This window comes from Methylocaldum sp., assembly GCF_039794385.1.
Taxonomy (GTDB): domain Bacteria; phylum Pseudomonadota; class Gammaproteobacteria; order Methylococcales; family Methylococcaceae; genus Methylocaldum.
This window is the reverse complement of record NZ_JBDIVO010000004.1, coordinates 1-46524: the sequence shown is the minus strand read 5'-3', so window position 1 is coordinate 46524 and position 46524 is coordinate 1. Positions and strand designations below refer to the sequence as shown.

Below are 46524 nucleotides of genomic sequence, written 5' to 3'. Positions count from 1 at the left end.
CTTCTTCAAGGAGAAAACAGTCATCATGAAAATTCGTCCCTTGCATGACCGTATCGTCGTAAAACGCTGGGAAGAAGAAAAAACATCCCCGGGCGGAATCGTCATTCCCGACACCGCAAAGGAAAAGCCGATCAAAGGCGAAGTGGTTGCCGTAGGAAACGGAAAAGCCCTGGATAACGGTCAAGTGCGCGCACTGGATGTAAAAGTCGGTGACAAAGTCTTGTTCGGCAAGTATGCCGGTACCGAAGTCAAAATCGACGGCACCGAATATCTGATGCTGCGCGAAGACGACATCATGGGCGTATTCGAAGCCTGATCCACGACCTAACGTTCAGACTGATTTTGGAGGAATTAACTGATGGCAGCTAAAGAAGTCCGTTTTTCCGATGACGCCCGTCAGCGCATGCTGGCCGGGGTTAACGTTCTGGCCGACGCAGTGAAGCAGACCCTGGGCCCGAAAGGCCGTAACGTCGTGCTGGAAAAGAGCTTCGGCGCACCGACCGTCACCAAAGACGGCGTTTCGGTCGCAAAAGAGATCGAACTGAAAGACAAGTTCGAGAACATGGGCGCTCAGATGGTGAAGGAAGTCGCCTCGAAGACGTCCGACGTCGCCGGCGACGGCACCACCACGGCAACCGTCCTGGCTCAGGCCATTGTCCGCGAAGGCTTGAAATCCGTAGCGGCGGGTGCAAACCCGATGGATATCAAACGCGGCATCGATCAGGCGGTCGGCGTGGTCATCGAAGAGCTGAAGAAACTCTCCAAGCCCTGCACCGACAGTAAAGCCATCGCCCAGGTCGGCACCATCTCCGCCAACTCCGACGAGAGCATCGGCAAAATCATCGCCGACGCGATGGACAAGGTGGGCAAGGAAGGCGTGATTACCGTTGAGGAAGGTTCCGGTTTGGACAACGAACTGGATGTTGTCGAGGGTATGCAGTTCGACCGCGGCTATCTCTCGCCCTATTTCATCAACAGCCAAGAAACCATGAGCGTCGAGCTCGAAAACCCGTACATCCTGCTGCACGACAAGAAGATCTCCAACATCCGCGACTTGCTGCCGCTGCTCGAAAAAGTGGCGAAATCCGGTCGTTCGCTGTTGATCGTCGCCGAGGATGTCGAAGGCGAAGCGTTGGCGACCCTGGTGGTCAACACCATGCGCGGCATCATCAAGGTTTGCGCCGTTAAGGCGCCGGGCTTCGGCGATCGCCGCAAGGCCATGCTGGAAGACATCGCCATCCTGACCGGTGGCCGCGTCATTTCCGAAGAACTGGGCCTGAGCCTCGAAAAAGTCGACCTGGGCGATCTCGGCAGTGCGAAGAAGATCCAGATCAACAAGGAAAACACCACCATCGTCGACGGCGCCGGCAAAGCGGAAGACATCAAGGCTCGCGTCGAGCAGATCCGCAAGCAGATCGAGGACACCACCTCGGACTACGATCGCGAGAAGCTGCAGGAGCGCGTGGCCAAGCTGGCCGGCGGCGTTGCCGTGATCAAAGTCGGCGCAGCCACCGAAGTCGAGATGAAAGAAAAGAAAGCCCGCGTGGAAGACGCGCTGCACGCAACCCGCGCTGCGGTTGAAGAAGGCATCGTTCCGGGCGGCGGCGTCGCTTTCATCCGTGCTCAAAACGCGCTGAAGGATCTGCAGGGCAAGAACCACGACCAGACCGTGGGTATCGCCATCCTGCGCCGTTCGATCGAGGAGCCGCTGCGTCAAATCGTGACCAACGCGGGCGAAGAAGCTTCGGTCGTCCTGAACCGGGTTCAGGGAGGCGAAGGCACCTTCGGCTACAACGCTGCGACCGGTGAATACGGCGACATGATTCAGATGGGTATCCTGGACCCGACCAAGGTCACCCGTTCCGCGCTGCAGAACGCCGCGTCCGTGGCCGGTCTGATGCTCACCACGGAAGCCATGGTGGCCGAACAGCCGAAGAAAGAAAAAGGAGCCGGCATGCCCGGTGCCGGAATGGAAGACATGATGTAATCGGTTGCTTCCACGACCGAGAACACCAAAGCCCCGCCGAAAACGGCGGGGCTTTTTCGTCTGATCTTATCCCGTTTTTCTATATCAAAAGTTGTTTTTAGAATTTTTAGGATTGAATCTCGTGTGTTACCTTATCCGTCACGGTTTCTACCCCGATACGACATGAGTACTCAATTCTTCGATCTCGATCAGCTTAAAGGCGAATTGGCCGGAAAAAATCCCCGCGCGATTCTCAAGGCGGCGCTGACATGGTTCGACAACATCGCCATTTCCTTCAGCGGCGCCGAAGACGTGGTATTGATCGACCTAGCCAGCAAGCTCAAGCCGGGCATTCAGGTCTTCACCTTGGATACCGGTCGCTTGCATCCCGAAACCTACAGATTGATCGAGACCGTTCGGGAGCGCTACCCCATTCGGCTGGACGTTCTTTCGCCGGATCGCGTGCAACTGGAAACTTTAGTCAGAGAAAAAGGCTTATTCAGCTTCTACAAAGACGGCCATCACGAATGTTGCAGCATCCGCAAGGTCGAGCCGCTTCGCCGGAAGCTTAGTCAGCTGGACGCCTGGATTACCGGTCAGCGACGCGACCAAAACCCGACTCGGGAAAATTTGGCCGAGATCGAGCTTGACGAAGCTTTTTCCACGCCCGACCATCGCCTGATCAAATTCAATCCGCTCGCGAACTGGTCGTCGGCGCAGGTGTGGGATTACATCGAAGCCTACGACGTGCCCTTCAACGAACTGCATCGTAAAGGTTTCGTCAGCATAGGCTGCGAACCTTGCACTCGGCCGATTCTGCCCAATCAGCATGAGCGCGAAGGCCGGTGGTGGTGGGAAGATGCCGGGAAGAAGGAATGCGGCCTACATGCCGGGAATCTGAAAACAGCTGAAAAAGCTTGAGGATCAACACCGGCCTTGGCGCATCACCAAGCCGGGCATGCGAAAACTAGCGCACCGGCAGCGCGATATTCTCGAACAAGGCATCGACGTCTTTTTGTTCCCGCTGGGTCATGGCTTGTTCCACCAATTCCCGCGTCAGATGCGGCGCGAATAAGCGGATGAACTCGTAAATGAATCCGCGGATGAACATATCCCGCCGCAGCCCGATCTTCGTCGTGCTCAAACCGAACATATGACTGGCATCGAGCGGAATCAGATCGGCGTCCGCGACAGGGTCGTAAGCCATCTTGGCAACGATTCCGACTCCCAAACCGAGCCTTACATAGGTCTTGATCACGTCCGCATCCACCGCAGTCAAAGCTAACTGGGGATGCAGATTTGCCTTCTCGAACGCCTGATCCAGCTGCGAACGTCCGGTAAATCCGAAGACGTAAGTCACGATGGGATACTCGGCGACATCCTGCAAAGTTAGCTCCGCCTTTTCCGTCAATGGATGCCCCTGCTGTACCAAGACACAGCGATTCCACTGGTAACACGGCAGCATGACGAGATTCTCGAAGAGCTCCATCGCTTCGGTGGCAATCGCCATATCGACAACCCCGCGCGACGCCAATTCGGAAATCTGCATCGGCGTGCCCTGGTTGATATTGAGCTTGATCCCGGGGTAACGACGCATGAACTCCTTTATGGCGGGAGGAAGCGCATAGCGCGCCTGCGTGTGCGTAGTGGCGATGGACAGCGAACCGACCTTATTGTCGCGGTGTTCCTGCGCGATATTCTTTATATCCTGGACCTTGCCCAAAATTTCTCCGGCAATCGCCACAATCTGCTTGCCGGCTGCGGTAATCTCCGTCAGGTGCTTGCCGTTCCGCGCGAAAATCGGAAGCCCCAGTTCATCCTCCAAAAGCCGGACTTGCTTGCTAATTCCGGGCTGCGACGTGTAGAGGCTGTCCGCCGTCGCAGAAACATTCAATTCGTGCTGCGCAACTTCCCAGATATAGCGTAATTGCTGCAATTTCATGGCGTCTTCGGCGTCATCCCGAGTGAACGAGGGAAACAAAAATTATACTCTTTTCAATAGCATCATTTCGCAAAGCTCAACTCTAAGGCTGAATTAATCGCGAAAAGCTACCAACCTCGAGCAGCCCCGAATTTCGGCAAATACTCTATCTCTAGGTAAGATCTGCGAGGACTGCTAAACGCCTGTCGCCGTTGCCGGTATCGTTTCCGACGAACCGGTTCCCGCTCCACCTCAAAACCGACTCGAAACTGCGGAGCGCTTGTATTTCGGGTGCCTCAGGAACAGGAATTCTTGAAAGCATGGGTCGAGTCGGACCTCCGTTGCGGTGAAGCTGGACAAGTGGGATACGATGCCGTGGCAGGCCATCGGAGCATCGAATTCCGATCGGTGACCGTAACCACCGTAAAAGGCGAAGGCAAGGAGTACATCGACCGCGGCCATGCGGTCATTTACCGCGGCACCTACGAAAAGTTTCGCGACGAGGACGGATACATCTTTCCACGCGGGGAGCGGATCGCGGCGTGCGAACGCACTTCCGCATGATTACCGAAGATCCTTATGAAGACGATTTCATCGGGATCGAGCCGTATATCTTACAAGACCCCGCAGCCTGGTGCGCACATCCCGGCACGCGCCGCCCAGTTCAGTTTTCCAAGAGCGGACGACAAATCTTGAGCGATTGTGAAAACAGCAGCGGCAGCTGCTGAAACGTGTTCGGTTCAAGACCGACTGTTCACGACAAAAAGGCGCTGCTGACTTCAACAGCGCCCTCGACAGCGGAGATTGAGACTTTTCAGTTGAGGCGACGAAAAGACGAATTATCGAACCCGATTGAACTCCCCGCCGTATAACTCATCGCTAGCCACGACCTTCCGATTATTTTTCGAGATATTGCATCTTGTCCGGTTTGCCGTTCCACTCGTCCGCATCTTCCAAAGCTGGCTTGACTTCCGTGATGCTTGGCCACACTTTCGAAAGCTCCGCGTTCAATTGGATGAATTGTTCCTGGCCCTCCGGAACTTCATCTTCGGAATAAATCGCGTTCGCGGGGCATTCGGGCTCGCATAAAGTGCAGTCGATACATTCATCAGGATCGATGACTAGAAAATTCGGCCCCTCGTGAAAGCAGTCGACCGGGCAAACATCGACGCAATCGGTAAATTTGCACTTGATGCAGTTTTCGGTTACTACGAAAGTCATTTCAAATTTTCCTGTAAGCTGTATGGGTTACCAGATAACAGCCTGTTTCGCTCGTTATTGGACTCGGCTCTATGCGTGCAGTTTCACCGCCCCGCCAAACCCGTTCCAATCTATCTTGCAAGCAGCAGTGACGGGCAGCCTCTTGAAATTAAGAGGCGCATTTTACATGCACCTGGGGCAATTCCCAAGCAACCCCCGCCGATATCGTCTTTTCCGGTTCAAGGCAAATTGATCGGTCCCGTGAATACCCAATCGTTCTGTTGAACAGTCGTGTGGCAGCCGACGCATTCCTGTGCAAAATTCGCGTCCTTGCCATAAGGTTCCTGCTTCTCTCCCAGCCAGCGGGCAAAACCCCAGCCGCCCGTTGAAGCATACTTGGCTGAATCCTTGATCATGAACTCGGCATGGACGAATTCACCCGGCACCATGGCCGTGGGATATTTGGGATGGTTTTTTTGCTTTACCACCAGCTTGGCCAGCACCGCTCCATCTGGCCAAGGATTGGTATTTCCGGCTCTCGCCGCAGCAATAGCGACATCATTACCTAAAATGGCACGGAGCGTACTGGTTTCCGGACGCTGAGAAACAGCGATTAGCCGCCAATCTTTATAATTCTGCGGGATCGTAATCCCATTCGGAGCCGGTGCTACATTGGACTGTTCCGCCCAAGCAAACGTCGCGATGACCGCGGCCCCCAAGATCATCATAATTCTTTTCACTGCAAAATCTCCTCTGAGAGTCGTAAAACTTGCCCCCTAGCGAAGACGAACACACGTTATCACCGGCACTTCACTCGAATAAGGTAAATCCAGCGCTACCGATCGTCGAACCTTGCCAAGGTGTTGCGTCTAGCGGATGCCGGGGACAAAGGCAGCCGATTTTCGGTCTTTTTGTCCAAGCCTGCAATCCGCAAACCTAGGCCGATTGACAGAGTAGCGTACCGTCTCTTAATATTCATCGAGCACGCATATTAAGTGCAATAAACGCGATTTACGCGTTTTTTTATGCGCGTAAAGATGCATTAATGCTACATGATTGACAGAAACCCATAGTTTTGGAGAACTCTAAATGAGCCAAAGTCTTTTTGAAAAGCTGGGGGGCGAAGCTGCCGTAGACGCTGCCGTCGATATTTTTTACCGCAAGGTCTTGAGCGACGACCGAATCGCCCATTTCTTCGAAAGCGTCGACATGGAGGCACAAGCGGCCAAGCAGAAAGCATTCTTGACCATGGCATTCGGGGGTCCCCATCACTACTCCGGTCTCGACATGCGGCGAGGCCACGCTCATCTTGTCAAGAACGGATTGAACGACGCTCATTTTGATGCGGTGATGGAAAACCTGGCCGCGACCATGCAGGAACTCAAAGTTCCGGAAGAACTTATTGCCGAAGCTGCGGCCATCGCCGAAAGTACTCGGAACGACGTTCTCGGTCGATAACCCGCGGTTTATTCTGGGGAAGGGTCTCGATGCCGAATATCCGCTACGATGGACAAATCTATTCGCTACGCGACGGTCAGTCCGTTCTTGAGTGTTTGACCGAGCACGGCGCATCCGTGCCGTTCGGTTGTCGCGCCGGTATTTGCCAAGCCTGTCTGATGCGGGCGGAGGTCGGGCGTCCACCGGAAGCTTCGCAAAAAGGACTGAAGCCGACGCTAAAAGCCAAGAATTACTTTCTGGCGTGTATTTGCAATCCGGAAGAAACCCTTTCAGTCTCGTTGCCTGGCAACGAGCTTTCCAGGACCCCCGCGACGATTGTGGGCATGGAGCTTCTAAACGCCGAGATCATGCAGGTCAGCCTGAAAGCCCACGAACAGATCGAGTATCGGGCCGGTCAATTCATCAACCTGTATCAGGGCGAGAATCTGGCGCGAAGCTATTCCGTCGCCAGCCTACCGACCGAAGATCCTCATATTCATATCCACGTACGGCGAGTACCACAAGGGAAAGTGAGCAATTGGGTGCACGACGCCTTGCGCCCGGGCGACACGATCGACATTCAAGGTCCAGGCGGCGATTGCTATTACCTACCCGGATCGCCCGAACAAGGCCTGCTGCTGATCGGCACGGGCAGCGGACTGGCGCCGCTGTACGGCGTCGTTCGTGACGCTCTCGCCCAGGGCCATATCGGACCGATCAGGCTCTTTCACGGCAGCCGGACTCCGAACGGTCTCTACCTAACCGATAAACTGCGAGAACTTACCAGAGCCTACTCCAATTTCGAGTACACAGCCTGTCTTTCGGGCAGCCACGTTTCGAAAGAATTCGCAAGCGGAAGGGTTCACCAGATCGCGTTGAATGAGGTGCCCAACTTGACAGGATGGCGAGTTTTTCTGTGCGGACACCCGGAAATGGTGAAAGCCGCTCAAAAGAAAGCCTTCCTGGCAGGCGCATCCATGAAAGACATCGTGTGCGACGCGTTCACGTCGGTGTGATTCCCAGCTGATCGAAAAAACTCGGAGCCTAGCGGGTCCCGGGTTTGGCGTCGGCAGGAACGTGAACCGCCGCGACCATCCCTGCCCCTGATATCGACGGAGACGTGAGATGTGGAGGCTACCTTCAGGCCGCTCCCGTCGAGTAGATGTTGCTCAGGGTGGTGCGAAACCGACCGAGCGTAAAAAATACCTTCCTCAGTCATCATCTTCCTCGATGGTCACCTGAGTGCCATCCGCCGAAACAAAAACCTCGATCTTCTTGTTCCTTTCGTCCCGTCCCTCGAACTCGTATCCGGCGGGGCCAATTCCCTTAGTGACCGATTCGACCTCGTCCGGTTTGAAATTGGGCAGCCTCGCTTTCAATGCTTCACGCGCGACGATGGGGACCTCCTCCAACGGAATCTCGGTCTCGGCCTCGACCAATGTCCCTTCGGGCGTCACCTCAACCTCTACTTTACGATTCGATGAATCGCGTCCCTTCAGTTCGTAAATGGCCTGGCCCTTTTCCGTTTCCGTCTCAGCTTTCTCCCATTGGACTCCAGGCACCGCCTTGTCTGCCGTTGCTCTTACGGCTGGCGGCACTTGATCCAAAGGAACCTTCTTCTCGCCTGAACTCCCGGAGCCGTCACAACCGGTAAGACTGACGAGACACAATAAACCGAAGGTGATAAATCTCATGATTCGAACCCTCCTTGTCCGTCCGATGAATAGAAATGCGCCGCTCATCGCCTTGGCTATTTGGGCAGTGAGCAGCCTCTCGTTCGAGTGATGTAAGCAACAAGCGCAAGTACCGTCAATTGGGACAAATCCCTAACGCAGAACGGCCGAAACCACGCCTGAAGACCGCGCCATGCCGAAATGGGCACTAGTCCCAGGCCCCCTGGACTATCGGAAATGTCGACTTAAGCTACGCCGACCGCCTTAGTCTTGAACGATGCGATAACATCCTCTCTTTCGATCAACAGAAACTGAACATGAAAGCAAAACGATGGCCCCTGTCGATACGCGTACTGATAGGCGTCGCGCTGGGGGCGTTACTCGGCGTCGTCGGTGGCGATGAAGCTTATCTTTGGGGCCTTCGAAACGACCATCTCGGGCAGCTCGGAATGCTCGTGATCCGACTCCTGAAAGCGCTTGCCGTGCCGCTCATTCTATTTGCGATTCTCGATGCATTTGCGCGAACCCATATATCCGCAAGAAGCGGAGGACGGCTGGTGACGATTTGCCTCATCAACGTTTCGGTCGCTTGCATGATCGGCTTGCTGCTGATGAATGCGATAGAACCCGGGCTGGCATGGCAGGACAGGATCGAGCAACTCACCGCCCAACTTTCCGGAAATTCCGCTCTGGCGAGCTCAAACGCGGTCCCGGCGGCAACCCTCAACCCATTGAAGAACCTCGGCGCCTATATCCCTCAAAGCCTGATCGAACCGCTTGCCGGCAATAACGTGATCTCGGTAGTTCTGCTCGCCTTGCTATTCGGCGCCGCCCTACGCTGGCTTAAAGATCGCCAAGGCGAGAGCGATATCGCAGACATTCGACCGTTGGAAGGATTTGTATCCTCGGCCTATCAGATTCTAGCCAAGGTGCTTTCTTGGGTTGTCGAAGCCGTTCCGTTCGCAGTCTTCGGCCTCGTAGCTCAAGTCGTCGGAAAAACCGGTCTGGAAATCTTCGCCGATTTAGGCGGGTTTCTCGGTGTTATAAGCCTTGGCCTGGCTTTGCACGGCCTCGTTTATTATCCCTTGGCGGCATGGCTGGCGGGTGGAAAGCCACCGCACATTTATCTGAAGCAAGGCGCGGATGCCATCATGACCGGCTTATCGGCAAACAGCAGTTTGGCGGCCATGCCCGTTACCTTGCGGTGCCTGAGGACCATCGGCGTCTCGGACTCATCTGCGCGCATCGCGGTTTGCGCCGGAACAAATCTTAATAACGACGGCATCACGCTGTACGAGGCTATGGCGGCACTGTTCCTGGCACAGGCATTGGGTTACGGGCTTGGAGCCGGACAACAAGCCATTATTGTGCTCTCGGCGCTTATGGCGGCTATCGGCGTCGCCGGAATTCCGGAAGCGGGATTGATTATCCTTCCACTGGTGCTGAGTGCGTCAGGTTTGCCGGAGACAATCGTAGCCGCAGCGATACCTCTGATCGCGCCGGTCGATTGGATCCTCGCGAGACTCCGGTCCGGGGTAAACGTGCTCGCCGATATGCTCGTGGCGATCTTGCTCGATGCTTGGGAAGGACGCGGATCAGACCGCGAAAAAAAGCGTAGCCGCGGATAACGGCTACGCCTTGTTTAAATGAGCCGAAGCGGCGTTAGCCGTTGATCCAATAGTGGGTCAAAATGCTCGCGGCATAGCCGGCGATAATGGCCGGCGTCCAGCGCAGATGGCTGAAAAAGGTATACATGCCGCGCGACGTCCCCATGAGGGCCACACCCGCCGCCGAACCGATGGACAGCATGGTTCCGCCCACGCCGGCGGTCAAGGTCACGAGCATCCACTGATAAAGGTCCATATCGGGATTCATACTCAGCACCGCGAACATGACCGGAATGTTGTCGACGATGGCCGAAAGCACGCCGATCAGAATATTTGCCGTCGTCGCCCCAAGTCCATCGTACATCGCCTCGGAAACCAGTTCCAAATAACCGATGTAGCCCAAACCGCCCACAGCGAATACCACGCCGAAGAAAAACAGCAGGGTATCCCATTCCGCATCGCGAACATTGGCGAATACATCGAACCTCCCATTCTCGGCGCTGTACAACAGCTTCAAGCGGTAACCGTAGAACATCAGAAAGGAAAGTCCCACCATCATGCCCAGGAACGGCGGAAGATGCAGAAATTGCTTGAAGCTAACGGCGGTCACGATGGTGAGAGCGAACAAGCCGCAAACGATTAGGGCGCCGTCCTTCATCTTGACCTGCTCCTCATCGGGGAAATTGGGTGCTTCGTCCGGTATGGCGAAGTGCATGAAGGCGGCGGGCACAGCGAAGTTTACCACCGACGGAATGAACAGCTCGAAGAAGTCGAAGAACTCCGCCTTGCCGGCCTGCCAGACCATTAGCGTGGTGATATCGCCGAAGGGGCTGAACGCGCCACCCGCATTAGCCGCGCTCACCAAATTGACAAAACCCAAAGCTACGAAGCGTGGGCTATTTGCACCGACAGCCATCACCACAGCACCCACCAACAGCGCGGAAGTCAGGTTGTCAGCTACCGAGGACAGGAAGAAAGTGATCACCCCGGTGATCCAGAAAAGCTTGCGATAACCGAATTTACGGCTCACCAGCCAGGAACGCAGGGCCTCGAATACATTTCGGTCGGCCATGGCATTGATGTAGGTCATAGCGACCAACAAGAACAGAAACAGCTCGGCATACTCGCGGAGATCGTGCTCGAAGGCCTTGTGCACCTTCTCCGATGGAACGCTGTTGCTGGCGGCCAGATAAGCCACATGCGCCCAAATGATGCCGGCGGCAAGAATGACCGGCTTGGATTTTCGCAAATGGGTAAACTCTTCGGTCATCACGAACCCGTACGCGATGATGAAGACCAAGACGCAATAAAGGCCCCGTTGGGTACCGGTCAGCCCCAAGACCTCCGATCCTTCGGCCGATGCCAAACCGGGCACAAGAAATAGCAGCGAAAGTAAAACGAATGCGCGTAACAAAGCTAAGCCCTCTTCGGTGTTTTTGAAAAACGTCTGTGCCACTGCCGTCAAGCAGCACGACCCCCCAGTCAAAACAGCCCTGCATTATATATATAGAAGGGCTAGCGAATGAATAACCAAGCACTTTTTCCGCACTTCGGTTCAGGTGCACTTGTGACGGAAGAACGGCGTTTACAGGCAGAGTCGATATGAAGTAAATTCATAGATATATCCAGTTTTATTATTTTTTCCTATTAACGGCTCCATGTTATAGTTTTTCCCTACTGAATTACTCAGGCTTTTCTCTCGCCTAGGCAGACGGATTTCTTCCATATATGTACCAGTACGACAATTACGACCAGACCTTAGTGAATGAGCGCGCCGCTCAATTCAGGGGTCAAACAGAGCGGTTCTTGAAGGGAGAACTCAGCGAAGATCAGTACCGGCCTCTTCGCTTGATGAATGGTTTATACATCCAAAAACACGCGCCGATGCTGCGCATTGCCATTCCTTATGGCCTGCTCTCGTCGCGCCAACTGCGGATGTTGGCTCATATCGCGCGAACCTATGACAAGGGTTACGGCCACTTCACGACGCGACAGAACATTCAGTTCAATTGGCCGAAACTCGAGGACGTGCCGGATGTTCTGAGCGAACTCGCTACGGTACAGATGCATGCGATCCAGACGAGTGGCAACTGCATCCGCAACGTCACCAGCGATCATCTTGCGGGAGTCGGCGGAGACGAACTCGAGGACCCACGCCCTTATTGCGAAATTATCCGGCAGTGGTCCACCCTCCATCCGGAATTCAGCTTTCTGCCGCGCAAGTTCAAGATTGCCGTCAATGGTGCGGCAAAGGATAGAGCCGCAACCCAGCTACACGACATCGGTTTGCAGCTCGTCAAGAACGATCGGGACGAGATAGGTTTCGAAGTTCTGGTAGGCGGCGGCCTCGGGCGCACACCGATCATCGGCGTGACAATCCGCCCGTTTCTCGAGAAAAAGCACCTGCTGTCTTATCTGGAAGCGATTCTCCGCGTTTACAACCGCTTCGGACGTCGCGACAACAAATTCAAGGCGCGAATCAAGATCCTGGTGAAAGAGCTGGGAAAGGAAAAGTTTACCGAAATGGTCGAAGCCGAGTGGGCTGCAATAAAGGACGACCTGCTCCTGGATCTCGAAGAAATCGAGCGGATCAAGACGTTCTTCCAACCCGCGCCCTACGAGACGCTAGCCGACAATCCCTTGTTAGCGGAAAAAACGGCCCACGACAGCCAGTTTGCCGCTTGGTTCCGCCATAATACCTTCCCTCATAAAATGCCGGGTTATCGGGTTGTCTTCGTGTCCCTGAAAACACCGGGAAAACCTCCAGGAGATCTCAGCGCAAGCCAAATGGATGTAATTGCCGATTTAGCCGACCATTACAGTTTTGGCGAAATTCGAGTCACCCACACCCAGAATCTCGTTCTGGCCGACGTTAAACAGGCGGATTTGCACGACTTATGGCAGCGCCTTAAATCTCTTGAACTGGCGACACCCAATATCGGCACGGCGACGGATATCATCTGCTGCCCCGGCCTCGACTTTTGCTCATTGGCAAATGCGACATCGATTCCTATCGCTAACGGCATTCAGCAGATCTTCGACAATTTGGACTATCTCTACGATCTAGGCGATATCCGGATCAATGTCTCGGGTTGCATGAACGGTTGCGGACATCATACCGTCGGTCATATCGGCATTCTGGGCGTCGATAAAAAAGGGGAAGAGTGGTACCAGATTACCCTGGGCGGCTCATCCGGAAAGGATGCTTCCCTCGGTGAACGCCTAGGTCCCTCCGTAGCCAAGGACCAGGTTTGCCATGCGATAGAAGCCATCTTCCAAACTTACCGAGAGCATCGACTGGAAGACGAGGCATTTCTTGAAACGGTTAGACGTATCGGTATGCGACCATTCCAGGGGCGAGTTTATGGAGATAATTAAAGACGGCCATATCGTCGCAAACGACTGGCGGCACTTGAGCGACGACGAAGCCTTGCCGGAACAGGCTGTAACGGTTTCGCTGCTCCGCTGGAAGAACGAAAGGGATCGCCTGCTCGCTTGCAGCGTCCCCTTGGGGCTGCGCCTAAACAGCGACGACAGTCTCGAAGAAATTGCAGATGATCTTAAGTACTTCTCGATAATCGTCTTGGAATTTCGCCAGTTCACAGACGGCCGAAGCTTTTCTCTGGCTCGGCTTTTGCGGGAACGTTACGGTTTTAACGGCGAGCTTCGCGCCCGCGGCGATTTTCTCAGGGATCAGATGTTTTTTCTGAGTCGGGTAGGCGTAAACGCCTTCGAACCGAACGGCTCCGCGAATGCGCAAGAACTGCTGCCCGCATTGCAGGAGTTCACGGTGAAATATCAAGCCGCCGTAGACGTTAAAGAACCACTTTATCGGCGGCGTAAATAGCTGGGAAGCTCGGGCAACTCAAATACGCTCGACAAACAATACCCCCGGTCAAGCCGGGGGTGTGCTTCAATTCTCCGACACGGCCTAGTTCTTTTTATGGCCGTATCTCATGATATTGATACCCTTTAGAAGATTAAGGGCTTCGTTCAGCGGATAATCCTGCAGGGCCAAGGCCTCTTCACTCTTATCCCCTGCTTTGGTTTCGTCCTTCTTGAGCGGTTTCTCGGCTCCATTCTCGAGATGGTTTACCAAATCGGCTTCCTTGATCGGAGAAAACTCCGATTGGGCGGCCATTTCCAACTTCACCTTCGAGATCGGTACGTCCGGCGCGATGCCCTCCGCTTGAATGGAGCGTCCGGAAGGCGTGTAATAGCGCGCCGTGGTCAGTTTGACCGCGCCGCCATTGCTGGTCGGTAAGATTGTCTGCACCGAACCTTTGCCGAAGGTCTTTTCGCCCATGATGATGGCGCGTCCATGATCCTGCAAAGCACCGGCCACAATCTCCGAGGCCGAAGCGGAGCCGGAGTTTATCAGCACTACGATTGGAGCACCGTTCAGAACGTCATTCGGAGTCGCACTGAACCTCATCTTGGCGTCTTCGACACGACCATCGGTATAAACGATCAGGCCACTCTCCAAGAAGGCATCGCTAACCGCCACCGCCGCATTGAGAACTCCGCCGGGGTTATTGCGAAGATCCAGCACAACGCCCTTCAAGTCGCCTTTCTTTTTGAGCTCGCTGATGGCTTCGATGACATTGTCTCCAGTCTTGGACTGAAAGCTCGTAATGCGAACATAGCCGTATCCTTCCTCAAGAAGCCGGCTCTTTACGCTTTTGACCTTGATGACGTCGCGTACGATTTTAACCTTCAGCGGCTGCTCGACACCCTCGCGAACTATGGTCAACACGATCTCGCTACCCGGCTCGCCACGCATCATTTTAACCGCGTCGTTCAGGCTCATGCCTTTTACCGGCTTGTCGTCCAACCGGATAATGAGGTCGCCGGCTTTTATGCCAGCCTTCTGCGCGGGGGTATCGTCGATAGGCGCGATGACCTTCACGAAACCGTTTTCCATTCCGACCTCGATACCCAAGCCGCCGAACTGTCCGGTAGTACCGACCTTCAGCTCGTTATACTGCTCCTGATCCAAATACGCTGAATGCGGATCGAGACCAGCGAGCATTCCGCGAATGGCGTCTTCCAACAATTTCTGGTCCGTTACCGGCTCTACGTAATCCTGGCGTATGCGTCCATAAACCTCCGAAAAGGTTTTCAATCCTTCGAAGGGGATTGCATTTGTATCGCCACTGGCCTCCCGCTCGGCGAGGACGCTACTGCCCGTACTGATCAAAATGCCGAGCAGAACGCCAAAGATAAGAACCAGAAAATTTCTTTGTCGCAACATAGATTTTCCTACAACCAAAAACGCCCTGGATAAGGCCTCATAAATCAATCCGTAAAAAGTCAGTCTTTGTGACTGCACCATAACATAGGATTCACCGGTCTTCCTTTTTCGCGAATGCCAAAATAAAGTCCGGACTCCGCACGACCGCCGCTGGCACCGACTGTAGCGATGATATCACCGCCGTTCACCGAGTCCCCGACATTCTTATACAAACTCTGATTGAAAGCGTAGAGACTCATATATCCCTCGCCGTGATCGATAATGGTCAACAAGCCATAGCCCCGCAACCAATCGGAGTATGCCACCCTCCCCGCCGCAACGGCATGCACCGGCGCGCCCTCCGGTGCTCGTATAACGACACCATCCCAACGGCCACTCGCTCGCGGACTGCCGAACGACTCAAGCAGTGAACCCTTCGTCGGATATGTTAACTGACCATAAAGGGCGGAAAAGGGTCCTTTGCTGACTGACCGATCTCGCGCCGAGTCGTCCGACAAAGGCCGAATGGCGGCAACCAGATCTTGCAGGCGCTCTTCATCCTCCTGGAGCCGCCTCAGCTGGGTGTCCTTATCCTGAAGGCTATGTTCCAAGTCGGCCAAAACCTCGCGTCGGGATTGTCGGAACTTATCCAACTCGAGGCGATCTTTTGCTACCTGCTCACGAGTGGATTGAAGCTTCGCCGCTTCGGCCGACGCTTGCTGCTGCAATTGCGAAACGGTTGTTAAATCCTTTTGCATCTCCCTCAGCAGCGAGAATCGAGCTTGACTCAGATAATTGTAATAAGCCAGCACGCGACTGAGCTGGCGTGGGTCTTCCTGATCCAACACCAGCTTCAGCCAATCTTGCCGGCCGGCGGCATAGGCCGCACGAGCTTGTCCTGTCAATGTTTTATATTGCGCTTTCACTGCCGCCCGCAACTCACTGCTTTGGCGTTCCAAATCGTTCAAATGCCGCAATTGGGCTTGCGCTTGAATCTCGAGCTCTTTAAGCCGTTTTGCCAGACGTCCGTAGTCCCGCTCGATACCGCTCAATTGCCCGATCAGAGCTCGTCTGCGCGACTCTAGAGCGTCCCTGGACTTCTGGACCGTCTTAATACGCTCCCGAACCGTAGTTAGTTCATCCAAACGATCCTTTGGTTCCGAGACCGCCGCCGCGAAAGGCATTTTGAATGCTAGAGCCAGACAGAAAACTCGCGCGACTCGGTGACAGGACAAAACGGCAAACCTCAAATCAGCAACGATCGCCCCGTCATATCCGCCGGCTTTTCAAGCCCGATAATCGCGAGCAATGTCGGCGCGACATCGGCCAGACCGCCTCCGTCGCTTAACCTACCGGCTTTGCCTTTATACACGAGCGGCACGGGATTAACCGAGTGCGCGGTCTGAACTTCGCCGGTCGAAGGATCGATCATTTGCTCGACATTGCCATGATCTGCCGTAATCAGCATTTCGCCTCCGACCTTGTCGAGAGCCTCGACGACTCGACCCAATGCCTCATCCAAAGCCTCTACCGCCCGAATCGATGCGTCCAGGTTACCAGTATGACCAACCATATCCCCATTGGCGTAGTTACAGATGATGACGTCGTACTCGCCGGACTCGATCGCCTTGACCAATTCATCCGTCACTTCAGGAGCACTCATTTCCGGCTTCTGATCGTAGGTCTTGACCTTGGGCGACGGCACCAAGATGCGCGTTTCTCCGGGAAAGGGCGTTTCTACTCCGCCGTTGAAGAAAAACGTAACGTGAGCGTACTTTTCAGTCTCGGCCAACCGCAACTGCCTTAGACCATGCTTCGACAAGACTTCGCCCAGGCTGTTGGTCACGTCTTGCGGCGGATAAGCGACGGGAAACGTAAAGTCTTGGTGATATTCCGTCAATGTAACAAACCCACCCAGCTTCGGAACGACCTCGCGTCGAAACCCCACGAAATCGGCCTCGTTGAGTGCGCGCGTCAGCTCTCGGGCGCGATCGGCCCGAAAATTCATGAATATCACGACATCGCCGTCCTTGAGAGTAATCGGCGCTTCACCGTCCGGAACGATTGAAGTCGCTTTGACGAACTCGTCGGACTCACCCCGCTCGTAAGCCAGCGTCAAGCCCTCGATCGCCGTTTCCGTGCGGTAATCGGCTTTTCCTTGCACGATAAGGTCGTATGCCTGCTGGATACGGTCCCAGCGATTATCGCGATCCATCGCGTAAAAACGGCCAATAATGGATGCAATCCGCCCTGCCCCCAGTTCTTCGAACTTCGAATCCATTCTGCGTATCGGGTCGCCTGCGCTCTTGGGTGGGGTATCTCGCCCATCCAGAAAGGCATGCACATAGACCTTTCTCAGCCCCTTCCTAACCGCGAGCTCCGCCATTGCATGAATGTGAATTTCGTGGCTGTGAACGCCGCCGGGCGACAGCAGTCCTAAAATATGGAGTGCCTTATCGTTCCGAAGGGCCTTGTCCACGGCTTCGCGCAGAACGGGATTGGTGTAAAACGAACGGTCCCTAGCCGCTTTACTGATCAACGTAAAATCCTGATTGATAAGTCGACCCGCCCCTAAATGCAAATGTCCCACCTCGGAATTGCCCATTTGATCGTCGGGCAAGCCGACGACTTCACCGGAGCAATCGAGCAACGTATGCGCGCAAGTATTCCACAGCTTCGTCCATGTCGGGGTTCTTGCAAGAGCGATAGCGTTATGGTCTTTGGTTTCGCTGTAACCAAAACCGTCCAGAATGATGAGGACAACAGGTTTAGGACGATTCAACTTCAAAGTATAATCTCCCTCTCGGTTTTTGCGCGTTTGCCTGGCAATAAAGGCTTTGTTGCTTCCCGCAGAAAAAATCAGTATGTCCCAATGGCCAAGCGGCCGCTTTCGCGGAAAGGAAAAGACCTCGAACTCAATATCGCCGGATAAATATGAATTTGAGAATGAGGCGCCATGGGCTTAGGCAAAGGGAAAAACGGAGTAGTATTTTAACTTTTTTTTGCAACCCCGTGTTGCTCGAGCAATCGCGGCTAAAGAGCGCACAAACTCTTACAATGCGAAGCCTCCGATGACCAAACCAAACGAGATACTGATTACGGAAGATGCCGATATCGCGCAGGCTGCCTATTGCCTGAAAGCCATGTCCCATCCGCTGCGACTCAAGATTTTATGCACTTTGGGGAACAATAAAGTCAGCGTTCAGGACATCGTCGAGCAGGTCGGCACGACTCAGAGCAATATCTCTCAGCATCTGGGCATTCTGCGCGATAAAGGTATTCTCGCCTGTAAGAAAGACGCTAACCGCGTGTACTATTACGTTGACGACGAGCGCACACTGCAGCTGATCAAGCTGATGAAAGAAGTATTTTGTCATCATTAGTTGGAGCCGAATTTTCTCTATGACTGTCACACCCGACCGCCTGTTGGAATTCCTGGGCAATCACTGGATCATGGCCAGCGGTTTGCTCATTGTTACGATTTTGCTGATTCAGGATTTTATCGACAGCGCCTTCCGTAAACACAAAGTAATCTCGCCGACGGAAGCCGTAAACCTGATGAATGATGAAAACACCATCATTATCGATGTCCGCGAACCGCACGAACATGCCAACGGCCATATCGAAAATGCGAAATTCATTCCCTTGGGCAAACTCGAGGAACGAGCACAGGAATTGGAGGCATACAAACAAAATCCCGTTATCGTAACCTGCCAGTCCGGCACGCGATCTCCCCAGGCCTGCAAGAAACTGACCGGTTTAGGCTTCACCCGAGTGTTTGAAATGAAAGGCGGCATGCTCGCATGGGAAGACCAAAAATACCCCGTCGTTAAGAAGCGGAATAACAAGTAATTCGCCCTCTCCCGATTTTTCCAAGCTTACGAAACAAATAAGGATTATCCATGGCCGAAGAAACCACTCAGCCAGAAAGACAGTTCGTCCTGCAAAAGATTTACGTTAAGGACGTCTCTTTCGAGACGCCGAATTCGCCGGAGGTATTCACGCTCAAATGGGAACCGAAGGTCGAATTCAACCTGTCGAGCAATGCGCAAAAGCTTCAGGAAAATCTGTACGAGGTCAGTCTCACCACGACGGTAACCGTTAAACTCGGCGAAAAAACCGCTTATTTGGTGGAAGTCTGCCAAGCGGGGATTTTCGCGATGGCGGGCTTCGACGACCAAGAACTCGGCCCTCTGATCGGTAGCTACTGTCCGAACGTTCTCTTTCCGTATGCGCGCGAGGCCGTTTCCGATCTCGTGACCAAGGGCGGTTTCCCGCCCATGCTCCTTGCCCCCATCAATTTCGACGCCTTGTACATGCAGCAGATGCAACAGCAGCAGGGCTCCGCCCCCACAAGCCATTAACGGGATAGTCCGCAATCGCCCACATGACAGCTGTATCAGTTCTCGGCGCGGGCTCATGGGGCACAGCCCTAGCCCTTTTGATAGCCCGCAACGGCCATCCCACTGTGCTTTGGGGGCATCGCCCCGAACATTTGGCCAAACTCAACGCCGCCCGGTGCAACGAGCGCTATTTACCCGGTGCGCGCTTTCCCGACAACCTCCGGGTCGTCGCGAATCTGGAAGAAGCCGTTAAGACCGCGGAAATTCTCGTAGTTGCGGTGCCCAGCCATGCATTTAGAAACCTCCTGATGGACCTGGCACCGCATCTCACCCCGGAATCCAAGATCGCATGGGCCACGAAAGGTCTGGAACTGCAAAGCGGAAAGCTTTTGCACCAAGTCACGGAGGACGTTCTGGGACCCGACATTCCCGCCGCCGTGCTGTCCGGCCCAAGCTTCGCCCGCGACTTGGCCGCCAATCTCCCGACCGCCATTACGGTAGCGTCACGGGAGATCGAATTCGCCAAAATGCTGGCGGGGCTGCTTCATAACAACCGATTCCGCGCATACACCACCGAAGACATCATCGGCGTTCAGTTGGGCGGGGCGACCAAGAACGTACTGGCTATCGCCGCCGGGGTCGCCGACGGCCTGGGCTTCGGCGCCAACTCCCGTGCGGCGCTGATAACCCGCGGACTCGCAGAGATGATGCGCTTGGGTTTGGCATTGGGTGGCAAACCGGAAACCTTCATGGGACTTGCCGGTGTCGGCGATCTCATTTTGACCTGCACCGACAATCAATCTCGAAACCGGCGCTTCGGCCTCGGGCTCGGCAAAGGGCTCCCGCGAGAGCAAGTCGCGGCCGAAATCGGCCAAGAAATCGAAGGGATTCTTACTACGAAGGTTATTTACCAGCTGGCGCAAAGTCTCGGGATCGAGATGCCGATTACCGAACAGACCTACAAAATCCTTTACGAAGGGCTCGCGCCTTTAGAGGCCGTCAACAATCTACTCCTGAGAGAACAGAAGCCGGAAGCCTTGGCCGGTTGAGCCTGCTTCGGTCAAACCCGTTCAATCGCTCCCGAAAAGCCGTTCTGCCGCCATGCTTCGTAAAGCACCAACGCTACGGTATTGGACAGATTCAGGCTGCGGCTTTCCGGTTTCATAGGCACGTAAAGAAGGCGCGGCTTCGGCAAGGAAGCCAGCAAGGTTTCCGGCAATCCCCTGGACTCCGGACCGAACAGCAAGGCGTCATTCGGGCGGAAGTCGGCATCCGCGTAGCAGCACCGCCCTTTGGTGCTGAGCGCGAACAGCCGCTCCGGCCGAACCCGTTCCAAGAATTCATCCAGTCCCCCGTATTCCCGCACATCTGCCCATTCCCGATAATCGAGGCCGGCGCGCCGCAACCTGGCGTCATCAAGCCGGAAGCCCAAGGGATGGATGAGATGCAGCCAAGCGCCCGTGTTGGCGCAGAGACGGATGATATTCCCTGTGTTCGGCGGTATTTCCGGCTCGTAAAGGACGATGTGGAACACGTTAGGACTTATTCACACCGAGGGCGGATCGGCTCCAGTTTCCAAATGTCGCGGTTGTACTCCGAAATCGTGCGGTCGGTGGAAAACTTGCCGCCAGCAGCGCAGTTTAGGATGCTCATTCTTGCCCACTGCTCTTGATCGAGGTAAGCAGCGGCCGCGCGCCTCTGGGCTTCTACGTAACTTTGAAAGTCGGCAGCCGTCATCCAAGGATCGTGCGGGCTTTTTATGGCATGGATGATGGGATCGAAAATTCCCGGTTCGAATTGGTTGAAGTGCCCGCTTTCCAAGAGATGCATCACCCGGCGCAGGTCGTCATTGCCGTTTATGACGGACTCGGGATCGTATTGGCCTCGCTTCGCCTCCACCTCCTCGGCGGTGAGGCCGAACAGGAAGAAATTCTCGGCCCCCACTTCCTGACGAATCTCGATATTGGCGCCATCGAGAGTACCGATAGTCAGCGCCCCATTCAGCATGAACTTCATGTTGCCGGTACCGGACGCTTCCTTACCCGCGGTCGAAATCTGTTCGGAAAGATCGGTGCCGGGACAAATGTATTCCATCGCAGTCACCCGGTAATTGGGCAGGAAGGCCACCTTGAGCAGCTCGCCGGCCGCAGCATCGCGATCGATCACGTTGGACACATTACTGATCAATTTGATGATTCGCTTCGCCATGGCATAGCCCGGTGCCGCCTTGCCGCCGAATAGGACGCACCTCGGCGTCCAATTGGCCGTATCGCCGCGCTTAATGCGGTCATAGAGGTGAATGACATGAAGTACGTTGAGCAACTGGCGCTTGTATTCGTGTATCCGTTTAACCTGAACGTCGAACAGCGCATCCAGTTCGATATCCACGCCCAGCTCCGCTTTCTTATAGCGTAAGAGACGCTCCTTGTTATGGCGCTTGATTTCCCTCCAGCGTTGGCGAAACGCAGAATCATCGGCATATGCGGCCAGCTTGCCGAGTTGGGACAGATCGGTCAACCAACCCTCGCCTATCGTTTCCGTGATCAACGAGGCAAGCTTGGGATTACACCCGGCCAGCCAGCGGCGAGGCGTAATACCGTTGGTCTTGTTGTTGAACTTATTCGGCCACAGTTCGTAAAAATCGCGAAACAGCCCTTGCATGAGCAGATTGGAGTGAAGCTCCGCCACCCCGTTGACCGAAAAGCTCCCGACGATGGCCAGGTAAGCCATGCGAACCTGTTGCTCCCAGCCTTCCTCGATCAGGGACATCCGCGCCAATCGGTCCAGATCGCCCGGCCAGCGGTTGGCGACCTCACCCAAGAATCGCGCGTTGATGTCGAAAATGATTTCCAGCAACCGCGGCAACAATTGCCGGAACAGGCGCACCGGCCATTTCTCCAAGGCTTCCGGAAGCAGTGTGTGATTGGTATAAGCCATGGTACGCGAGGTGATGGCCCAAGCCTCATCCCAATGCAACCCATGCTCGTCCATCAAAAGGCGCATCAGCTCGGCTACGGCAATACTCGGATGGGTGTCGTTGAGCTGAAAACAATTCTTTTCCGCAAACCGACTGAAGTCCTCGCCATGCACCAGCACCCATTTGCGGATGACGTCCTGAAGACTGGCCGAAGCCAAAAAGTATTGCTGGCGTAGCCTCAACTCCTTTCCGTTCTCGCTTGCATCATTGGGATACAACACCATGGTGATGTTTTCCGCCATGTTCTTGGAACGGACCGCTTCGGTGTAATCTCCGGCATTGAAGTCTTGTAGATCGAATTCATCCGTGGCAGCCGCTTTCCACAGGCGCAGCGTGTTAACCGTACCGTTCTTGTAACCGGGAATCGGGATGTCGTACGGGACTGCGAGCACATCGTGGGTATCCACCCAGCGCCTCCTCGGGTGGGATTCGTCGCCGCCATAAGTATCCGTCCGCCCGCCGAAACGTATCCGCACCGTCAGTTCCGGACGCTCCAGCTCCCAGACGTGGCCGTTCCGCAGCCAATGATCGGGCTCCTCGACCTGATGGCCATCCTCGATGTTTTGCCGAAACATGCCATATTCGTAACGGATGCCGTAGCCCATCACCGGCAACTGCAGCGTCGCACAGCTATCTACGAAACAAGCAGCCAGCCGACCCAGCCCGCCGTTACCCAATCCGGCATCTTGTTCGCTCTCGACGATCTCCTCTAGATCCAGCCCCAGGTCGTGTAAAGTTTCGTGCAGAGGATCGTCGATCCCGAGATTGAGCGTGGCGTTACTCAAGGTCCGCCCCATCAAGAATTCCATGGATAAATAGTAAGCACGCTTGCAGTCCGCTTCCTCATAGGCGTAATGCGTATTCTTCCACCGCTCCATCAAGCGGTCGCGGACCGTCAAAGCGACCGCCGTGTAGGCATAGTGCGCGGATGCGCAGTACTTGTCGCGGCCGAGCGTGTAGCTGAAATGACGGCGGATGTCCACGGCCAAATCCTTGGCCTTCAACCCCAAGGCAGGCAGCTCGGTCAACCACGGTTTTCGCTTACTATTCACAAGACTTCGGTTTGGCATAGTCGGTCCGCTTATTTGGCAATTTCAGATTGGGCACGAAAAGCTCGTCGTTCCTCTGCGGCTGTCCGCAGACGACAAAGCCGGAAAGGGGCGATTATCGCATCAAAGCCGGAGCTGTTGACGATAAGCTTGCCGGTACTCGATTTCTTACACGTCCAGACTCAGCTCGCTGATCTTTCGTGTCAATGTATTGCGGCCGTAACCTAATAACTTTGCTGCTTCCTGGCGACGCCCGCGGGTGAATTGTAACGCCGTGGCGATCAAAATCCCTTCGGCTGAATCTATAGCTTCCTTTGCGACATTTCTATCCCCACGCCTCAAGCGCTTATCGACCCATTGCCGGAAACAATCTTCCCAACTGTCGACGACAGTAGAGGTACTCGCCTTAACACTCAGTAATTCCGGCGGCAGATCGTCCAGATGAACCTCCTTGCCCGCCGCCATAACCGTGATCCAGCGACAGGTATTCTCCAACTGACGCACGTTGCCCGGCCAATCGAGCCGACAAAGATAGTCCTCCACATCCGGCAACAAGACTTTTGTTTCCACCTTCAGCTCTTGACTGGCCTCCTTGAGGAAATGGTTCAGCAATAAAGGAATATCCTGGCGACGCTCCCGCAAGGGCGGGAGGTGAATGCGGATGACGTTCAATCTGTGGAACAAGTCCTCCCGGAAACGGCCTTCGGCGACAAGCGTATCCAGATTTTGATGAGTGGCGGCAATAATGCGGACGTCCACCTTGACCGGTGCGTGCGCACCAACGGGAAAAAACTCGCCGTCGGCCAACACGCGCAACAAACGGGTCTGCAAATCCGCAGGCATATCGCCGATCTCGTCCAAGAACAACGTGCCTCCGTCGGCTTGTTCGAAACGCCCGGCGCGGCGAGCCTGCGCGCCGGTAAACGCACCGCGTTCGTGGCCGAACAATTCGGATTCCAGCAGATCGCGGGGGATCGCCGCCATATTGAGGGCGATAAAAGGCTTGTCGGCCCGTGGACTATGGCGGTGCAGCGCCCGCGCAACCAACTCTTTCCCGGTCCCCGATTCGCCGTTGATCAGAACGGTGATGTGGGAGCGGGCGAGTCGCGCGATGGCGCGAAAAACCTCTTGCATGGCCGGCGCCTCCCCGATGATTTCGGGCGTTTCCTCGGCCACCTCGGGCGGACCTTGCTCTTGCCGCGCGCGCTGACTTTGTGCGCATGCACGCTGCACCAGATCAACGGCATCGTCCACATCGAACGGCTTCGGCAGATATTCGAACGCGCCGCCGTGGAATGCCGAGACCGCGCTCTCCAGATCCGAGTGCGCCGTCATGATGATGATGGGAAGTTGCGGATGCTTGATCTGCAGCTGCCGCAAAAGCTCCAGCCCGTCCATGCCCGGCATCCGAATATCGGTCAATATGGCATCGGGCTTGCCCTGATCGAGAGCATCGAGCAATCCGCCGGCGTTCGAAAAACAGCGCGCGTGTATCGATGCCTTTTGCAAGGCCTTTTCCAAGACCCAGCGGATCGAGCGATCATCATCAACCACCCATACTTGGGCTGAACTACTCATGGTCCTTCTCCAAAGGCAGGAAAATAGAAAAAACCGTGTTGCCCGGGGAACTCGAGCACTCGACCAATCCACCATGCTGATTGATCAAGGACTGTGCGATCGACAGGCCTAAACCGGTACCGTCAGCGCGCCCGGTTACCATCGGGTAAAAAATCTGACCGAGCAACTCCGGCTTGATACCCGGACCATCGTCGATGATGTCGATCTTGACGGCCATCGGGTTGCGCCTATGACCAATGGTCACCTGGCGATGGATGCGCGTGCGAATCAGGATGTGCCCTTTCTTCCCTACCGCCTGCGCCGCGTTGCGCACGATGTTCAAGATCGCTTGAATCAGCTGATCGCTATCGCCATTCACCAACGGCAAACTCGGGTCGTAGTCTCTTTCGATGACGACGCTTGGAGGAGCCTCCACCTGCACCAACTGACGCACTCTCTCCAGTACCCGGTGGATATTGAGCCGGCTTTTCCGCGGCGGTTTGTTGGGCTCAAGCATCCGGTCGACCAGCGATTGCAGGCGGTCGGATTCCTCCATGATGATTTTCGTATACTCCCGCATCTCTTCTTCGACCAACTCCCTGTCGAGCAACTGCGCCGCACCGCGCAGACCGCCCAAAGGGTTCTTTATTTCGTGGGCCAATCCCCGCAAAAGCATGCGAGCGGCGTTCTGCTGCGCCAGAAGCTGCTCTTCCATGGAGATGCGCAAATGCCGATCCACCTGTTCAATCTGCACCAATGCGGCGACCGGTTTATCCTGCTCCAGCATCGGCGTGATCGTGAAATTGACCGTAATAGCTTGAGACGGAAGACCCAACGACAAATTTCGCTTGGTCAACGATTCACCCTGTTGCAAGGTTCGTTTCAAATCTTTCTCGATGTTCTGATCGTATAGAAAGAAAAGCTCTTTGGCCCCCGAACCCAGAACCTGTCGTGCACTCACTGCGAACAACATTTCCCCGGCCACATTGATATAAATCAGGCGGTACGCGGGATCGAAAACCAACACGGCGTCCGTTAAATGATCGAGGATGCGTTGATATAGTGGAATGGGATCTGGGTTATTCATTACGATTTGAAAAGCAAGATGGAGGCCAATTACCCATGCAAGCTGCGCTTGGTTGTAGGTGCCTCAAGACCTATAGAACTCAGCAGCGGACACTCGCCGCCACAGAACCTCAGGCAATGCGCACCATATTGGTGCATATTAGACCGATTTGCTGAAACATCTGTTCCATTTGAAGTTATTTCGGAATTTACCAATATAGATAATCCAACACTCGACAAAGGCGCTACTGCCCGAGCCAGTCACTTTTGAGCTTCACATTCGCCCTTTCGGACTTGTCACTGGGATAGACAGCCTTGTTCAGCCGAATGAATCGCCAGACTACTCTTTACGCGAGCTCTCTATAGCGTCTCGGATTCGGAAAATACCCGAACAAAAAAAACGCCCCATAAAGGGGCGTTTTCAGATTCGGGCCGAATAGCCGTTTAGAGGCTGTAATACATATCGTATTCAACCGGATGCGTGCTCATGCGCAGACGGGTGACTTCCTGCATCTTGAGGTCGATGTACGCATCGATCGCATCATTGGTGAAGACGCCGCCGCGAGTCAGGAATTCGCGATCCGCACTCAATGCATCCAGCGCCATATCAAACGCATGACAAACCTGCGGAATGCTCTTCTCCTCTTCCGGCGGCAAATCGTAAAGATCCTTGTCCATGGCGTCGCCCGGGTGAATCTTGTTTTGGATACCGTCGAGACCGGCCATCAGCATGGCTGCGAAAGCAAAATATGGATTGGCGGTGGAATCAGGGAAACGAACCTCAATGCGGCGCGCTTTCGGATTAGTGACATACGGAACGCGGATCGATGCCGATCGGTTGCGGGCGGAATAAGCCAACATGACCGGCGCCTCGAACCCCGGCACCAAGCGTTTGTAGCTGTTGGTGGACGGGTTGCAGAAGGCATTCAAAGCTCTCGCATGCTTGATAATGCCGCCGATGTAAAACAGCGCCAACTCAGAAAGGCCGCCATACAAATCACCGGTAAACAAGTTCACGCCACCCTTGGACAGTGATTGATGAACATGCATGCCGTTGCCGTTGTCGCCGACCAGCGGCTTCGGCATGAAGGTCGCGGTCTTGCCGTAAGCGTGAGCGACATTGTGTACCACGTATTTGAGGGTAAGCACCTCATCCGCCTTCCGGACCAACGTACCGAACTTGACGCCGATTTCGCACTGTCCGGCGGTCGCCACCTCGTGGTGATGAACCTCGACGATCAGCCCCATTTCTTCCAGCGTATTGCACATGGCCGCGCGCAAGTCCTGCATGGAGTCAACGGGCGGCACCGGAAAATAGCCGCCTTTGATGCCGGGACGATGGCCGATGTTGCCGTCTTCGTAAACTTTTTCGGTGTTCCAACTGGCTTCTTCGGAATCGACTTTATAGAACGAACCCTGCATGGAAACGCCCCAGCGCACATCGTCGAATACGAAGAATTCGTTTTCTGGCCCGAACAGCGCGGTATCCGCGATGCCCGTGGATCTCATGTAAGCTTCAGCACGTTTGGCGATGGAGCGAGGATCGCGCTCATAACCCTGCATGGTAGAGGGCTCGACGATATCGCAGCGCAAAATCAGGGTTGGATCGTCGAAAAACGGATCGATAACCGCCGTCGTCGGATCAGGCATCAGGATCATGTCCGACTCGTTGATGCTCTTCCAGCCCGCAATAGACGAACCGTCGAACATCTTGCCGTCTTCGAACATGTCCTCGTCCACACTGTGCGCCGGAATGGAAACATGCTGTTCCTTGCCCCGAGTGTCGGCAAACCGCAAATCAACGTATTTGACCTCCTTTTCCTTCATCAGCTGAAGTACATCTTGTGGCGTCATTCTTTATCTCCCGAATATTAGGGTTGTAAAAATCTCAAGCGGGTAATTAAACAAAAATTGTACCAATAGAAAAACGCTGTTATCTCCCGGAATTACAATAGTGCAACAACTTGTTCGCAAAACAAAAACGCACCATTAATGTGCATACGACCCATTTCAGTGCCGTTTACGGAAGAAATCCGCGAATTCCCGCCACGCCCTGAGCCCCATGGGACTTTGCAACGTCCACATCCGCTGGAGACACCCCCCCCAAAGCGAAGACCGGAATATTTACCTGATCCACCAACTCGGCAAAAGTTATCCATCCTAGCGGCACGGCATGGGGGTGGGTGGGCGTGGACAGCACAGGGGCAAGAACGGCCAGATCGACGCCGATTCGCTCCGCGTGCTTCAGTTCACCGAGATTGTGACAAGATGCGGCAACCCACCGGGCTTTCTCCAATGGCCGTTCACTCAAGCTCATCAGTCTTTGTGCCGTAAGATGAAGCCCCGCGGCGGACGTCCCGACCACCCAGCACGGATCCGCATTCAGAAGTAGGATCGCGCCCCGTTCCCGGCAGTACTCCACAGCATAATGCGCCAACGCCTCGTATTGGTGCACACCCAATCGGCGCGCCCGTAATTGGATCAAACCGGCTCTGCGCGACACCAGATGGTGCAAACGCTCGCGCAAAAGCGCCTCATCGCCCGATTCATCGTCCAGAATCGCATACTGATCGGGAAGTCTGGCAGCCGTTACGATGGGGCGATTCGCGGCCGGAAATGCGAAGCCGGGCAATTCGTCTGGCGAAACCCAACGAATCGGCTGTCCCTGCATGCCGATTGGCGTCCCCTCGAACCGGTCCACCCGCCACACATCCAGCAGTACGCAACGCTCCGGATAAGCGTGACGAATCCGAATCAAGGGCGATGCCTCTATCACTTCGAGGTTAAGCTCCTCGCGGATTTCTCTGGATAAAGCTTCCTTTGCGGTTTCGCCGGCTTCCAGCTTGCCTCCCGGAAACTCCCAAAGATCCCCTTGATGGACGTGGGCGAGGCGCCGCGCAATGAGAATTTGGCCGAGTCCGTTCCGGATGACACCGGCGGCTACATGCAACTCGGAGCAACCGCTCACCGGGATACGTTCAGCCTCGACTAGGTTCGATATTCCGCGTTGATGCGGACGTAATCGTAAGAGAGATCACACGTCAGGACACGCTGATGCGCGCTCCCCCTCCCCAGCACAACGCGAATCAGGATGTCATTCTCAGACATCACGGCTCTCCCGGCCTCCTCGGTGTAACTCATGGCGCGTCCTCCATTTTCCACGATCAGCACGTTCCCCAACCATATAGAAACGCCCGATATATCGAGATCGGCGCAGCCTGAACGACCGATCGCAGCCAAAATCCGGCCCCAGTTCGGATCGCTGGCGAAAAAAGCGGTTTTGACCAGAGGCGAATGGGCGATAGACTTGGCCACATTCCGCGCTTCGGTTTCATCCCTGGCCTCTTGGACCTCTATCCGCATCACCTTGGTGGCGCCTTCGCCGTCCCGCACGATGGCTTCAGCCAAGTCTTCACAAACCTCCCGAACCGCTCGGGCCAGGAGAGGGAAATCCACGCTTTGCCGGCTAAGTTCGGGATTACCGGCTCCGCCCGTTGCGAACAGAACGCAGGCGTCGTTAGTCGAGGTATCGCCGTCCACCGTGATCAAATTAAAAGAACCGTCGGCGGCGTCGCTCAAGCAAGCCTGCAAACTAGCCGGTTCAACCTTCGCGTCGGTGGCAATGAAGGCCAGCATGGTGGCCATATCGGGGTGAATCATGCCGGCGCCTTTGGCGATGCCAGTGACGGTCACCGATACTCCAGCCAGATTGACAGTCCGGCTTGCACCTTTAGGCCGCGTATCGGTCGTCATGATGGCCCTTGCCGCGCGCGTCCATCCCGCCTCGTCCAAGGCGCTCAGGGCTTTGGGCAAAGCCGATTCGATCTTTTCCACCGGAAGATATTCGCCGATTACACCGGTCGAGAAAGGAAGCACCTGCTCGGCCGCCGCGCCGGTCAGCCGGCCGAGCGTCCGGCAGGTCCGACGAGCATCGTCCAGCCCTCGCTGGCCGGTTCCGGCATTGGCATTCCCGGAATTGACCAAGAGCCAGCGTGGATGGTGTCCGAGATGATCTCTCGCCACGATCACCGGCGCGGCGCAAAAGGCATTTCGGGTAAAAACGGCCGCACAGGTAGACCCTTTGGCTGCTTCGATCACCACGATATCGTCACGATCGTTCCGCTTGATGCCGGCACAGGCCGCACCGAGCCGGACGCCTTTTACGGTTGCCAGGGTCAACTCTTCGCTCAAGACGCTCATACGCGGCGATTTCAATCCAATTTGCCGTGGCAGTGCTTAAATTTCTTCCCGGAACCGCAAGGGCAAGGCTCGTTACGGCCCACTTTGGCGACGTCCCGGATATAAGGCTGTGCGGGCCGTGGTTTAACCGGCTTTTCCTCGACCTCCGCCTCTTCAGGTTCCGCAGTCAGTGCGTGTGCCTCGGCATGTTCGAAATGCATTTCTTGAGGTACGGCGCGGCGCTGTTCCTCCATGACATTGACTTCTTCTTCGCTGTGCACCTGAACCTTGGATACGATGCCGATCACCTCGTGTTTAATCCCGTCCAGCATGGAGGTGAACATCTCGAACGCTTCGCGCTTGTATTCCTGCTTCGGATCCTTCTGCGCATAACCGCGTAGATGGATGCCCTGGCGCAGATGGTCCATGGCCGCCAAATGCTCTTTCCAGGCGTTATCGAGAACTTGCAGCATCACCGTTTTCTCGAAATGACGCATGACCGATTCGCCTATAACGGCACTCTTTGCCTGATAAACCGCATCCAGCTGATCGATGATTTTCTGGAGCAGGCGGTCCTCATCCAGCCGCGAATCTTCATCCAGCCATTGTTGCGCCGGCAGCTTCGATCCGAGTTCCCGCAATAGCGTGTCTTCCAGACCCTTGACGTCCCACTGCTCTTCCAGGGTGTGCGGCGGAATGAACTGGGTGAATATCTGGCCGACAACGTCCCGACGCATGTTCGTGATCGCCTCGGAAATATCGTCCGCCTCCATCAGTTCGTCACGCATGTGATAAACCACCTTGCGCTGATCGTTGGCGACGTTGTCGTAATCCAGCAACTGCTTGCGGATGTCGAAGTTGCGCGCTTCAACCTTGCGTTGAGCGCTCTCGATCGCCCGTGTCACCCATGGGTGTTCGATCGCCTCGCCTTCCTTCATTCCCAGCTTTTGCATGAGCACGGCCACCCGATCGGAAGCGAAAATCCGCATCAAGGGATCTTCCAAGGACAAATAAAACCGTGATGAGCCGGGGTCACCCTGCCGTCCGGACCGTCCCCGCAACTGGTTATCAATGCGCCGAGATTCATGCCGCTCCGATCCGATGACGTGCAAGCCGCCTGCTTCCACAACCTGAGCGTGACGGACTTTCCACTCCTCTTTCAAGCGAGCGACGGACCCCTGATCGCTGGGATCGATAGCCGCCAAATCCTCTTCCAGGCTGCCGCCGAGAACGATGTCGGTGCCGCGGCCCGCCATGTTGGTCGCAATAGTGACCGCACCGGGCTGACCGGCTTGCGCAATGATATGAGCTTCCTGCTCGTGATGCTTGGCGTTCAGCACCTGATGCGGAATGCCTTCCTTACGGAGGAAAGTCGCCAAGAGTTCCGAGTTTTCGATGGATGTAGTCCCCACCAGCACCGGTTGGCCGCGTTTCACGCACTCGCGGATATCCTCGATGATGGCGCCGTATTTCTCACGAACGGTGAGGTAGACGAGATCACCGAGATCTTGGCGGACCATGGGCCTATTGGGCGGAATGACGACAACTTCGAGGCCGTAAATCTGATGAAACTCCGGGGCCTCGGTATCGGCCGTACCGGTCATGCCGGCCAGTTTTTCATACAGGCGGAAATAGTTCTGAAACGTGATGGAGGCCAGCGTCTGGTTTTCGTTTTGAACCGGAACGTTCTCCTTAGCCTCGATCGCCTGATGCAGCCCTTCGGACCAACGACGTCCCGGCATCGCGCGGCCAGTGAACTCGTCCACGATGATCACCTGGTTTTCCCTAACGATATAGTCGACATCCCGCTGGAACAGCGCGTGAGCCCGCAATCCGGCATTGATGAAATGCATGAGTCTGATGTTGACGGCGTCGTACAGACTTTCGTCTGCATTGATCAATCCCTGCTGAACCAGCAACTGCTCGATGCGCTCGTGCCCCTCCTCCGTGAGGTAGACTTGCCGGGATTTTTCGTCGACGCTGTAATCGCCGCGAGCGCCTTCTTTTTCCTGACGCTTGAGATGAGGAATAAAGGCGTTGATCTTATGGTAAAGGTCGCTGCGGTCCTCGGTCGGCCCCGAAATAATGAGAGGCGTCCTGGCTTCGTCGATCAAGATGGAGTCGACTTCGTCGACGATCGCAAAATATTTTTCCCTCTGCACCCTCTGGTCGCGGGAAAATGCCATATTGTCCCGGAGGTAATCGAAGCCGAACTCGTTATTGGTACCGTAGGTAATGTCGGCCGCGTAGGATTCCCGGCGCTGCTCCGCGTTCAGACTGCTGACTATGACGCCCACGGAGAGTCCGAGGAAGTTATAGAGCTTGCCCATCCATTCGGAGTCTCGGCGCGCCAAATAGTCATTGACGGTGACGACATGTACGCCTTTACCGGGCAGTGCATTCAGATAAGCGGCCAGGGTGGCGACCAGCGTCTTGCCCTCGCCGGTTTTCATTTCCGAGATCTTCCCGTCATGGAGCACCATCCCGCCTATCAACTGAACATCGAAGTGGCGCATGTTCAGAACGCGGCGAGATGCTTCCCTGACGGCGGCGAAAGCCTCTGGGAGTAACGCATCGAGCATCTCACCCTCGTTCAGGCGGTCTCTGAATTCTTGGGTTTTCCCTCGTAACGCCTCATCGGATAGATTCTGGAACTGAGGTTCCAGCGCGTTGATCTTCTTGACGAGTTTTCTTTTTCTATTGATGATTCGCTCGTTGCGACTGCCAACGATTTTCTTTACTAGCTTGCCTAGCATTGCGGTTTAATTCCGAGTCCAAACGAAAAATAATCCAACGATGATACCGCAAAACCATGGTATTTATAATGAGTCGAGGGCCATATCAGACGTTGGCGAGAAATTGAGGCAAATTCGAACAGGTTTGCTGGGTTCGATTCGGCTAACCGCGACTACCATGGAGGGCTGATTTCGAAGATGCGCCAACCAGAATCCGTTGCCGGTCTATTTCAAGGCGCCGCGATCCAAGGGCTCCTGATCCAGGTAGAAAAACACCGCCGCGTACTCGATGTGGCAAAAAGAGCACTGCCAGGCTTTCTTGCGGACCATTGTGTAGACTGCGTGGTCAAGCCGGACCGCCTGATTCTTTACGTGGACTCGCCGGCTTGGGCCTCACAAATACGCTTTTATGCCTTGCACCTCTTATCCAAGGTTCAGCAATCGACCGGATACCGGTTCAACGATTTACTGATTCGTAACGCACTGCCTGCCGCAGCAAGACCTCTCGACAAACCAGTTCTCGCCTTGCCATCCGGCTTCGCCGCCGAGGTACTGAAAAATAGCGCATTGTCGACATCTTCCGGGGAACTTAAGGAAGCGCTGCTGCGGCTGAGCGCAACAGTGCAGGCACTGAGGAACGCCGACCCCGGAAAAGAAAATCAATAAAAAACAGCGTCGAAAATTCAGCCGACAGAGATCGTTTGCCCCTGGACTGATGCCCAAATTACGGGCACGCGAGAGAAGTCCAACCCGGCGGCTGGATAAGAATCGGCTTCCCTGCCGCATTTCGATAAGGATTTAACACCGATCGTTCGCCTGGACCTGACCAGTCCAGAGAGAAAAGGAATCAGCCAGCGGCCTGCGCCGCCCTCATGAAATAAATCGGCAGAACGTCGTCTTCCATGTAAGTCACCGATTCCCAGGCATCCCTTTGCTTGAGCAGCTCCATCAGCAGTCGATTGTTCAAACCATGGCCGGATTTATGGCCGGTAAACGAACCGATCAGACTGTGTCCGAGGAGATAAAGGTCCCCGATCGCATCCAGAATCTTGTGTTTTACGAACTCGTCGGCGTAACGCAACCCATCTTCGTTCAAGACGCGGTAGTTATCCACCACTATCGCATTATCCATGCTGCCTCCCAGGGCCAGCCTGCGTTTGCGCAAGGCTTCGATATCGCGCATAAAGCCAAAGGTCCTCGCTCGACTCACTTCCTTAACAAAAGATGTCGATGAAAAATCGATGCTGGCCGTTTGCACATCCTTGCGAAAAGCCGGATGTTCGAAATCGATCGTAAAGGTAACTTTAAAGCCGTCATAAGGCTCAAAACTAGCCCACTTATCACCGTCTTCAACCCTAAGTTTGCGCTTTATCCGAATAAAACGCTTCGGTGCGTTTTGCTCCTCCACGCCCGCCGACTGAATGAGAAACACGAATGGGCCGGCGCTGCCGTCCATAATGGGTACCTCCGGCGCGCTCACATCGACATAGGCATTGTCGATTCCGAGCCCGGCGAACGCCGATAGGAGATGCTCGACGGTGGAAATCTTCACGTCCCCCTTGACGAGGGTTGTCGATAGGGTGGTTTCGCCGACATTTTCCGGCCTTGCCTCGATGATGACGGGTTCAGGCAAGTCCACGCGCCGGAATACAATACCCGCGTTAGGAGCAGCCGGACGGAGGGTCAGATAGACCTTCTCTCCGGTGTGCAACCCGACTCCGGTACCTCTAATAACGTTCTTTAGTGTTCTTTGCCTGATCATTCGACTCACCTATCTTGTCTGACTATCCCCAAAAATCCCTCATATAGCCCTGCACAGTTTAAACCGCCCAAGCATACGAACTACGCAGGGCTCAGACCAGTGGGGGCGGACCGAAGCGTCCTCGCTACTTTCTCAATCGGCCTGACGGCGCAAGAACGCCGGAATATCTAAGTAATCGAGATCCATATCCTTCTTCGCTTCCGCCCGAACATCATGCTTGGGCTGCTTGCGAATTACAGTCGGACGCTGCAATTGATCATAATCGATCTCACCCGTGTGCTTATGCACCAACTTGATCGTCGCTTCGTTCGCCTGCCGCTGGTTGTTTAGTCCCGTCGCCACCACCGTAACGCGCACTTCATCGTCCAGCTCCGGATCGATGGCCGTACCAATCACGACGACCGCGTCATCCGAAGCGAAGTCTCTTATGGCGTCGCCCACCTCGCTGAACTCGCCGATCGAGAGAGTTTGGCAGGCCGTAACGTTGACCAGAACGCCACGCGCGCCCTGAAGATTGATGTCTTCGAGCAAGGGACTGGCGATGGCTTTTTCGGCTGCCTGGCGGGCACGGTGCTCGCCGGTACCCACACCGGTACCCATCATCGCCATGCCCATCTCGGACATTACCGTACGCACATCGGCGAAGTCCACGTTGATGAGCCCCGGCCGGGTAATGAGATCGGCGATGCCCTGCACCGCGCCGAGCAGGACATCGTTCGCGGCAGCGAAGGCATTGATCAAGCTGACGTCTTTGCCCAATACCGGCAACAGCTTCTCGTTCGGAATCGTAATCAGCGAATCGACGAATTGACCGAGCTCCTCGATGCCTCTTTCCGCCACGCTACGCCGTTTCTTGCCTTCGAACGGAAACGGTTTGGTGACCACGGCAACCGTAAGAATACCCGCTTCCTTGGCAATCTCGGCAATCACCGGAGCCGCTCCAGTCCCGGTTCCGCCGCCCATGCCGGCGGTAATAAACACCATGTCCGCACCTTCCAGAACTTCCATGATGCGATCGCGATCATCCAAGGCGGCCTGTCGGCCGATTTCCGGATTCGCTCCCGCTCCAAGCCCCTTGGTCAGTGCATTTCCCAGCTGAATGACCGACTTGGCCCGAATGTTCTTCAAAGCTTGCGCATCGGTATTGGCGCATATGAATTCAACGCCCTCGACATGGCTGTTGACCATGTGGTTGAGAGCATTTCCACCACCGCCCCCGACGCCAATTACCTTGATAACCGCGTTTTGGCTATAAGAATCCACTAGTTCGAATTGCATTGTTTCCACCCCGTCTTAACTGCATTTCCACTCCGGGGAATTTTCGATCCTAAAAATTACCCGTGAACCAACTCTTCATCCTTGCCCACAACCCTTTAAAGCCCGTTCCCAAGGGCATATACCTCCCCGCCAGCGTCTGGTGCTGCTTGCCGAATAGAAGCAGTCCGACGCCCGTCGCGTAAATCGGATTTCGAACCACATCGGTCAGACCGGTGACATACTGCGGCAAACCCAGGCGTACCGGCATGTGGAAAATTTCTTCCGCCAACTCCACCAATCCCTCGACCTTGGCGCTGCCGCCACTCAGCACGATTCCGGCCGCGATCAAGTCCTCGAAACCGCTCCGACGCAGCTCTTGCTGCACCAGCAACAGCAGCTCCTCGTAGCGAGGCTCGACGATTTCAGCCAAATTCAAGCGGGAAATCTGGCGCGCCGGCCTGTCGCCGATACTGGGCACCTCGATGGTGTCCTCCAGCTTGGCCAATTGGGTTAACGCACAAGCGTGTTTGATCTTGATTTCTTCGGCGAACTGGGTCGGCGTCCTAAGCGCCACCGCGATGTCGTTGGTTACCTGATCTCCGGCAATAGGAATGACGGCCGTATGGCGAATGGCTCCGTCGGTGAATACGGCCACATCGGTGGTTCCTCCACCGATGTCTACTAAGCATACGCCGAGATCCTTCTCATCTTCGGTCAGCACCGCCGTGCAAGACGCAAGCTGTTCCAGGATGATGTCCTCGACGTCCAGGCCGCACCGACGAATACATTTGATGATGTTCTGCGCCGCACTGACCGCGCCGGTTACGATATGCACCCGTGCTTCGAGACGGATTCCCGACATGCCGACCGGTTCCTTGATACCTTCCTGCCTATCGATCACGAACTCCTGCGGCAGGATGTGAAGGATTTTCTGATCCGCCGGGATGGCAACCGCGCGCGCCGAATCGATTACGCGATCCACGTCGCTCTGGGTTACTTCCTTCTCCTTGATGGCGACGATGCCGTGCGAATTCATGCTGCTGATATGGCTGCCCGCGATGCCCGCATAGACCGACTGAATCCGGCATCCCGCCATCAATTCGGCTTCCTCGACGGCACGCTGGATCGATTGAACCGTGGTCTCCAGGTTGACCACCACACCCTTTTTCAGGCCGCGGGACGGATGGGTACCGATACCGACCACCTCGATTTCACCGTCCTCGTTTATCTCACCGACGATGCAAGCCACCTTGGAGGTACCGATATCCAAGCCAACGATGAGATTCCGATCTGATTTTCTAGCCATTGCAATGAATCTTTGTTTTTAATTCACGTCAGGTATATATCCTGCTCCGAATTCGGCCGCGCGCGATGCAATCGGGTTGGGCCAGAGAAACAAGATCCGCTTGGGATTGCGGTCTGAAAATCACTGCAAACCCGTTCGGATAGCGCAAGTCCACTTTCTGGAGCGCCGCAATTCGCGCTTCGCCCAAGCGCGGCAATAACGTCAGCAAACGTTCCAGCGCAAGAGCCGGATCTTGTTTTCCGAACTCGATTTCCACGCCACTGGCCAGACGAGCGCTCCACGCCCGCCGCCCCGTGAGCTTCAAGGAATCGATTCGCATACCTTTCTGCTTTAACTTCCCGTTCAATAGATAAAGCATGCTCAAAAGCTGCTTTTCCTGTCCCGGTGGGCCGTCGAGGATCGGCAACTTCACATAGGACTGGACGTTTCCGGGCGAAAACCGCCCCCCGCGATCGTTGATCAGCCCACCGTCGCTGGTGCGGGCAACCGGTTTTTGCTCAACGACTTTCAGCAGCAAGGTATCGGGCCAGAGCCGAGCAACCTGAACGCTGTCTAACCAAGGAAATGATTTGGCGGCTTCTTCAATGCCATGCGTATCCACTAGAAAATATCCGACCTGGGTCAACGGCAGCAAAGTCCTCGTGAACTCTGCCGCATCGAGATTCCGAATCTCCCCCTCCACGCGCACATAACGTATGGGCATGAAACCCTTGATCTGCCCGAGATCGACACTCATGGCAGCCAGACCGCAGAGAGCCACGACCCCAAAAAAGAACAATGCCCTGACGGGCACCGCTTTAGGCCTCGGCATCGCCCTCTCCGCGACGCGGGAAGCTCGTTTCCAATATTCGCCACGTCAAGTCCTCGAACGATAAGCCCGCCACTTTCGCCGCCATCGGAACCAAGCTGTGGTCGGTCATGCCGGGAACCGTGTTGACCTCGATCAACCACGGCTGGTTATCTTGATCGACCAAAAGATCCACCCGAGCCCAGCCGGTCACGCCGAGCGTATCGCAAGCTTGTAGAGCCAATTTCTGGAGAGCGGCCTCCTCTTCACGGGGAAGTCCGGCCGGACAGTGATAACGAGTGGTCTCGGCGCGATATTTGGCATCGAAATCGTAAAAAGAATGGGGCGTTTCCAAGCGAATCAACGGCAACGGCTCGCCGTCGAGCACGCCGGCTGTATATTCCCGACCGACAATCCAAGCCTCCGCAAAAACCGCGCAATTATAGTGTGAAGCGCGTTCCCATGCTTCCATTAATTCGATTTTATTTTCGGCCCGCCCCATTCCGATGCTGGAACCCTCTTGAGCGGGTTTCACGATGACCGGGAATCCCAGCAGATCGGCGCACCGGTCTACGTCCTCCGGCCCTTGAAGTTTCATCCAGCGCGGCGTCGGCAATCCCGCTCCGAGCCAGCACAGCTTGGTCCTGAGCTTGTCCATGCTCAAGGCCGACGGCAGGACACCGCTTCCGGTGTAGGGCAGTCCCAAGGCTTCCAGAGCCCCTTGAAGAACGCCGTCTTCGCCACCCCTTCCATGGATCACGTTGAACACGCGGTCAAAATGTTGTTCGAGCAGCGGCTGTATCGGATTTCTCGTTACATCTATGCCGACCGCATCGATGTTATTTTTCAACAAGGCCGCCAAAACCGCCTGACCGCTCTTCAAAGAAATTTCGCGCTCCGCGGCGGCACCGCCCATCAACACGGCAACACGTCCAAATTCAGCCGATTTCAGGATTCGCTTGCTCATTCAATCTCTCCTCGTCGATTTTTCGCCCACGATCCGAACTTCGGGAATCAAGTGCTGCCCGAATGTCTGCTCAACGGTCGTCTGGACGAACCCTATCAGAGCCTCGATATCGGCCGCCCTGGCCGCACCCGTGTTAATGATGAAATTGGCGTGTTTTTCGGAAACGCATGCATCGCCCATGCGATACCCCTTGAGCCCGCAGGCTTCGATAAGGCGCGCAGCATGATCGCCCACCGGGTTCCGGAACACCGAGCCGCAATTCGGCAGATTGATGGGCTGCGATGCGCTTCGTTTAGCCAGCAACGCCCGGATTCGTTCGCGGCTGGCAACCGCATCACCAGACTGAAGCCGGAGCTCACAAGCCAAAAACCATTCGTTCTCTGGCCCCTTCACGCTGCGGTAGCCAACGAGAAAGTCGCCCCCGCTGCGGTCCCGCAACGTACCGGAACGGTCGACCGTCACCACCCGCGCCACCAGGGGCCATGTCTCGCCGCCGAATGCCCCGGCATTCATTGCAAGGGCGCCGCCCATGGTGCCCGGAATTCCCGCCAGGAATTCGGCGCCGGTCAGTTCCTGTTCCGAACAAAATCTGGCCACGTGAGCGCAAGGCACGCCCACCTCGGCATAAATGCGTCCGGAACCTGAACGCCGGAGTACTCTCAAACGATTTCGGGTACAGATAACCGTACCTCTGATTCCGCCGTCCCGAACCAGCAGATTACTGCCCAGGCCCAGCCAGAAAACCGGTTCATTGGGAGGCAGCGAACGCAAAAACAGAACCAAATCGTCCGCGTCGGCCGGCAAGTAAAAGCGATCGGCCGGTCCACCGACGCGCCAGGAGGTGTGGTTCGCCAGTGGCTCGTTATAGCGCATCTCGCCCCTTAAACCGAGCGAACTGACCGCGCTTATCCCATCTTCGCAGACCGCAGTCACTGGATTGCTCCGACCGGCATGTCGGTCAAGCACAACGGCAATTCGACAGCAACTTGCCCGATGCTTCCGGCCCCGAGCGTCAAAACGACATCGCCCGGCTCGACTATGCCCGGAAGGATTTCAGCCAGGTCGCTTACCTTTTCGACGAAAACCGGATCGATCTGGCCTCGCACCCGGATCGCCCTCGATAATGCCCGCCCGTCCGCGCCGATTACCGGCGCTTCGCCGGCGGCATAGACATCGAGTAGCACCAGAACGTCGGTTTTGGACAGAACCTGCACAAAATCCTCGAACAGATCGCGCGTCCGCGTATAGCGATGCGGCTGAAACACCAATACCAGCCGCCGGTCCGGCCAGGCTTGGCGCGCCGAGTCGAGGGTCGCCGCAATCTCTCGCGGGTGATGCCCGTAGTCGTCGACGAAAGTGACGAAGGAGCCGCCGAAAGGTACCTCGGCATTGATCTGAAAACGCCGTCCAATACCCCGAAATCCCAGCAAAGCACGCTGTATGATCTCGTCGGAAATACCCAATTCTCCAGCGATGGCAATTACTGATAATGAATTCAATATGTTATGCCGCCCCGGGAGATTTAGGCTCACGTCGAGCGGTTCATCGCACCCCGACCTAAGCACCGAAAAATGCGAACGCAATCCGTCTTGACGGATATTCACGGCCCGGATGTCGGCTTCCGGACTGAAACCGTAGGTTTTCATCGGCTTACTGATTTCCGGCAGAATATCCCTGACGCCCGGATCGTCCAGACACAGCACGGCCAGACCGTAGAACGGCACATGATGCAAGAATTCGACGAAGGCCCTCTTCAGTCTGCTGAAATCACCGCTATAGGTCTCCATGTGGTCCCGGTCGATATTGGTGACCACGGCAATCATGGGCTGCAAATATAAGAAAGAGGCATCGCTCTCGTCCGCCTCGGCGACAAGATAGGAGCCTTTGCCGAGCTGAGCGTTGGTGCCTACGCTGTTGAGGCGCCCTCCGATAACGAATGTAGGATCGAGTCCGGCTTCGGCAAGTACGCTGGATGTCAGGCTGGTCGTCGTGGTCTTGCCGTGGGTGCCGGCTACGGCGATGCCGTAGCGGAACCGCATCAGTTCGGCGAGCATCTCCGCCCGCGAAATGACCGGAATTTTCTGGGAACGTGCAGCATCGACTTCCACGTTGGATCGATTGACGGCACTGGATACGACCACGACCTCGGATTCCGCGATATGCACGGGCGCATGACCGAAGAATATTTTCGCGCCGAGTTCAGCCAAGCGCCGTGTATTGGCATTTTCATTAAGATCCGAGCCCGAGACCTGATACCCGAGATTTAGAAGAACCTCGGCAATGCCGCACATGCCGGTGCCGCCGATCCCGACGAAGTGAATCCGACGGATGCGGTTCATGCCGTATTGTCCCGCGATTTGCTCAGGCAGCTTCACGGTCGACCTCATTCAGGCAGATTTCGGCTACCACCTGGGCCGCATCCGGCTTCGCCAGGGCCGATGCGCGCTCCGCCATGGCCTTCAGTCGGGCCGGTTCCTGCATCAGGGCGGTGATTTCTTCGGCAAGACGCTCCGCGGACAGCTCGGCCTGAGGAATCAGCACGGCCGCTCCATTATCGACGAGGTACCGGGCATTGTGAGTCTGATGATCGTCTATGGCGTATGGATACGGAACCAAGATCGACGGCAACCCCGCCGCGGTCAGCTCACTGATCGTCATCGCTCCCGAACGGCAAACCACCAAATCTGCCCAGGCGTAAGCCTCGGCCATGTCCTCGACAAATGCTTCGATCCGCGCCGACAGTCTCAATTGTGCGTACCGGACCGCTGTTTTTGCCCGCATCGCCTCTCCGGTCTGATGAAAAACGCGAATCGGCATCTCAACCCTCGCGAGGGCCTCCGGCACGATCTCGTTCAAAGCCCTGGCGCCTTGGCTACCTCCGAGAACCAAAATCTTAAGGGGCTCGTCCCATCCGGCCCCGATTTCTCGTTTAAGAAAAACAATTTCTTGCCGTACCGGATTTCCGGTACAGAGCGCTCCCAACTTGGGTGCGAAACTATCGGGAAAAGCTTCCAATACCGCTTGCGCCCTCCGGGCGAGCCAGCGATTGGTAGTTCCTGGAATGCGGTTTTGCTCATGAAGCACCAAGGGGATACCCAGCAGACGCGCCATAAGCCCCCCCGGCCCCGAGACGAATCCCCCCATCCCGAGAACCACGCTCGGCTTGACGCGACGCAAAATGAACAATGCCTGCAAGCAAGCTTTCGTCAGCATGAACGGAAAACTCAACTTGGCTAACCAGCCCTTGCCGCGCAAACCTGACACCGACAACCATTCCACGGGGATACCGGCCGCCGGCACGACTCGAGCCTCCAACCCGGACCGAGTCCCCATCCAGACTACCTCGTGCCCCCGCGCCAAAAGCTCCCGCGCGACCGCCAAGGCCGGATACACATGACCGCCGGTACCGCCGGCCATGATCATCAGACGTGCGCCCATTTGGCCCTAACCCTGGGCGCCGCGGCATAAGCCTCGAGGGCTTCGCTCCGAACCCGAAATAAAAGTCCTAATGCCGCACACATAACCATCATGCTTCCGCCGCCGTAACTCATCAGCGGCAAGGTCAGTCCTTTCGTGGGCAACATGCCCATATTCACTCCCATATTGATAAACGATTGAAGTCCAAACCAAATACCGATGCCGTAAGCAACGAACGCACCAAAGCGGTTCTCAGCCCGGTCGGCCAGCTGACCTATTACGAGCGCACGCCAAACAATCAGCATAAACAGCGAGATAACAGCGGTGGTACCGACCAATCCCAACTCTTCGCCAATGATGGAAAAGAGAAAGTCGGTATGCGCCTCCGGCAAATAAAACAGCTTTTGCACGCTCGAACCCAAACCCACCCCGGTCCACTCGCCGCGACCGAACGCGATCAGGGCCTGGGTAAGCTGAAAACCGGTATCGAGCGGATGTTCCCAGGGATTGGTAAAACTGAGTACGCGCTTCAAACGGTATTCAGCGCTGTAAATCAGCCCAACCCCGGCAAATGTCATTAGGCCGAGCAGTACGCCGAACTGCCATAATCTCGCACCACCCAGAAACAACATGCCCAGTGCCGTCGCCATGACTACCGCAGTCGCACCGAAGTCGGGCTCCATGAGCAGCAGTAATGCACCTATGGATAGCAGCGCCAGAGGCCGGATCATTCCTTGAACCGAGTCGCGCACCGTGCGGAGATGACGGTGGATATAGCTTGCCGTATAAATGACGGCGATGAGCTTGAATACCTCGGAAACCTGAACCCGTATGCCGAATAAGTTGATCCAGCGCGAACTCCCGTTCACGACCTTGCCGACGCCGGGCATCAAAACCACGACCAGTAGAACGAGCCCAAACAGGAACAAGCTCAACGACGATTTCTGCCATGACTCTAACTTGACCGAGGCGACGGCGCAACCGGCGCAAAGACCGAGAGCGATGTGGACTAGCTGGTGTCGGGGGAAATAAAAGCTGTCCTCGGCGAGTTTCTCCCCGAGGTGCAGAGAGGCCGAGGCAACCATTACGAAACCGAGGAGCAGAAGCCCTAAGGACGCAACCAATAAGACAGTGTCCAAATAAAAGCGCCGGTCCCCCCAATGCAGCACCAACCCGCGCCCGCGGACTGTCACTTTCGCCCTCATGGCGAAAGCCCCATGACTTCTTCCGTGAACACCCGTCCCCTTTCCTGATAGTCCTTGTATTGATCGAGGCTGGCACATGCCGGAGCCAGCAGAACCGAATCGCCACGCTGCGCCAAGGACCGTGCAGCCCGGACCGCCTGACGCATATTTTCGACGCGGACCGTGGGAACGACATCTCTCAACGCCGTTTCCAACAACGGGGCGTCTTTGCCCATCAGCACCGCCGCCCGCACCTTTTCGGCGACTACGGGTCTGAGTACGGAGAATTCTGCATCCTTACCATCCCCCCCCGCAATCAGTATTGCCTTGGAATGCAACCCGGCCAAGGCCGCCATGCACGCACCGACGTTGGTGGCTTTGGAGTCGTTAATCCACGTGACGCCGTCGATTTCCGCCACCGTTTGCATGCGATGCGCCAGCCCCTCAAACTTTTCGAGCGCATTGATCATGGCCGCTTGCGACAAGCCGATCGCTTCTCCCAGCGCGACGGCCGCCAGGGCGTTGGATACATTATGGCGTCCTTGAATACCGATTTTCTCAGTCCGGATCAGCGACTCGCCGTGACTTGTCAGCCACTCCGCTCCGTCGGCGACCGAAATGCCGTAATCGACACCCGACTCTCGCAAGCCGAACCACACACAGCGTCGATCCGGTTCCACCATCGCCGCAACCATAGGATCGTCGCGATTCAGCACCATTACGCCCTGCCCGCGAAAAATTCGTCGCTTGGCATCGGCATAAGCCTGGATGTCCGGATAGCGATCCATATGATCGGGGCTGATGTTGAGAACGGTCGCTGCGTCCGGCCTTAAAAGCGAGGAACGCTCCAACTGAAAGCTCGACAGCTCTAGAACGTAAAGCTCCGCTCGGTCGTCCAGAAGCTCCAGCATCGGTGTACCGAGATTCCCCCCCACTCGCACATTCCTGCCGTCGGCTTCCGCCATCAGGCCGACTAGTGTCGTTACGGTACTTTTGCCGTTCGCTCCCGTGATCGCCAGAATGGGCGCTTTCGCCATGCATGCGAAAAGATCGAGATCGCCGAATACCGGTATCTTCCGCCGTTGAGCCTCCTTGATTTTCGGCTGGTCCAACGGCACGCCCGGGCTAACGATCAAATGGGTAGCGGCCGAGAATGCCGCACTGTGAAGGCCGCCCAGAAAGACTCCGGCGTCGGGGCAAGTCTCGCGCAATTCTGCCAGACACGGGGGCCATTCCCGAGTATCGGTCACCGCAAATTCGATACCTTGGCCTGCCAGAAAACGCGCTACCGAAAGACCGGTCTTGCCCAACCCGAAAATCAGAACACGCGCGGAGCGGCGGTCCAATCCGAGTTTGTCCAATGGATTTACGGCATCAAGATAAACCTCTGCGTTTGCCGCCATCTTTCACCTCAACTTCAAGGTCGCGAGTCCAATCAAGACCAGAATCACGGTGATGATCCAAAAGCGTACGATCACGCGCGGTTCCGGCCATCCCTTTAACTCGAAATGATGATGAATAGGTGCCATGCGAAAAATACGGCGACCGGTGAGCTTGAATGAAATGACCTGAAGCATCACCGATAAGGTCTCCATGACGAACACGCCGCCCATGATCATCAGCACGATCTCTTGCCGGACCAAAACAGCGAGTGTTCCGAGAGCGGCGCCCAGCGCCAGGGCACCAACATCGCCCATGAAGACCTGAGCCGGATAAGCGTTGAACCAAAGAAATCCGAGCCCGGCCCCCACCAAGGCGCCGCAAAATACCACCAACTCGCCCGCCTTGGGTATAAACGGAATGCCTAGGTATTCGGCAAAGTTCACGTTGCCCGAGACGTAGGCAAAGATGCCGAGAGCACCGCCCACGAGCACCGTCGGCATGATGGCGAGGCCGTCGAGGCCATCGGTCAGGTTCACCGCATTGCTCGAACCTACGATCACGAAATAGGCCAGAATTGGATAGGCGAAACCCAAGTTCAGCACAACCTGCTTGAAGAACGGCACAATGAACTGAGTCTCGGTCGAGACCGTGGCAGTGCCATAAAGAAACACCGCTGCCGCCATACCGACCACGGACTGCCAAAAGTACTTGTGTCGTGCGGCCAAGCCGTCGCTATTGCGCAGTACCAGCTTTTTGTAATCGTCGACGAAACCCACCAGGCCGAATGCCAGCGTGACCAGCAAAATGACCCACACATAGCGATTGCTGAGATCGGCCCAAAGCAGGGTGCTGATCGCTATCGACACCAGAATGAGCGCCCCGCCCATGGTCGGGGTTCCTGCTTTGGAAAAATGGCTCTGCGGCCCGTCGCTCCGGATACTCTGTCCGACTTTATATTTACTGAGGTGTCGGATCATCACCGGTCCGACAATGAATGAAATGATCAGGGCGGTTAACACGCCCAAAATGGCTCGTAACGTCAGATACTGAAAGACGCGAAAAACGTCGAAGTACTTTTGGAGAGCCTCTGCCAGTATCAGCAGCATAGATCGCTCCGCTCCCGCAATGCCTCTACTACCCGCTCCATATGTTGACTGCGTGAACCTTTAATCAATAACACAACGTTCTCGTTAATCTGCTGTCGTATTTGTTCAATCAACTGGTCCTGCTCTTGGCAATACAGAGCACCTTCGCCGAAAGACTCCGCCGCCCGGTCCGCATTCGGGCCCACGGCAAATAACCGAGCCACGCCCATCGCTTTCGCTTGGCGGCCGATCTCGGCGTGCAACTCCGCGCTCGCCTCACCCAGTTCGCCGAATGCGCCCAAGGCAACCCAGTGCTCGCCCGAAAGCTGCCGTAGCACATTTAGAGCGGCCCGAAAGGAATTGGGATTGGCGTTGTAGGCATCGTTAATCAACAAGGATCCTCGAATGCCGTTTGCCGGCTCGACGCGCCCCGG

The 46524-nt window shown here is 55.7% G+C and carries 42 protein-coding genes; 14 read left to right on the top strand and 28 right to left on the bottom strand.

Annotated elements, in window-relative coordinates:
• The first annotated feature begins 25 nt into the window (after nucleotides 1-25).
• The 3 genes from groES (at nucleotide 26) to ABJK70_RS00650 (ending at nucleotide 2887) form a co-directional block, all read left to right on the top strand.
• The gene (gene groES, locus ABJK70_RS00660) at nucleotides 26-316 is read left to right on the top strand and encodes a co-chaperone GroES (protein ID WP_077728447.1); all 291 of its coding nucleotides are present in this window, start codon (nucleotides 26-28) and stop codon (nucleotides 314-316) included.
• A gap of 42 nt (nucleotides 317-358) precedes the next feature.
• Entirely contained in the window at nucleotides 359-1987 is a 1629-nt protein-coding gene (gene groL, locus ABJK70_RS00655; RefSeq protein ID WP_077728448.1) for a chaperonin GroEL, read from the top strand.
• A 162-nt stretch (nucleotides 1988-2149) separates the two neighbouring features.
• A complete protein-coding gene (locus ABJK70_RS00650) occupies nucleotides 2150-2887 on the top strand; it encodes a phosphoadenylyl-sulfate reductase (protein ID WP_077728449.1) in 738 nt (245 codons plus the stop codon).
• Between the two features lie 46 nt (nucleotides 2888-2933).
• On the opposite strand, the gene cysB is transcribed toward ABJK70_RS00650, so the two are convergent.
• Nucleotides 2934-3908, bottom strand: coding sequence for an HTH-type transcriptional regulator CysB (cysB, locus tag ABJK70_RS00645; RefSeq protein ID WP_077728450.1), 975 nt, complete (start codon nucleotides 3906-3908; stop codon nucleotides 2934-2936).
• A 291-nt stretch (nucleotides 3909-4199) separates the two neighbouring features.
• Between cysB and ABJK70_RS00640 the strand changes: the two genes are divergently transcribed.
• On the top strand, nucleotides 4200-4451 hold the full coding sequence (locus ABJK70_RS00640) for a hypothetical protein (RefSeq protein WP_139841142.1): 252 nt from the start codon (nucleotides 4200-4202) through the stop codon (nucleotides 4449-4451).
• A 333-nt stretch (nucleotides 4452-4784) separates the two neighbouring features.
• Here ABJK70_RS00640 and fdxA read toward each other — a convergent pair whose 3' ends face one another.
• Together fdxA and ABJK70_RS00630 are read right to left on the bottom strand one after the other, a co-directional pair.
• Nucleotides 4785-5108, bottom strand: coding sequence for a ferredoxin FdxA (gene fdxA / locus ABJK70_RS00635; protein WP_077728452.1), 324 nt, complete (start codon nucleotides 5106-5108; stop codon nucleotides 4785-4787).
• A 218-nt stretch (nucleotides 5109-5326) separates the two neighbouring features.
• Nucleotides 5327-5827: a cytochrome P460 family protein gene (locus tag ABJK70_RS00630; protein ID WP_240502385.1), complete on the bottom strand. Its 501-nt coding sequence runs from the start codon at nucleotides 5825-5827 to the stop codon at nucleotides 5327-5329.
• A gap of 349 nt (nucleotides 5828-6176) precedes the next feature.
• On the opposite strand from ABJK70_RS00630, the gene ABJK70_RS00625 reads away from it, so the two are divergent.
• Nucleotides 6177-6545 (top strand): group 1 truncated hemoglobin, encoded by a 369-nt coding sequence (locus ABJK70_RS00625; protein ID WP_077728454.1) that lies wholly within the window; start codon nucleotides 6177-6179, stop codon nucleotides 6543-6545.
• Between the two features lie 29 nt (nucleotides 6546-6574).
• Nucleotides 6575-7540: an FAD-binding oxidoreductase gene (locus ABJK70_RS00620; protein WP_347257251.1), complete on the top strand. Its 966-nt coding sequence runs from the start codon at nucleotides 6575-6577 to the stop codon at nucleotides 7538-7540.
• 195 nt (nucleotides 7541-7735) lie between these two features.
• On the opposite strand, the gene ABJK70_RS00615 is transcribed toward ABJK70_RS00620, so the two are convergent.
• Nucleotides 7736-8218 (bottom strand): PepSY domain-containing protein, encoded by a 483-nt coding sequence (locus tag ABJK70_RS00615; protein ID WP_133717645.1) that lies wholly within the window; start codon nucleotides 8216-8218, stop codon nucleotides 7736-7738.
• 296 nt (nucleotides 8219-8514) lie between these two features.
• On the opposite strand from ABJK70_RS00615, the gene ABJK70_RS00610 reads away from it, so the two are divergent.
• Nucleotides 8515-9825 carry a dicarboxylate/amino acid:cation symporter gene (locus tag ABJK70_RS00610; protein ID WP_077728457.1) on the top strand — a complete coding sequence of 437 codons (1311 nt, stop codon included), beginning with the start codon at nucleotides 8515-8517 and terminating at the stop codon, nucleotides 9823-9825.
• A 34-nt stretch (nucleotides 9826-9859) separates the two neighbouring features.
• On the opposite strand, the gene nhaD is transcribed toward ABJK70_RS00610, so the two are convergent.
• Nucleotides 9860-11218 carry a sodium:proton antiporter NhaD gene (nhaD, locus tag ABJK70_RS00605; protein ID WP_086135225.1) on the bottom strand — a complete coding sequence of 453 codons (1359 nt, stop codon included), beginning with the start codon at nucleotides 11216-11218 and terminating at the stop codon, nucleotides 9860-9862.
• Between the two features lie 314 nt (nucleotides 11219-11532).
• Here nhaD and ABJK70_RS00600 point away from each other — a divergent pair, with 314 nt between their 5' ends.
• Nucleotides 11533-13182 (top strand): nitrite/sulfite reductase, encoded by a 1650-nt coding sequence (locus ABJK70_RS00600; protein WP_086135162.1) that lies wholly within the window; start codon nucleotides 11533-11535, stop codon nucleotides 13180-13182.
• Nucleotides 13169-13651, top strand: coding sequence for a DUF934 domain-containing protein (locus ABJK70_RS00595; protein WP_077728460.1), 483 nt, complete (start codon nucleotides 13169-13171; stop codon nucleotides 13649-13651). The genes ABJK70_RS00600 and ABJK70_RS00595 overlap by 14 nt, the downstream gene beginning before the upstream one ends.
• Nucleotides 13652-13735: 84 nt before the next feature.
• Here ABJK70_RS00595 and ABJK70_RS00590 read toward each other — a convergent pair whose 3' ends face one another.
• The 3 genes from ABJK70_RS00590 to gpmI all read right to left on the bottom strand — a co-directional run bounded on the left by ABJK70_RS00590 (nucleotide 13736) and on the right by gpmI (nucleotide 17825).
• On the bottom strand, nucleotides 13736-15058 hold the full coding sequence (locus tag ABJK70_RS00590; RefSeq protein WP_077728461.1) for a S41 family peptidase: 1323 nt from the start codon (nucleotides 15056-15058) through the stop codon (nucleotides 13736-13738).
• Between the two features lie 59 nt (nucleotides 15059-15117).
• Entirely contained in the window at nucleotides 15118-16005 is an 888-nt protein-coding gene (locus ABJK70_RS00585; protein ID WP_210023771.1) for a peptidoglycan DD-metalloendopeptidase family protein, read from the bottom strand.
• A gap of 278 nt (nucleotides 16006-16283) precedes the next feature.
• Nucleotides 16284-17825 carry a 2,3-bisphosphoglycerate-independent phosphoglycerate mutase gene (gpmI, locus tag ABJK70_RS00580; RefSeq protein ID WP_156880254.1) on the bottom strand — a complete coding sequence of 514 codons (1542 nt, stop codon included), beginning with the start codon at nucleotides 17823-17825 and terminating at the stop codon, nucleotides 16284-16286.
• Nucleotides 17826-18108: 283 nt separating this feature from the next.
• Here gpmI and ABJK70_RS00575 point away from each other — a divergent pair, with 283 nt between their 5' ends.
• Genes ABJK70_RS00575 through ABJK70_RS00560 form a run of 4 tightly spaced genes read left to right on the top strand, consistent with a single transcriptional unit; the run spans nucleotide 18109 to nucleotide 20429 of the window.
• Nucleotides 18109-18420 (top strand): metalloregulator ArsR/SmtB family transcription factor, encoded by a 312-nt coding sequence (locus ABJK70_RS00575; protein WP_077728464.1) that lies wholly within the window; start codon nucleotides 18109-18111, stop codon nucleotides 18418-18420.
• A gap of 19 nt (nucleotides 18421-18439) precedes the next feature.
• Nucleotides 18440-18889, top strand: a complete 450-nt coding sequence (locus ABJK70_RS00570; protein ID WP_077728465.1) for a rhodanese-like domain-containing protein — start codon at nucleotides 18440-18442, stop codon at nucleotides 18887-18889.
• Between the two features lie 50 nt (nucleotides 18890-18939).
• Nucleotides 18940-19401 (top strand): protein-export chaperone SecB, encoded by a 462-nt coding sequence (gene secB, locus ABJK70_RS00565; RefSeq protein WP_077728466.1) that lies wholly within the window; start codon nucleotides 18940-18942, stop codon nucleotides 19399-19401.
• A 23-nt stretch (nucleotides 19402-19424) separates the two neighbouring features.
• Complete coding sequence (locus tag ABJK70_RS00560; protein ID WP_156880256.1) at nucleotides 19425-20429, top strand: NAD(P)H-dependent glycerol-3-phosphate dehydrogenase; 1005 nt, start codon at nucleotides 19425-19427, stop codon at nucleotides 20427-20429.
• Between the two features lie 11 nt (nucleotides 20430-20440).
• On the opposite strand, the gene ABJK70_RS00555 is transcribed toward ABJK70_RS00560, so the two are convergent.
• The 8 genes from ABJK70_RS00555 to secA form a co-directional block, all read right to left on the bottom strand.
• The gene (locus tag ABJK70_RS00555) at nucleotides 20441-20914 is read right to left on the bottom strand and encodes a tRNA (cytidine(34)-2'-O)-methyltransferase (protein WP_077728468.1); all 474 of its coding nucleotides are present in this window, start codon (nucleotides 20912-20914) and stop codon (nucleotides 20441-20443) included.
• Nucleotides 20915-20922: 8 nt separating this feature from the next.
• Entirely contained in the window at nucleotides 20923-23427 is a 2505-nt protein-coding gene (locus tag ABJK70_RS00550; RefSeq protein ID WP_077728469.1) for a glycogen/starch/alpha-glucan phosphorylase, read from the bottom strand.
• A gap of 147 nt (nucleotides 23428-23574) precedes the next feature.
• Complete coding sequence (ntrC, locus tag ABJK70_RS00545) at nucleotides 23575-24984, bottom strand: nitrogen regulation protein NR(I) (RefSeq protein WP_077728470.1); 1410 nt, start codon at nucleotides 24982-24984, stop codon at nucleotides 23575-23577.
• Nucleotides 24977-26050: a nitrogen regulation protein NR(II) gene (gene glnL / locus ABJK70_RS00540; protein WP_133717633.1), complete on the bottom strand. Its 1074-nt coding sequence runs from the start codon at nucleotides 26048-26050 to the stop codon at nucleotides 24977-24979. The genes ntrC and glnL overlap by 8 nt, the downstream gene beginning before the upstream one ends.
• A 422-nt stretch (nucleotides 26051-26472) precedes the next feature.
• Nucleotides 26473-27882 (bottom strand): glutamate--ammonia ligase, encoded by a 1410-nt coding sequence (glnA, locus tag ABJK70_RS00535; protein WP_077728472.1) that lies wholly within the window; start codon nucleotides 27880-27882, stop codon nucleotides 26473-26475.
• Nucleotides 27883-28048: 166 nt separating this feature from the next.
• Nucleotides 28049-28996 (bottom strand): Nudix family hydrolase, encoded by a 948-nt coding sequence (locus tag ABJK70_RS00530; RefSeq protein WP_077728473.1) that lies wholly within the window; start codon nucleotides 28994-28996, stop codon nucleotides 28049-28051.
• Nucleotides 28997-29016: 20 nt separating this feature from the next.
• Nucleotides 29017-30228 (bottom strand): bifunctional glutamate N-acetyltransferase/amino-acid acetyltransferase ArgJ, encoded by a 1212-nt coding sequence (gene argJ, locus ABJK70_RS00525; RefSeq protein ID WP_347257250.1) that lies wholly within the window; start codon nucleotides 30226-30228, stop codon nucleotides 29017-29019.
• A gap of 11 nt (nucleotides 30229-30239) precedes the next feature.
• Nucleotides 30240-32963 (bottom strand): preprotein translocase subunit SecA, encoded by a 2724-nt coding sequence (secA, locus tag ABJK70_RS00520; RefSeq protein ID WP_077728474.1) that lies wholly within the window; start codon nucleotides 32961-32963, stop codon nucleotides 30240-30242.
• Nucleotides 32964-33140: 177 nt separating this feature from the next.
• Between secA and ABJK70_RS00515 the strand changes: the two genes are divergently transcribed.
• Nucleotides 33141-33608 carry a DciA family protein gene (locus ABJK70_RS00515; RefSeq protein WP_077728475.1) on the top strand — a complete coding sequence of 156 codons (468 nt, stop codon included), beginning with the start codon at nucleotides 33141-33143 and terminating at the stop codon, nucleotides 33606-33608.
• 181 nt (nucleotides 33609-33789) lie between these two features.
• Here the strand turns inward: ABJK70_RS00515 and lpxC are convergent, their stop codons facing one another.
• The 12 genes from lpxC to ABJK70_RS00455 all read right to left on the bottom strand — a co-directional run.
• Nucleotides 33790-34704: a UDP-3-O-acyl-N-acetylglucosamine deacetylase gene (lpxC, locus tag ABJK70_RS00510; protein WP_077728476.1), complete on the bottom strand. Its 915-nt coding sequence runs from the start codon at nucleotides 34702-34704 to the stop codon at nucleotides 33790-33792.
• 132 nt (nucleotides 34705-34836) lie between these two features.
• Nucleotides 34837-35982: a cell division protein FtsZ gene (ftsZ, locus tag ABJK70_RS00505; RefSeq protein ID WP_077728477.1), complete on the bottom strand. Its 1146-nt coding sequence runs from the start codon at nucleotides 35980-35982 to the stop codon at nucleotides 34837-34839.
• Between the two features lie 49 nt (nucleotides 35983-36031).
• On the bottom strand, nucleotides 36032-37267 hold the full coding sequence (gene ftsA / locus ABJK70_RS00500; RefSeq protein WP_077728478.1) for a cell division protein FtsA: 1236 nt from the start codon (nucleotides 37265-37267) through the stop codon (nucleotides 36032-36034).
• 28 nt (nucleotides 37268-37295) lie between these two features.
• Nucleotides 37296-38078, bottom strand: a complete 783-nt coding sequence (locus ABJK70_RS00495) for a cell division protein FtsQ/DivIB (protein WP_077728479.1) — start codon at nucleotides 38076-38078, stop codon at nucleotides 37296-37298.
• Entirely contained in the window at nucleotides 38065-39021 is a 957-nt protein-coding gene (locus ABJK70_RS00490) for a D-alanine--D-alanine ligase (protein WP_077728480.1), read from the bottom strand. The genes ABJK70_RS00495 and ABJK70_RS00490 overlap by 14 nt, the downstream gene beginning before the upstream one ends.
• Nucleotides 39022-39894 (bottom strand): UDP-N-acetylmuramate dehydrogenase, encoded by an 873-nt coding sequence (gene murB, locus ABJK70_RS00485; RefSeq protein WP_077728481.1) that lies wholly within the window; start codon nucleotides 39892-39894, stop codon nucleotides 39022-39024.
• A gap of 56 nt (nucleotides 39895-39950) precedes the next feature.
• Nucleotides 39951-41408, bottom strand: a complete 1458-nt coding sequence (gene murC / locus ABJK70_RS00480; protein ID WP_077728482.1) for a UDP-N-acetylmuramate--L-alanine ligase — start codon at nucleotides 41406-41408, stop codon at nucleotides 39951-39953.
• Nucleotides 41383-42459 (bottom strand): undecaprenyldiphospho-muramoylpentapeptide beta-N-acetylglucosaminyltransferase, encoded by a 1077-nt coding sequence (murG, locus tag ABJK70_RS00475; protein ID WP_086135153.1) that lies wholly within the window; start codon nucleotides 42457-42459, stop codon nucleotides 41383-41385. Before murG ends, murC begins: the two co-directional genes overlap by 26 nt.
• The gene (gene ftsW / locus ABJK70_RS00470; RefSeq protein WP_077728484.1) at nucleotides 42444-43643 is read right to left on the bottom strand and encodes a putative lipid II flippase FtsW; all 1200 of its coding nucleotides are present in this window, start codon (nucleotides 43641-43643) and stop codon (nucleotides 42444-42446) included. The genes murG and ftsW overlap by 16 nt, the downstream gene beginning before the upstream one ends.
• Nucleotides 43640-45025 carry a UDP-N-acetylmuramoyl-L-alanine--D-glutamate ligase gene (murD, locus tag ABJK70_RS00465; RefSeq protein WP_210023770.1) on the bottom strand — a complete coding sequence of 462 codons (1386 nt, stop codon included), beginning with the start codon at nucleotides 45023-45025 and terminating at the stop codon, nucleotides 43640-43642. The genes ftsW and murD overlap by 4 nt, the downstream gene beginning before the upstream one ends.
• A gap of 3 nt (nucleotides 45026-45028) precedes the next feature.
• Entirely contained in the window at nucleotides 45029-46111 is a 1083-nt protein-coding gene (gene mraY, locus ABJK70_RS00460; RefSeq protein ID WP_077728486.1) for a phospho-N-acetylmuramoyl-pentapeptide-transferase, read from the bottom strand.
• Nucleotides 46102-46524, bottom strand: a 423-nt coding sequence (locus ABJK70_RS00455) for a cyanophycin synthetase (RefSeq protein ID WP_347257249.1), incomplete at its 5' end; no start/stop codon positions are given. The genes ABJK70_RS00455 and mraY, both read right to left, overlap by 10 nt.

Bases quoted from the DNA above. Each gene is read 5' to 3' on its own strand.
- groES (WP_077728447.1), top strand. From the start codon at position 26: ATGAAAATTCGTCCCTTGCATGACCGTATCGTCGTAAAACGCTGGGAA.
- groL (WP_077728448.1), top strand. From the start codon at position 359: ATGGCAGCTAAAGAAGTCCGTTTTTCCGATGACGCCCGTCAGCGCATG.
- ABJK70_RS00650 (WP_077728449.1), top strand. From the start codon at position 2,150: ATGAGTACTCAATTCTTCGATCTCGATCAGCTTAAAGGCGAATTGGCC.
- cysB (WP_077728450.1), bottom strand. From the start codon at position 3,908: ATGAAATTGCAGCAATTACGCTATATCTGGGAAGTTGCGCAGCACGAA.
- fdxA (WP_077728452.1), bottom strand. From the start codon at position 5,108: ATGACTTTCGTAGTAACCGAAAACTGCATCAAGTGCAAATTTACCGAT.
- ABJK70_RS00625 (WP_077728454.1), top strand. From the start codon at position 6,177: ATGAGCCAAAGTCTTTTTGAAAAGCTGGGGGGCGAAGCTGCCGTAGAC.
- ABJK70_RS00620 (WP_347257251.1), top strand. From the start codon at position 6,575: ATGCCGAATATCCGCTACGATGGACAAATCTATTCGCTACGCGACGGT.
- ABJK70_RS00615 (WP_133717645.1), bottom strand. From the start codon at position 8,218: ATGAGATTTATCACCTTCGGTTTATTGTGTCTCGTCAGTCTTACCGGT.
- ABJK70_RS00610 (WP_077728457.1), top strand. From the start codon at position 8,515: ATGAAAGCAAAACGATGGCCCCTGTCGATACGCGTACTGATAGGCGTC.
- ABJK70_RS00600 (WP_086135162.1), top strand. From the start codon at position 11,533: ATGTACCAGTACGACAATTACGACCAGACCTTAGTGAATGAGCGCGCC.
- ABJK70_RS00595 (WP_077728460.1), top strand. From the start codon at position 13,169: ATGGAGATAATTAAAGACGGCCATATCGTCGCAAACGACTGGCGGCAC.
- ABJK70_RS00590 (WP_077728461.1), bottom strand. From the start codon at position 15,058: ATGTTGCGACAAAGAAATTTTCTGGTTCTTATCTTTGGCGTTCTGCTC.
- ABJK70_RS00575 (WP_077728464.1), top strand. From the start codon at position 18,109: ATGACCAAACCAAACGAGATACTGATTACGGAAGATGCCGATATCGCG.
- ABJK70_RS00570 (WP_077728465.1), top strand. From the start codon at position 18,440: ATGACTGTCACACCCGACCGCCTGTTGGAATTCCTGGGCAATCACTGG.
- secB (WP_077728466.1), top strand. From the start codon at position 18,940: ATGGCCGAAGAAACCACTCAGCCAGAAAGACAGTTCGTCCTGCAAAAG.
- ABJK70_RS00560 (WP_156880256.1), top strand. From the start codon at position 19,425: ATGACAGCTGTATCAGTTCTCGGCGCGGGCTCATGGGGCACAGCCCTA.
- ABJK70_RS00550 (WP_077728469.1), bottom strand. From the start codon at position 23,427: ATGCCAAACCGAAGTCTTGTGAATAGTAAGCGAAAACCGTGGTTGACC.
- ntrC (WP_077728470.1), bottom strand. From the start codon at position 24,984: ATGAGTAGTTCAGCCCAAGTATGGGTGGTTGATGATGATCGCTCGATC.
- glnL (WP_133717633.1), bottom strand. From the start codon at position 26,050: ATGAATAACCCAGATCCCATTCCACTATATCAACGCATCCTCGATCAT.
- glnA (WP_077728472.1), bottom strand. From the start codon at position 27,882: ATGACGCCACAAGATGTACTTCAGCTGATGAAGGAAAAGGAGGTCAAA.
- argJ (WP_347257250.1), bottom strand. From the start codon at position 30,228: ATGAGCGTCTTGAGCGAAGAGTTGACCCTGGCAACCGTAAAAGGCGTC.
- secA (WP_077728474.1), bottom strand. From the start codon at position 32,963: ATGCTAGGCAAGCTAGTAAAGAAAATCGTTGGCAGTCGCAACGAGCGA.
- ABJK70_RS00515 (WP_077728475.1), top strand. From the start codon at position 33,141: ATGCGCCAACCAGAATCCGTTGCCGGTCTATTTCAAGGCGCCGCGATC.
- lpxC (WP_077728476.1), bottom strand. From the start codon at position 34,704: ATGATCAGGCAAAGAACACTAAAGAACGTTATTAGAGGTACCGGAGTC.
- ftsZ (WP_077728477.1), bottom strand. From the start codon at position 35,982: ATGCAATTCGAACTAGTGGATTCTTATAGCCAAAACGCGGTTATCAAG.
- ftsA (WP_077728478.1), bottom strand. From the start codon at position 37,267: ATGGCTAGAAAATCAGATCGGAATCTCATCGTTGGCTTGGATATCGGT.
- ABJK70_RS00495 (WP_077728479.1), bottom strand. From the start codon at position 38,078: ATGCCGAGGCCTAAAGCGGTGCCCGTCAGGGCATTGTTCTTTTTTGGG.
- ABJK70_RS00490 (WP_077728480.1), bottom strand. From the start codon at position 39,021: ATGAGCAAGCGAATCCTGAAATCGGCTGAATTTGGACGTGTTGCCGTG.
- murB (WP_077728481.1), bottom strand. From the start codon at position 39,894: ATGCGCTATAACGAGCCACTGGCGAACCACACCTCCTGGCGCGTCGGT.
- murC (WP_077728482.1), bottom strand. From the start codon at position 41,408: ATGAGGTCGACCGTGAAGCTGCCTGAGCAAATCGCGGGACAATACGGC.
- murG (WP_086135153.1), bottom strand. From the start codon at position 42,459: ATGGGCGCACGTCTGATGATCATGGCCGGCGGTACCGGCGGTCATGTG.
- ftsW (WP_077728484.1), bottom strand. From the start codon at position 43,643: ATGAGGGCGAAAGTGACAGTCCGCGGGCGCGGGTTGGTGCTGCATTGG.
- murD (WP_210023770.1), bottom strand. From the start codon at position 45,025: ATGGCGGCAAACGCAGAGGTTTATCTTGATGCCGTAAATCCATTGGAC.
- mraY (WP_077728486.1), bottom strand. From the start codon at position 46,111: ATGCTGCTGATACTGGCAGAGGCTCTCCAAAAGTACTTCGACGTTTTT.